This is a genomic window from Salinimicrobium xinjiangense DSM 19287, from assembly GCF_000423585.1.
Classification (GTDB): domain Bacteria; phylum Bacteroidota; class Bacteroidia; order Flavobacteriales; family Flavobacteriaceae; genus Salinimicrobium; species Salinimicrobium xinjiangense.
Map to the genome: position 1 here is coordinate 61672 of NZ_KE384055.1, position 53493 is coordinate 115164.

General features: G+C 42.6%; 40 protein-coding genes and 1 tRNA gene. 18 read left to right on the forward strand and 23 right to left on the reverse strand.

What is annotated here, in order from left to right; all coding sequences use genetic code 11:
- Window positions 1–255: 255 nt before the first annotated feature.
- Complete coding sequence (locus G564_RS0114655; protein WP_029038316.1) at window positions 256–1446, reverse strand: pyridoxal phosphate-dependent aminotransferase; 1191 nt, start codon at window positions 1444–1446, stop codon at window positions 256–258.
- Between the two features lie 18 nt (window positions 1447–1464).
- Window positions 1465–2565 (reverse strand): fatty acid desaturase family protein, encoded by a 1101-nt coding sequence (locus G564_RS0114660; RefSeq protein ID WP_029038317.1) that lies wholly within the window; start codon window positions 2563–2565, stop codon window positions 1465–1467.
- A gap of 109 nt (window positions 2566–2674) precedes the next feature.
- On the opposite strand from G564_RS0114660, the gene rsmG reads away from it, so the two are divergent.
- A complete protein-coding gene (gene rsmG / locus G564_RS0114665) occupies window positions 2675–3304 on the forward strand; it encodes a 16S rRNA (guanine(527)-N(7))-methyltransferase RsmG (RefSeq protein WP_029038318.1) in 630 nt (209 codons plus the stop codon).
- Window positions 3305–3352: 48 nt separating this feature from the next.
- Here rsmG and G564_RS0114670 read toward each other — a convergent pair whose 3' ends face one another.
- The 3 genes from G564_RS0114670 to pruA all read right to left on the reverse strand — a co-directional run bounded on the left by G564_RS0114670 (window position 3353) and on the right by pruA (window position 22512).
- Complete coding sequence (locus G564_RS0114670; RefSeq protein WP_029038319.1) at window positions 3353–10609, reverse strand: HYR domain-containing protein; 7257 nt, start codon at window positions 10607–10609, stop codon at window positions 3353–3355.
- A gap of 192 nt (window positions 10610–10801) precedes the next feature.
- Window positions 10802–20587, reverse strand: a complete 9786-nt coding sequence (locus tag G564_RS0114675; protein ID WP_029038320.1) for an Ig-like domain-containing protein — start codon at window positions 20585–20587, stop codon at window positions 10802–10804.
- A 296-nt stretch (window positions 20588–20883) separates the two neighbouring features.
- On the reverse strand, window positions 20884–22512 hold the full coding sequence (gene pruA / locus G564_RS0114680; RefSeq protein WP_029038321.1) for an L-glutamate gamma-semialdehyde dehydrogenase: 1629 nt from the start codon (window positions 22510–22512) through the stop codon (window positions 20884–20886).
- A 141-nt stretch (window positions 22513–22653) separates the two neighbouring features.
- Between pruA and G564_RS19410 the strand changes: the two genes are divergently transcribed.
- A complete protein-coding gene (locus tag G564_RS19410) occupies window positions 22654–23412 on the forward strand; it encodes an NRDE family protein (protein WP_051205516.1) in 759 nt (252 codons plus the stop codon).
- Between the two features lie 762 nt (window positions 23413–24174).
- Here the strand turns inward: G564_RS19410 and apaG are convergent.
- Genes apaG through G564_RS0114715 form a run of 3 tightly spaced genes read right to left on the reverse strand, consistent with a single transcriptional unit; the run spans window position 24175 to window position 26924 of the window.
- Window positions 24175–24561, reverse strand: coding sequence for a Co2+/Mg2+ efflux protein ApaG (apaG, locus tag G564_RS0114705; protein ID WP_029038322.1), 387 nt, complete (start codon window positions 24559–24561; stop codon window positions 24175–24177).
- Between the two features lies 1 nt (window position 24562).
- A complete protein-coding gene (locus G564_RS0114710; RefSeq protein WP_084625654.1) occupies window positions 24563–25657 on the reverse strand; it encodes a DUF3667 domain-containing protein in 1095 nt (364 codons plus the stop codon).
- A gap of 16 nt (window positions 25658–25673) precedes the next feature.
- Window positions 25674–26924: a type IX secretion system plug protein gene (locus G564_RS0114715; RefSeq protein WP_029038324.1), complete on the reverse strand. Its 1251-nt coding sequence runs from the start codon at window positions 26922–26924 to the stop codon at window positions 25674–25676.
- A gap of 160 nt (window positions 26925–27084) precedes the next feature.
- Between G564_RS0114715 and G564_RS0114720 the strand changes: the two genes are divergently transcribed.
- The 8 genes from G564_RS0114720 (at window position 27085) to G564_RS0114755 (ending at window position 34518) form a co-directional block, all read left to right on the forward strand.
- Window positions 27085–28419, forward strand: a complete 1335-nt coding sequence (locus G564_RS0114720; protein WP_029038325.1) for a Na(+)-translocating NADH-quinone reductase subunit A — start codon at window positions 27085–27087, stop codon at window positions 28417–28419.
- Between the two features lie 12 nt (window positions 28420–28431).
- A complete protein-coding gene (locus G564_RS0114725) occupies window positions 28432–29613 on the forward strand; it encodes an NADH:ubiquinone reductase (Na(+)-transporting) subunit B (protein ID WP_029038326.1) in 1182 nt (393 codons plus the stop codon).
- Window positions 29614–29615: 2 nt separating this feature from the next.
- On the forward strand, window positions 29616–30350 hold the full coding sequence (gene nqrC, locus G564_RS0114730; protein WP_029038327.1) for an NADH:ubiquinone reductase (Na(+)-transporting) subunit C: 735 nt from the start codon (window positions 29616–29618) through the stop codon (window positions 30348–30350).
- Between the two features lie 5 nt (window positions 30351–30355).
- The gene (locus G564_RS0114735) at window positions 30356–31123 is read left to right on the forward strand and encodes an NADH:ubiquinone reductase (Na(+)-transporting) subunit D (RefSeq protein ID WP_029038328.1); all 768 of its coding nucleotides are present in this window, start codon (window positions 30356–30358) and stop codon (window positions 31121–31123) included.
- A gap of 24 nt (window positions 31124–31147) precedes the next feature.
- On the forward strand, window positions 31148–31762 hold the full coding sequence (gene nqrE / locus G564_RS0114740) for an NADH:ubiquinone reductase (Na(+)-transporting) subunit E (RefSeq protein ID WP_029038329.1): 615 nt from the start codon (window positions 31148–31150) through the stop codon (window positions 31760–31762).
- Window positions 31763–31769: 7 nt separating this feature from the next.
- Entirely contained in the window at window positions 31770–33059 is a 1290-nt protein-coding gene (gene nqrF / locus G564_RS0114745) for an NADH:ubiquinone reductase (Na(+)-transporting) subunit F (RefSeq protein ID WP_029038330.1), read from the forward strand.
- Between the two features lie 86 nt (window positions 33060–33145).
- Complete coding sequence (locus G564_RS0114750) at window positions 33146–33502, forward strand: hypothetical protein (protein WP_029038331.1); 357 nt, start codon at window positions 33146–33148, stop codon at window positions 33500–33502.
- Between the two features lie 2 nt (window positions 33503–33504).
- On the forward strand, window positions 33505–34518 hold the full coding sequence (locus tag G564_RS0114755) for an FAD:protein FMN transferase (RefSeq protein ID WP_037374106.1): 1014 nt from the start codon (window positions 33505–33507) through the stop codon (window positions 34516–34518).
- 335 nt (window positions 34519–34853) lie between these two features.
- Here the strand turns inward: G564_RS0114755 and G564_RS0114760 are convergent, their stop codons facing one another.
- From G564_RS0114760 to gpmI, 6 genes are read right to left on the reverse strand one after another with little or no spacing between them, the layout of a single operon-like run.
- Window positions 34854–35621, reverse strand: coding sequence for a class I SAM-dependent methyltransferase (locus tag G564_RS0114760; RefSeq protein WP_211224629.1), 768 nt, complete (start codon window positions 35619–35621; stop codon window positions 34854–34856).
- Window positions 35618–36181 (reverse strand): HNH endonuclease signature motif containing protein, encoded by a 564-nt coding sequence (locus tag G564_RS0114765; protein ID WP_029038334.1) that lies wholly within the window; start codon window positions 36179–36181, stop codon window positions 35618–35620. Before G564_RS0114765 ends, G564_RS0114760 begins: the two co-directional genes overlap by 4 nt.
- Complete coding sequence (gene map / locus G564_RS0114770) at window positions 36174–36998, reverse strand: type I methionyl aminopeptidase (protein WP_029038335.1); 825 nt, start codon at window positions 36996–36998, stop codon at window positions 36174–36176. Before map ends, G564_RS0114765 begins: the two co-directional genes overlap by 8 nt.
- Window positions 36995–37411, reverse strand: coding sequence for a BT0820 family HAD-type phosphatase (locus G564_RS19415; protein ID WP_029038336.1), 417 nt, complete (start codon window positions 37409–37411; stop codon window positions 36995–36997). The genes map and G564_RS19415 overlap by 4 nt, the downstream gene beginning before the upstream one ends.
- 36 nt (window positions 37412–37447) lie before the next feature.
- Window positions 37448–37996 carry a TlpA family protein disulfide reductase gene (locus tag G564_RS0114780; protein WP_029038337.1) on the reverse strand — a complete coding sequence of 183 codons (549 nt, stop codon included), beginning with the start codon at window positions 37994–37996 and terminating at the stop codon, window positions 37448–37450.
- A 2-nt stretch (window positions 37997–37998) separates the two neighbouring features.
- Window positions 37999–39516 (reverse strand): 2,3-bisphosphoglycerate-independent phosphoglycerate mutase, encoded by a 1518-nt coding sequence (gene gpmI, locus G564_RS0114785; protein WP_029038338.1) that lies wholly within the window; start codon window positions 39514–39516, stop codon window positions 37999–38001.
- Window positions 39517–39785: 269 nt separating this feature from the next.
- Here gpmI and G564_RS0114790 point away from each other — a divergent pair, with 269 nt between their 5' ends.
- A complete protein-coding gene (locus G564_RS0114790; RefSeq protein ID WP_029038339.1) occupies window positions 39786–40529 on the forward strand; it encodes a murein L,D-transpeptidase catalytic domain family protein in 744 nt (247 codons plus the stop codon).
- Here the strand turns inward: G564_RS0114790 and G564_RS19420 are convergent, their stop codons facing one another.
- The 5 genes from G564_RS19420 to G564_RS0114810 are packed head-to-tail and all read right to left on the reverse strand — an operon-like array spanning window position 40530 to window position 43455.
- Complete coding sequence (locus G564_RS19420) at window positions 40530–42146, reverse strand: L,D-transpeptidase family protein (protein WP_051205518.1); 1617 nt, start codon at window positions 42144–42146, stop codon at window positions 40530–40532.
- A 59-nt stretch (window positions 42147–42205) separates the two neighbouring features.
- Window positions 42206–42370: a GNAT family N-acetyltransferase gene (locus G564_RS20910; protein WP_084625655.1), complete on the reverse strand. Its 165-nt coding sequence runs from the start codon at window positions 42368–42370 to the stop codon at window positions 42206–42208.
- Window positions 42298–42549: a hypothetical protein gene (locus G564_RS20515; protein WP_169578138.1), complete on the reverse strand. Its 252-nt coding sequence runs from the start codon at window positions 42547–42549 to the stop codon at window positions 42298–42300. Before G564_RS20515 ends, G564_RS20910 begins: the two co-directional genes overlap by 73 nt.
- Window positions 42550–42599: 50 nt before the next feature.
- Window positions 42600–42896 carry a GNAT family N-acetyltransferase gene (locus tag G564_RS0114805; protein ID WP_029038341.1) on the reverse strand — a complete coding sequence of 99 codons (297 nt, stop codon included), beginning with the start codon at window positions 42894–42896 and terminating at the stop codon, window positions 42600–42602.
- A 1-nt stretch (window position 42897) separates the two neighbouring features.
- On the reverse strand, window positions 42898–43455 hold the full coding sequence (locus G564_RS0114810; protein ID WP_029038342.1) for a ClpP family protease: 558 nt from the start codon (window positions 43453–43455) through the stop codon (window positions 42898–42900).
- A gap of 31 nt (window positions 43456–43486) precedes the next feature.
- Here G564_RS0114810 and G564_RS0114815 point away from each other — a divergent pair, with 31 nt between their 5' ends.
- The 4 genes from G564_RS0114815 (at window position 43487) to G564_RS19425 (ending at window position 46042) form a co-directional block, all read left to right on the forward strand.
- Window positions 43487–43939, forward strand: coding sequence for a GNAT family N-acetyltransferase (locus tag G564_RS0114815; protein ID WP_245583700.1), 453 nt, complete (start codon window positions 43487–43489; stop codon window positions 43937–43939).
- Window positions 43940–44064: 125 nt separating this feature from the next.
- Window positions 44065–44137 (forward strand) — tRNA-Gly (locus tag G564_RS0114820).
- Between the two features lie 859 nt (window positions 44138–44996).
- Entirely contained in the window at window positions 44997–45194 is a 198-nt protein-coding gene (locus G564_RS0114835) for a hypothetical protein (protein WP_029038345.1), read from the forward strand.
- Between the two features lie 32 nt (window positions 45195–45226).
- A complete protein-coding gene (locus G564_RS19425) occupies window positions 45227–46042 on the forward strand; it encodes a GNAT family N-acetyltransferase (RefSeq protein WP_037374108.1) in 816 nt (271 codons plus the stop codon).
- A gap of 27 nt (window positions 46043–46069) precedes the next feature.
- Here G564_RS19425 and G564_RS0114845 read toward each other — a convergent pair whose 3' ends face one another.
- Window positions 46070–46837, reverse strand: coding sequence for a hypothetical protein (locus G564_RS0114845; RefSeq protein ID WP_029038346.1), 768 nt, complete (start codon window positions 46835–46837; stop codon window positions 46070–46072).
- Window positions 46837–48168 (reverse strand): S41 family peptidase, encoded by a 1332-nt coding sequence (locus tag G564_RS0114850; RefSeq protein WP_029038347.1) that lies wholly within the window; start codon window positions 48166–48168, stop codon window positions 46837–46839. Before G564_RS0114850 ends, G564_RS0114845 begins: the two co-directional genes overlap by 1 nt.
- Before the next feature lie 99 nt (window positions 48169–48267).
- On the opposite strand from G564_RS0114850, the gene G564_RS0114855 reads away from it, so the two are divergent.
- A complete protein-coding gene (locus G564_RS0114855) occupies window positions 48268–48867 on the forward strand; it encodes an alpha-ketoglutarate-dependent dioxygenase AlkB family protein (RefSeq protein WP_029038348.1) in 600 nt (199 codons plus the stop codon).
- Here G564_RS0114855 and G564_RS0114860 read toward each other — a convergent pair.
- Both G564_RS0114860 and pepE read right to left on the reverse strand, forming a co-directional pair.
- Window positions 48845–49759, reverse strand: coding sequence for a glutaminase (locus G564_RS0114860; RefSeq protein WP_029038349.1), 915 nt, complete (start codon window positions 49757–49759; stop codon window positions 48845–48847). The genes G564_RS0114855 and G564_RS0114860 overlap by 23 nt on opposite strands.
- Window position 49760: 1 nt before the next feature.
- Window positions 49761–50468 carry a dipeptidase PepE gene (gene pepE / locus G564_RS0114865; protein WP_029038350.1) on the reverse strand — a complete coding sequence of 236 codons (708 nt, stop codon included), beginning with the start codon at window positions 50466–50468 and terminating at the stop codon, window positions 49761–49763.
- A gap of 245 nt (window positions 50469–50713) precedes the next feature.
- Between pepE and G564_RS0114870 the strand changes: the two genes are divergently transcribed.
- A complete protein-coding gene (locus tag G564_RS0114870) occupies window positions 50714–51499 on the forward strand; it encodes a carboxypeptidase-like regulatory domain-containing protein (RefSeq protein ID WP_029038351.1) in 786 nt (261 codons plus the stop codon).
- Between the two features lie 1094 nt (window positions 51500–52593).
- Entirely contained in the window at window positions 52594–53403 is an 810-nt protein-coding gene (locus G564_RS0114885; RefSeq protein WP_029038354.1) for a peptidase associated/transthyretin-like domain-containing protein, read from the forward strand.
- The last annotated feature ends 90 nt before the right edge of the window (window positions 53404–53493 follow it).

Here is a 53493-nt window from a genome sequence, read left to right on the forward strand (position 1 = left end):
GCACCAAGCACCAAGCACCAAGCACCAAATTTTGGGTAACAAATTCCAGGCACCAAATTCCAAGTAGAGACAATAGCTGGCGCGGATTTGCAATCTGTTATCAGTCTGCCCTTGAAGGTTTTTTTAAAAAAAATATCCTTCAAAAATGACTTTTTCGAGGGGCTATTTTGGACTTCTTCTTAGGAGCAGAATTAGTGCTAAATAAAAAATCCCAGCTGAAAAGCCGGGATTTTTTATTGGTATTTTTGGATATTATCAAGCTTCAGAAAGGGCATTTTTGATGCGCTTCATTGCTTCTTCTATTTCGGCTTCACTGGCGGCATAGGAGAACCTAATGCAGTTAGGGCTTCCAAAAGCATCTCCGGTTACAGTAGCAACGAGGGCTCTTTCCAACAGGAACATCGAGAAGTCTGTGGCATCCTTTATTTCATATCCATTGATGGTCTTTCCGAAGAAATAGGAAACATCGGGAAATACATAAAATGCACCTTCGGGTTCTGTGATGGCAAAGCCTTCGATCTGAGACATGAGATCGATTATCAATGATCTGCGGCTTTTAAACCTGTCGATCATATACTGGATCTTGCTAACGGGAGCTTCCAGGGCAGTGATCACCGCACGCTGTGCTATACAGTTGGCTCCGCTGGTGATCTGGCCCTGCATTTTGTTACAGGCACGGGCGATTTCGGCAGGAGCTCCTATATATCCTATCCTCCAGCCGGTCATAGCGAAGGCTTTAGAGACTCCGTTCACAGTGACCACACGATCATACATATCTTCAAATTGAGCCATGGAAGCATGCTCCCCCACAAAATTGATGTGCTCATATATTTCATCACTTACTACAATGATATCCGGATGCTTTACCAGTACATCGGCCAGAGCCCGCAATTCTTCCTTGCTGTACACCATTCCGCTGGGATTGGATGGCGAGCTGTACCATAACATTCTGGTTTTTGGAGTGATGGCAGCTTCCAGCTGCTGCGGAGTCATCTTAAAATCTGATTCCACAGAGGTAGGTACTTCTACAGGAACTCCTTCTGCCAGCTTCACTATTTCGGCATAACTTACCCAGTAAGGGCAGGGGAGGATCACCTCGTCACCGGGATTCAGCATTACCATCGCAACATTAGCCAGCGACTGCTTTGCTCCGGTAGAAACTACAATCTGAGACCTGTCGTAGGTAAGGCCATTATCTCTTTTGAACTTGTTTATTATGGCATCCTTTAATTCCACATATCCATCAACAGGGGTATAGGAATTATAGTTGTCATTGATCGCCTGTATGGCTGCTTCCTTAATATAATCGGGAGTGTTGAAATCGGGCTCTCCCAAACTTAAGCCTATAATGTCTTTTCCTTCAGCCTTCAACTCGCGTGTTTTGGCAGCCATGGCCAGAGTTTGCGAGGTGGACATGTTGTTAATACGGTCAGATAGTTTGTACATGTGAATTAGGTTGATTTTTTATGCTGAAACTGATGGCTTCATTCCCATTTCCTGCAAGTGACGGAAATGCGCGGCAATGGCAGCCCTGGTGGTTTTGTATTCGTTGTAAGGCAACTGACATTCTTTTGCTGTTTCCTTTACAATTTTAGATAATTTACTGTAATGAATATGACTGATGTTCGGAAAAATGTGGTGTTCAACCTGATGGTTTAATCCGCCGGTAAACCAGTTTACGATCTTGTTTTTTGTAGAGAAATTGACGGTGGTAAAAAGCTGATGAATGGCCCAGGTATTTTTCATGGAGCCGGTATTGTCGGGTAAGGGCATCTGAGTCTTTTCCACCACATGAGCCAGCTGAAATACCACGCTTAATATTAGTCCTGCAGTATAATGCATTATAAAAAAACCAATCAGGATCTTCCACCAGGAGATTGACAGGATAAGCATTGGAATCACAATCCAGATGGATACGTAAATCAATTTTGTGACAGCAATGATACTCCACTGCTTCACCGGATTCGGCATTTTTCCATAGGAAAGTTTCCGGGCCAGATATCTTTTGGTTTGTTTGAAATCTGTTGTAAGGGCCCAGTTAAAGGTGAGCAGGCCATACAGAAATATGGAATAATATTGTTGAAATCTATGAAAGCTGTGCCACTTCGCATGTTCGCTGAAGCGAATGATCCTTCCGGCATCGAGATCTTCATCATGACCGTGAATGTTAGTATAGGTATGGTGCAGCACATTATGCTGTACCTGCCAGTTATAAACATTTCCGGCAAGAACATAGATAGTACCTCCCATCAAATTATTAACCCATTTTTTGGAAGAGTAGGAGCCATGGTTTCCATCGTGCATGATATTCATGCCCACTCCGGCCATTCCAATCCCCATTACCACGGTTAGTAGCAACATCCACCACTGTGAAATGTCTAAAGTGAGAATAAGAAAATATGGAGTCAGGAAGAGAGAAAACATGACTATAGCCTTAAGGTGAAGTTTCCAGTTTCCTGTCTTTGAAAGGTTGTTTTCTTTAAAATAGCTATTAACCCTGCTATTAAGGGTGCGGAAGAATTTTGCTGAATCTGTCCGGGAAAAACGTACTGTAGATGTGTTCATTAAAAAGTTGTAAGTAAATGACAAAGGTATAAGATTAATATTCTCTGTGAGTATACCCTCTCACAAATAACTACTCTAAATTAATTACTTTTGCTGAAAAATAAGAAGTTTGGAGCTCATCGAAAAATATTTTCCCAATCTAACCGAAGATCAGAAGAGTAAATTTTCTAAACTGCAGGAACTGTACCACGATTGGAATTTAAAAATTAATGTGGTGTCAAGGAAGGATATTGATGAATTATACCTGCGTCATGTCCTGCATTCCCTGGGTATCGCCAAAGTGCAGCGTTTTCTGCCTGATGCTTCCATTCTCGATGTAGGTACCGGGGGAGGTTTTCCCGGTATTCCATTAGCTATTCTTCATCCCGAAACCAATTTTCACCTGGTGGACAGTATTGGGAAAAAGATAAAAGTGGTCAATGAAGTTACTGAAGGTCTGGGATTAAAAAATGTCCACACTACTAATGCCAGAGTGGAGGAGATCCCCGGCCACTATGATTTTATTGTAAGTCGTGCAGTAGCTGCCATGCCCACTTTTGTTCACTGGACCAAAGGAAAGATCGCAAAAGAAAGCAGACACGAACTCAAGAATGGAATTTTATACCTCAAAGGCGGAGATCTTTCAGAAGAACTGGCTGAATACCGCAATGCTGTGATCTATGATCTACCCAATTTTTTTGAGGAGGAATTCTTCGAAACCAAGAAGGTGGTGTACCTGCCTGTAAAATTCAGGAAGTAGTTCTTCAAAAAAAACCAAAGAGCCGGATCAAATCCGGCTCCTTAGTCTTTACTCTACTATGAATTTATACTGTTTTGTTGAATCCTTTAGATGTACAATTGTAAAATATACACCAGTACTTGGTACCTCAACAGGCAGCTTGATGAGATTCTGGTCGCTAATGCTGAGATAGGTGTAGATGTGCTGGCCCAGTGAATTATACAAAACGACCTTACTTACCGATTGCATATCAGGATTTTTAATTATAAGGTTTTTGGCATCATTGGAATACAAGATCTCCAGATCTGCAGGCGGAGTAGGTTGTGGTTGTTCAGGATTGTCGACCAAATCCCCGTCTTCCCCATCTCCTTCTCCGGGATTTATCTCTTCCTCTTCTCCCTCACCCGGTTCATGATCTTCGGTGCTGAATACCAGGGCGTATCGCTCATGCATTTTTCCTTCTACTGCAGTTCCTTGAAACTCAGTTTCCCTGAGGTCATGGTAGGTGCCGTTTTCAATATCTTTTATATATATAGTGAAGTCATCATCAATATTTTCCAGCTCATCGATGGCAATAGTAAAATCTCCACCTTCTACAGTTTTTATTCCCAAAGGTAATATTCTGTCAGCGTTGAAGTCGGGAACTCCCTGTATTACCAGAGCGACTTCATCCAGCATCCAGTACATATCTTCCTTATTGTTCTCAATCAGTGAAGCATCGTACCCAAGATCAAATCCCAAAGTCGCATTTTTATCGGCAGTAACAAGGAGTTGGCGGTGATAGCCTTCAGGAGATCTGAATTTTATCCAGATCCTTTGTCGGGTTTCCTCTTTTGTATCATTAGTAGAAGATTTCCAGCCTTTTCTCTCTTGTGAATGATATACTGATTTAGTTTTGTCTATTTCGGTCACAAAGAATCGCTGACTGTTCTTGAAAAGAATATCGCCCCCATGGATTGTAATGTTCGATTGAGTTGTAATGGATTCGTCCAGAACAGTGTTCACGAAGAAAGCCTGACCCACCGGAATAAATTGTTGAGGTCTTTCTCCCCCTTCTTCTAATGTCGCGTTAACTCTTTCATCGTTTGCAATTGCTTTAATTCCTCCGGAAAGATTGTAAACAGCATAACCACCCACATAATATTGCAGGTAATGTGTATAACCCGAGAAATGTGACCAGAAGTAGATAGAACCATTGAAAACATTAGTGCCGTCCCTTCTCTCCCCAAGATTGTCACGGATAAACTCATTGGCATCAATGGCCGAAGGATACGGATTACCTACCAGATAATTTTTTCCTGTGCTAATGTTCAGCGGAATAGTACCGTTATTAGGCATGCCGGTAAAAATATAATTCTGCAGGTCAAGAATATTTTTAGAGCCTGAAGAACCTTTCATGGAAAAACCTTCTCCGGATTTTAATAGACTTGATTTAGCGTCAATTCTCTCCCATTGACTGTACTCATTGGCATCCCCAAAGAATTTGTGGAGCCAGTAACCGCTTATTTTTATAGGAGTGGCGAGAGGCCCGTCGGCATGGCGAAAATTAATATCAAAATTGATATCTCGTGGAGTAACAGGATCAGTTCCGTCTTGCATTACAGAAAAGATCTTATAACCTGTATTCTGAGAATTTCCGCTGATGCTAACAGGTGAAGTCCAGTAGTTATAATTATAACTACTGGCCGTACCCTGCTGATCCCTTTGAACATTTCCGTTGCCTACCAGGATACTACCTTCTGTCTGGATCAACTGAGACTCTCCGTTAAGATCAATAAAGCCTCCCAGATCAAGATAGGTGGTGATGGTAAGACCATTCCCCGATCCCGGCTGAATTCCGGTAGTAGTCCTCACCGGATTTGAACCCAACATGTCCAGTTTTCCTCCGTTAAGCAGGAATCCGAGCAGGGTAATATTTTGATTTCCGGAGTTGTGATCATGGGTTAAATAAGCTATGTTCCAGTCAATACTAGTTCCGTTGATCCCTGTATCATTAGGCCAGGTCCAGAAATTCTCACCTTCACTTCCAATGCTGATATCCCAGGCGCCTCTTGTTTTCCAGGCTCCGTTAGCTTCTGAAATGTAAGGCAGGGGAGCTGTGTTTTTTTGAAGTGTTTCAATATTTCTAAGATGGCCATCCACTCCGTTATTAGCCCTGTCTACTGCTATTCCGTTTGCCACCTGGGCATCTTCGGCTATCAGCCTGTAATAGCTCACAAGAGATGCCCATTGCAATTCCCCTGGGACATCAAGAGGGAGAATTTCACCTCTTACCGCAGTACCATTTGCATCAATACGCTGATTCATCATAAAGCGTATCTGATCCACATTAAGAGCCGAATTCCACACCCGCAGCTCTTCAATCCATCCTTCAAAATAATTTTGAGGGACTTCCGGTTCATTAGCGTTGTACATAGCACCGATCAGGAACGGAGATGAATTGGAAACCGGCTTTGATCCGGTTGAGTTTCCTACTTTGATCCCGTCAACGTATAACTCCACTGCAGTGCCGTTGAAAATAACTGCAAGATGATACCAGCGATCTGTGCCCACTTTATGAGAAGTTGATACAGAATTCCCGTTCCACCTGAAAGTGGGAGCACCATTATTAATGATCAGGTCATATCCTGCCGAGGTAAGATTTGCTGTATTCCGTTTGGAAATAACTGTTCGAATTCCGGTAACAGATTCCGGTTTTACCCAAACTTCCAGACTGAAATCTGAGGAAGGAAAATTGTTTCGGTCACCTATAAAGACATAGTCATCCACTCCGTCAAAATCTAACGTGCTGCAATCCCCTTTAAAGTTGATGACCATATCGCTGGAAGTACCGCAGGAGCCGTCGGCATGTGCAATTGTCCATCTTAAAGTATAGGTTCCGGCGGGTGCATTAAAGGCTGAAGCCGGATTATTAGGCTCGGCCAATTCCCAGTTGGTATTTGGAGCATCAACTACAGTCCAGGTTCCAACCCCCGTTTCCGGGGTATTAGCTTCGAGGTAAGTGTTGAAAAACCCACAACCAAAACTTTGATCGGGTCCTGTTTCAGCGACGGTAAGCTGTTCAGGTTCTGTAATGATAACGGCTTCTATTGTTTGACAGCCGTTCGCATCAATAACTGTTACTGTATATTCTCCTGCGGGAAGATCGACTGCGGTAGCAGTGGTTTGTTCCTTAGGATCATTCCATAGGTATTGATATGGTTCTCCTGTAGTAAAAGGTGTACCAATATTGTCCTCGTCTATTTTGACTGTAGCACTTCCTGTTTCTCCAAAGCAGAGTGGATTGATGGGTTCTACTGTTGCAGAAACGGAAGTTTCAGGTTCTGTAATGGTTGCTGTAACTGTAGTTTGTTCACCTGCTGAATCCTGCACGTATATGGTATATGTTCCCGCGATGAGGCCTACAAATTGGTTGCTGGTTTGTGAAGTAGCAGATGAGGATAACCTGTAGGAGTAAGGAGCAAATCCTCCCGAAGCTTTTACAGTTATAGTGCCTGTGTTGTCACCTTTACATAAGATGTGGGTTGGAGTTGCTTCTGCTCTTAATTCGGTGGGGACGTGCAAAGGTTCATTTGTAGACCAACAGAATTTGTTGTTATTTGCACCACATTCTTTTTTCGAAACGTTGGTCCATGTGATATAAAAAGTATCAATGTTCAAATTATCCCCACAACTAAAATTAATAGGATTTTTTGTTAGTTTAATGAATTCCCCGACACGGTTATCTTGATTTACGGTTAGGTTTTCATCAATATCTTCTTTTTCCCTGCATCCATCGGCATAATAAACATTAGATTCATCTTTAATCGAATTTGAAATAATAAAGGTTAACTCGATATAGGGATTATAAATATTGGCACTCTTGTCAACACCAAGAAAAATGAATTTCTCAACTTCGGGATCACAGTAGTCCTCACTGGTTTTATCTATGCGGGTACCGTCTGCATATCCCATGTAGATATTATTGGGGTCAAAATCAATATTGCTGGATTTTCCGCAGGGGTTATAACATTTTCCAATATACTGCTCCTGTGTGGTGGTATAAGTCTCTCCGGTACTGTCAGTAACTGTGAGCGTAATCACTTTATTTCCTATAGTGGAATAATCCACCCAGAATTCTCCAATACCAGTGCGTTGGCGTCCTACTGCACCTTCACCAAAGTCCCAGGAATATGTGTATGGCCCCACACCTCCATAGGCTGTTTCGTCTTCAACTATATAATGAAATGTTCTAATAGCTTCTACGTCTCCTTCAATCTCACAGGTACTTCTTGTTAGGATGAACGCTTGAATGGCATCAATAATTTCGACCTCTACGACCAGGATACAACCTTTCGAGTCGATAACCGTCACCTCATAAAAACCTGCTGCTAAATTTTTAGCCGTTTTTGTAGTCTGAAGCACAATGCCTTCTCCTTTTCTTCGCCATTCATAAGTATATCCAGGAGTTCCTCCGGAAGCATTTACGGTAGCCGATCCTGTCGCTGTGCCATAAGTAGTGGTCCTTGTTGTTGTGACTTCTGCAGTTACCGCAGCATTAGGTTGTGTCAGAACATAAGCAGAATTGAGAACAGTAGCACAGGTGGGGTATGCCGCATCCCTTACCGAAACAGAATATGTCCCGGCGGTAAGTCCGCTAAACGTAGAAGCAGATTGCCAGCTCGTTCCATCGATACTGTATTCAAAAGTGCCGTGTCCTCCCGAAGCAGAAGAAACAGTTATGGTACCATCGCTACCTTCAAAGCAGCTCACATTAGTTTTGGTAAGATTACCGGTCAAAGCCTCGGGCTGCGTTACCGTTACCGGAACCTGTAAGGCACAATTGTTAGCATCTTTAACAAAGATGGTATGATTACCTGCACTTACACCTTCAAAGAGGCTTGTGGAGTAGAAGTTGACGTTGTCTGTTGAATATTCAAAGGGAGCAGTACCTCCCGTCACGTTCCCGGCAGTTATAGTGCCGTCACTTCCACCGTGACAGGTTACTGCCGTAGTTGAAGGAGTAGCCATGGAAAGTCCTGCAGGTTCTGTGATGACGAAGCTCTCTTCCAACAGACAAGAGTTCTGATCTTTTACAGTGAAGGTATAGGAGCCCGGTGCCAGATTAGTGAATTCCTTTGATGACTGCAAAGCCCGACCGGTGACCTGATACTGGTAACCGCCAACTCCGCCCGTCACATCTCCTCCAATAACAGATCCGTCTGCTGCCCCGTTACAGGTAACATTATTAATCTGCAGGGAGGTCATCGTTATTTGTGTTGGTTGGGTAAGGGTAATATCCAAAGGAGCTGCTTCACAGCCATTGCTGTCCTTGACAGTAACCGTATATGTTCCTGCAATGAGACCGGTTTTAGTTGCACCGGTACCCTGGCTGTTCCAGGTATAGGTATAAGGTCCTACTCCTCCGGTTGCACTAATGCTGATTTCTCCTGTCGCGGCTCCATGACATAAAATGTCCACTTTAGTGGAAGTTACCTGCACAGGTGAAATTGTAACTGTCTGTTGAGCAGTTGAACTATTACCCGCAGCATCTGTAAAGGTCCAGGTTATCATGCCCGAGCTGCTGAAGGTAGTGGATCTGTTTGCCGTTGCTGTAATGGTACCCGAGCAGTTATCACTTGCTGTTGGAACTGCTACAGTGTAGGTACAGCCCCAGGTAATATCTGATAGTTGAGGTGCTACAGGAGCTTCTTTATCCTCTATAATAATATTTTGAGTGACTGAGACAGCTTGGTTGCCATTCTCATCTGTAACATTCCACGAGATTGTCGTGGTACCTACAGGATAAGGATCAGTAAGAGGTTTATTGTCATCCCTCGTACCTGTTGGCGCACCTACTCCGCAATTGTCCGTAACTCCGGGTGCAGTAATATTTACCTGTGCAGTGCAGGTGCCGCTGTCGCTGCTTTGGGTGATATCGGCAGGGGTAGAGATAACAGGCTTCTGAGTGTCTGTGATAGTCACTGTTTGAGTTGCAGTTGCTGAATTATTAGAATCGTCTGTCACCGTCCATGTCACTGTGGTTGTTCCCAGAGGAAAACTGGAAGGCGCATCATTTGTTGCCTCTTTGACACCACAGTTATCTGCAGTCGTGGGAGTTCCTAGTGCAACTCCCGAAGCGATACAGCTGTTGGTATCCGTTGAAATTGTAACATTTGCCGGAGCAGTAATAGTTGGATTCTGGTCATCTGTAACGGTCACTGTTTGAGTTGCAGTTGCTGTATTATTAGAATCATCTGTCACCGTCCATGTCACTGTAGTTGTTCCTAATGGAAAAGTGGAAGGGGCATCATTTATCACACTTTTGACGCCGCAGTTGTCGTCAGTATTAGCTGTGCCCAGAGCCACACCCGAAGCGTTACAGCTGTTGGCGTCTGTGGAAAATGAAACATTTGCCGGAGCGGTAATAGTTGGATCCTGGTCATCTGTAACGGTCACTGTTTGAGTTGCAGTTGCTGTGTTATCAGAATCGTCTGTCACCGTCCATGTCACTGTGGTTGTCCCCAGAGGAAAACTGGAAGGCGCATCATTTGTCACACTTTTGACACCGCAGTTATCATCAGTAGCAGGTGTACCCAAATCCACACCCGAAGCGACACAGCTGTTGGTATCCGTTGAAACTGAAACATTTGCCGGAGCAGTAATGGTTGGATCCTGGTCATCTGTAACGGTCACTGTTTGAGTTGCAGTTGCTGTGTTATCAGAATCGTCTGTCACCGTCCATGTCACCGTGGTTGTCCCCAGAGGAAAACTGGAAGGCGCATCATTTGTCACACTTTTGACACCGCAGTTATCATCAGTAGCAGGTGTACCCAGAGCCACACCGGAAGCTGTACAGCTGTTGGCGTCTGTGGAAACTGAAACATTTGCCGGAGCAGTAATGGTTGGATCCTGGTCATCTGTAACGGTCACTGTTTGAGTTGCAGTTGCTGTATTTTCAAAATTATCAGTAACTGTCCAGGTCACCGTTGTTGTTCCCAGTGGAAAAGTTGAAGGCGCATCATTTGTCACACTTTTGACGCCGCAGTTATCGTCAGTAGCAGGTGTCCCCAAAGCCACACCCGAAGCGGTACAGCTGTTGGAATCCGTTGAAGCCGACACATTTGCCGGAGCAGTAATGGTTGGATTTACGGTGTCTTCGGTACAATTATCGAAAGCTACAGCAAAGATTCCCATAGGGGAATCGTACCAGTTGGTTTGGATTTCGACTTCATGTTTAGGGTAAACATAAGTTTCAGATGCCGGATAATCCCAATAGGAAGTCAGTGCTGTAGTGAGCAATATGAATAATCCGGGAAGTGTCAGAGAAGTGTAAATTTTTCCCATAGGCCTAATAATTAGAAACTTAGTAGCCTTCAAAAGTAGGAAAAATTATTACATTATATTAGTTTTAAGAAAAATTTAAACGTTTAAGTGTCAATTAATTCGGATAAAAGGCATTAAATCGGCTGTTCCGGGAGGAGGTACTCAACAAAAAAGCCCCTCGAGGAGGGGCTTTAATTCTAATTTTTTGGAATATTATTCCAGGATCACCTTTTTGGTAAAGACACCTTTTTCAGAATGAACCTTAACAATATACACTCCTGCACTAAAGCGACTAACAGGTAACTCAACTTCTCTTTCGAGTGGTACATCATAATAAACATGTACCTGCTGACCCAGCATGTTGTTCAGGTAAACTCTGCTTACGTCAATAAGCTCCGGATTCCTCAACATGATATTTCTGGTGCCGTTGACGTACAGGATCTCAAAAGGACCTTCTTCAATAACTACAGGATCTTCAGGTTCTACGGTTGGAGTCTTATCCTGGAAGACAAGTTTAAATCTGTCGGTAAACACCCCGGCTTCAGACTCTGCTTCATACGGTCCTACTCTTAAATCATGTACTACCTGTAGTAGGCTATCTGCCAGGAAAATATTCATTTCATCAGGAATATTTTTGAGGTCATCAATAGAGATTTTAAAGGTCCCTTTCTCTTTAACTTTTATGCCAAGATCTAAAACCCTTTCAAGATCAAAGTCCGGCACCCCCTGTATCACGAACTGGTAGTTACTGAAATACCAGTACATATCCTCTACATTATCCTCTATAAGAGGGGCGTCATAACCAAGATCAAAATTATCCGTAGTTCTTGGATCAGCGGTGACCAGAATCTGCCGGTGATAGCCTTTTGGAGATCTGAATTTTAGCCAGATGCGCTTCTGTTCAACATCCTCTGCAGAACTGCTATTTTTTGCTGCAGGCGCAACATCTTTTCTTTCCTGCGAGTGGAATACTGATTCACCCGACTCCGGATCGCTATTCTCTCTTCGATAGATTCTTTGGCTATTTTTGAAGGTGACTGCGCCCCCATTAATAGTCACCCCAGTAATTGCAGGGTCCAGACCGGTATTGATAAAAAAGCCCTGACCTACAGGAATATATTTTCCGGGTCTTTTTGAACCTTCATCCAGGTTGGCATTAATTCGTTCATCTATTGAGACAGCTTCAATTCCTCCTAATTTGGTGTAATATGCATAACCACCTATATACTCCTGAAGGTAATGTGTCATTCCTGAAAAGTGATCCCAGAAATATAAGGTGCCATTAAAGATGTTTTTGCCTCCTGCTATGTTATCATCAATAAACTGATCAGCATTAATAGCTGAAGGGTATGGATTTCCTATTAGATAATTCTCTCCCGGATCTGCTGCCGACATGTTTGCCATTGTTATGGTGCCATTGTTTGGAAGACCCTTGAATGTATAATTTTGAGTTTTACCAGTTGTAATATCCACAGCCTCCGTTCCTTTCATACTATAGCCTTCGCCTACATTTAATTCCCCATCTGCACCGATCCACTCCCAGGAGAAATAATTATTTGCTGTGCCATGAAATTTGTGAAGCCAATAGGTGCTTATCTTTCGAGGATTTGATTCACCTCCATCTGCGTATGCATACGGTGCACCAAAATCTAACCCTTTTGGAGTAGAAGAGTCCGAACCATCTAACATAACAGATTTTACAGTGTAGGGTGCATTATCCGATCCCGGACTTACCGGAGAGGACCAGTAGTTGTAATTAAAACTACTTGCCGTTCCCTGTTGATCCCGTTCAAGAGCACCTGCGCTGGAACCCACTATACTACCCATAGGTTGTAGTAGCTGGGATTCTCCTGTTAGATCAAGTAATCCATCTATTTTTAGGTAATGAGTGACTTCAAGTCGTTGGCCGCTATTGGTTTCGTCGTGCGCACCAGAGGGGCTTAAAATATCTAATTCATTTGATTCCACAATAAGGCCGAGTACAATTATGTCTTTCGCCCCCGATTCCACATAATTGGATGTCTTAACGATATTCCAGGTAATTGGAGTACCATTGATTCCATTGGCGTGGGGAATATCCCAAACATCCCAATTGGTCCATGGTCCTGCTTCTCCTTCATCTGTCCATAAATAATTGTCTCTGGCAGTGGTGTAAGGCAGAGGAGCAGTATTTTCCTGGAAGGTCTCCATATTTCTCAATTTTCCATTTACGGCAGAGGTAGCGAGATCCGTGGTATATCCACCGTTCAAAATGTTGTCAGCAAGTAATTGATAATATCCTGCCAGGCTGCCGTAAGCCAATCCCGGTGCGGGCAGTGGTATTTCTACTCCAATATTTCCTGCATTCTGCAGGCGTTGATTCATTAGGAACTGTATTTGCTCCTGGGCGATATTACCATTCCAGATCCTTACTTCCTCGATCCAGCCTGAGAAATGATTTTCAGCATTAGGAGAGTTCCATCTGGCACCTATAAAGGCTCTAGCAGTACCTGTTGTTGAAATTGTAGTACCGGTAGCAATACCATCCACATATAATTTACCATCGGAATCAACAGCAATGTGATACCACCGTGTATCTGGAGTTATTGCATTCGGAAGATCTTCCATGTTAATTTCTAGCTGCGGAGTACTTATAATTGTTCCTGTTGATGCTTCTGGTCTTATCCAGGCTTCAATACTATAATCTCCAGTGTAATCTTCTCCCAGATCCACATAGTCGTCTACTCCGTCAAAGTCGAGAGCGGTACAATCCAAAATGGAAAAAGAGACATTATTGTATGTAGGAGGACAGGTTTCGTTGGCTAACGATTTTCCATCTGCACCAACAGCAGAAGTTGAAAGCACCCAGCGTAAGGTGAAATCTCCGGAAACTCCCGGGGTGAAAATTGCGGCTGGATCTTTAAGAGGATCTAACTCATTATTGTCGTTGCTGAAATGTGTAGTACTAAAACTATAACCAGATGGGCCTGAAACAACTTCCCACTCTCCTTCATAGCCATCCAGTGTTTTTGTTCCTGCCACGTCTACCTCCTGACTATTCAATACTTCAGCAGTTAATGGGACACTGCTTGCACCGCAAGAACCTGCAACAGCGGTAGCCGTAGAAGTATATTGATCAAATACGAATACGCTGATGGTTTTCCAATTCACTAATGTATCACATTGCTGTCCGGTACTGTCAAAGGTGAGTTTAGTTCTTATTTCGAAATCATTCCAACCGATCAATTTTGGAGTCCATTGTTCGGAGGTGTTTTTTCCGATCACTACGGGATTTTCAGGATCTGTATAATCAGTCCATGTGAGGTCGACATTGGTAGGTTCAACAGGAAGGCTAATCGCGTCTACAGCCCACACATCACCATCTCTGGTTCCTTCATATCTGAATCTTATTCTTAAATTATCTAAACCTGCAAATTCCGTTAAATCAAGCTCCATTTTATTCTCTGCATTTGCATCGTCATCTCCAAAACTGTCATAGTTTCCACTGGATCCATCATCGGGATCTGTAGCTATTAATTCAAACAAAGGTACAGGATTGTAAGTTGCGCCACCGTCGGTAGATATGTCTACATAAATTGCTGAACCCGGGGTAAGATTGTAGGCCTGATCAAAAGTGAGCACAGGATTATCTACTGCGAAGAGATTAAACACAGAAGTTTCTAAAGTTGACTGATTTGGTCCTGAAACTACCGCAAAACCTTTGTTTCCTTCATCCCCTGCACTGGAATCCCAGTTGCTGTAAGTGTATGTGCTGTAAGGAGAGGTTAGGTTTGCAGTTGTCAGAGGTAAAGGATTGGTCCTTAGCCATATTGCAGCAACTCCGTTGTCGGCACTTGAATCAAAATTAGAGTAATTACCTTCATTATCGGTTATTCTCCAACCTTTGTTCGTAATTGAGGAATAATCAAAAGCCCCTGCTTCCATTCCGGGGCCGGTGCCATAACCTGTGCTACCACTAAGCGTGACTTCTTCTCCAAGACAGACTACACCCGGAGTGACCTGGACAGGGTTGGGAGCAATGTCTGAAGAGAGAATACTGAGAGTAGCATTTTGAGAAATTGCATTTGGAGTACAGGCTCCGCTTCCTATTTCTACTTCAAAAATGGTGGATTGATTGATACTAAGGCTTCTTATTAGTTCCGGACTAAGTGTAGTGCCGGTGAAATAGTCGCTTCCCTCTTCAACATATGACCAATCTGTGGCAGCACCTTCTTTATATCTCCAACGTACAACATCACCGGTTTGACCTGACAAAGACAGTGAAACATTAAAATCGGATCCAGGGTTTGAGCAGGTCTCCAGAATTCTGCCGATACCATCAAAGGCTAATTCGCCGCCAATAGGTAAAGGATCAATAGTTACTTCCGCTGCAGAGGAATAGGCTTCATCACAGACTCCATTTTTAACCACAGCTCTGAACTGGGTTTGAGCTGCAAGATTCTGAAAAGTGTACTCTGCCGAAGTTTCTGAAATTGCTGTCCAGGTAGTTCCATCTGTGGAGCTTTCCCACCGTACAATTTCTCCTAAATAATTACTGACGGTAAGGGTTCCGCTATTTTCTCCGGTACATACCGAAGAAGGACCTGTTAACTCTCCACCATCCGAGGGGGTTTCAACATCAATAATAATTTCATTGGTATTAACACAGCCAAAAGTATCTGTGCCGGTCACTTTATATGTATAGGAACCTGCAGCCTCTGGAGTTATAGTAATGTCTGCAGTAGTTCCAATCTCGTTCCCATCCAGGCTCCACACGTAGGTTTCGGCACCTGTAGCGTATAGAGTTGTAGAGCTTCCTTCACAAATATCCTGACTGTCCGCTGTGACGACTAATTCCGGGAGTGGTTTTACAGTCACCACAATCTCCACAAGCTCACTTTCACAATCTCCTATAGACTGGCTTACCCAATATTTAGTATTTCCTGTACTGGTTGTTAAAGGTGTTGGAGCTGCAGATAAGGCCACCGTAGAATCGTCTGGGCCATACCAGTTGATGACAGAATTGGCATCGGTTCCTGTTGCCGTAAGAGCTGCTACATCTTCTTCTTCAAAACAATAAATGACAGCTTCCTGTGTGGTTGGCACAGCAGGAGTCGGATTAACTGTTACCACAAGTTCAGTCGGATTACTCTCACACACGTCTGTAATTTGAGTAACAAAATAGGAGGTGTTTCCTGCATCAACTGTAGAAGGAGTCGGAACACCATTTATCGGCTCCATGGCCGCATTATACCATTTAAAAGTTGCGCCGGTAACCCCTGAAGCACTTAAAGGCTCTGCGGTTTCTCCCTGGCAGAGAACAACAGGTTCTGTAGTAGGCGGCTCAGGAAGAGGAGTAACATTTAATGTAAAAGTTTTAGAAGTTGCGTCTGAACAGGTGAAGTAATCCGGACCACTAATTCTCACAGCATACACCCCATTGTCTGCCGGATTAGGGCCTGAAATGGTCATAGTGCCCGAATATTCTCCATTATCACCTGATGGTCCGGTTGTGGTGAAGGAATACCTGTCTGAAGTGGCATTCGAAATATCGGCACCGTCTTTTATCCAGGTAAAAGTGAGAGCTGCTCCGTTAGCATGCGCAATGTATTCAAAAGTTACACCTTCTCTTTCCTGATCACAGAAAGTAAGATCTTCGGTGGGTTTAATAATTACAATATTTTCGTCCACGTTCAAGGTAACAGGGTCGGAGTTGGCCGGAGTACATGGTGAGGATCCTGTAATCTCCACAAAATATTCCCCTGCATTGGTGGCAGTTGCGTTATTAAAGGAGAGTTTTGCTGTATTTATCCCAGTGGCATTAGTAATAGCAGCTCCATCTGTCCGCTTCCATTCATAGGCTAAATTGTCTCCGGAAGCGACGACCTCAAAAGAAGCCGGTTCGGTTGAACAAATACCGACGTTTACAGGCGGAGAGGTTATTACTACCTGTTCGAAGATTTCGACATCAGTAGTAACTTCTACAGGTCCGCAGCCGTTGGCTTCCGGAGTGGTGTATGTAATTGTATGAATTCCGGGAGTACTGTTGGCCGCTATTATATTTCCTTCACTATCTATGGCTAAGCCTGAGGTAGCGGTAAACGTTCCACCCTGATAAGCTCCTTGAACATTTGAAAAAGTAACGGGATATGCTACAGTATCTGAAGTACAGAGAGGGGTAGTGTAGCTAATATCTAATTGTGGTGCCTGGGTAATAGTAACACTGGTTGATATTTCTGATGTGCCGCAACCTTCACCTGCCGGAATTTCATAAATTACTGTATAGGTATTTGGACTGCTGTTGTTTGCATTTATTGCTCCTGTTGAAGTGTCCAAAGACAAACCATCGGGGGTTGATCGAAATACACCTCCCTGATAAGCGCCTACCGAGTTTGTAAAAGCCGGTACATGAGCAGTGGCATCTGATGTGCAGTAAGGACCGGAATAGCTTATTTCTGCTGATGGGGTTTCAGTAATGGTGATGCTGGTTGTAGCTGTCACTTCCCCACAACCGTCTGAAGCAGGAGTGGTATAGGTAATCTCATAAGTTCCCGGAGTACTGGAGGCCGGGGTAATGGCTCCACTGGAAGCATCAATGCTCACACCCGAAGGAGCTTTGAAATCTCCTCCCAAGAATGCTTCGGCCACAGCCAAAGTCACTTCCTTAACTGAGGTGTCTGAATGGCAGAAGGGTGTACCTTCATAATTAATGCTTGGAGTTGGTGCCTCTGTAATAGTTACTTCTGTAGTGGCTGGAACAGGGGAACATCCTCCTGCTTCGGGAGTTTGATAAGTCACTGTATAAGTGCCGGCTGTACTGCTGCTAGCTGTTATTGCACCCGTATCGGTATCAATCGTTAATCCTTCCGGTGCAGAAAATGTACCTCCTGTATAATTGTCTGTCCCTTCAAGAGTAACAGGTTTTGCATCGGAATCTGAAGTACAAAATGGGGTGCCGGAATATGAAATAGTTGCTGTTGGTTCTTTTGTTATAGTAACTTCTGTGGTGGCAATAACTTCTTCGCATCCTCCTGCAGCCAGGGTTTTATAGGTGACGGTATAAGTTCCCGGAGTACTGGTGGAAGGAATGATTGCACCGGTAGAAGCATCAATGGTAAGGCCTGTAGTGGAGGAGTAAACACCGTCATTATAGGCTCCGGTTCCGGTAAGTGTCGGATCTTGACCTGTAGTCAAAGAAGTACAAAATGGAGCTCCTGAATAAACAATCTCGGCCGTAGGTCTAGGAGTTATTGTAACTGTCGCCGATTCGCTAAGTGTGTTTGAACAGGCAGGTGTATCCAGATTTACCGAACTTACTAAAGTATATGTGGAATTAGCAGTTAAAGCTGCTGTAGTAACAGTAGCTGTACCTGAAGATCCTATGTCAACAGTTTGATTTGTCCCACTCGGTAATTTATAGGTGACCCGGCTGTTTGGAGTGCCAGTGAAAGTTAAAACAGAGGTATTGCCGCTACAAACCGGCGACGTCGCTGTAATGGTCACTGTTGGAAGAGGCTTGAAAAAGATAATCATTTCATCCTTTCCGGTACCGCAGGAAGTTGTATTCCCCTGAGTGATCTGCGGTATGGTCATGGTAATCTTTACCTGCCCAAGATCGTAATCCGCTTGTGTAGGAGTATAATTTACGGTAAAATTTCCCTTTTTGTTAGTAGGAATGTTTTGAAAAGTACCAGAACCTGAAGTTGTAAACTGGGGACTTAAATTAGCATTTCCGAAACTCATATTGCCGTTAAGAGTGAGCTGCGGGATGGGATTAATTTTTTTGCATATTGTCTGGTCCGGTCCTATGTCAGCAATGATATAGTTATCAAGGTAAATTTCCTGGGATGTGCTTGTTCCGCTTTCACCACAAATATTTTTTGCTTTCACTGTTACAGTCGTGGGGCTTTGATAGGATTGAGCAGCGGTGATATTTACTGTTATAGATGATGTATTTGCTCCTGAAGTTATTTCCCAACCGGTAGGAAGTGTCCAGATATAGCTGCTAGCACCATCGACAGGAGTAACGCTAAATGTCTGATTGCTCAAAGGAGGACAAATTGCGGTTGAAGGTAAGCTGGTGGTAATCTCTCCGGGAGTGACAGGTTTACCTGTTGTTGAGGTTACCGGGAAATTGGCAGAGGCGGCGCTGTCTCCACAGGTATTTTTGGCAATAACAAAAATATTTCCACTGGTTGAAGATGCACTAACGGTGATTGAATTAGTTCCAGATCCCGCAGTTATATTCCATCCCGTAGGAAGGTTCCATTCATATTCAGTGGCATTTGTAATGGCTGGAATAGAATATACTAATCCTGTAGCCGTAGAGCAAACTTCTGAGTCTCCGGTTATAGTACCAGTCATAATGGGAGCAGGCTTATCTACAGAAACAGAAAAACTTGCAGCCGTACTTGTGCCACAGTCATTTTTTGCTTTGACAGTTATATTGCCGCTACCAGAGTCTCCTGTGGTTACAGTTATTTCTTCCGTAGTACTACTGCCACTCCATCCACTGGGCAAAGTCCAGATATATTCTGTTGCTCCGTCTAAAGGTGTGACAGAATAGGTTTCAGAAGTTCCGGGGCAAACTATGTCTGAACCTGATATTGCTCCCGGAGTTGCAGGAGTGCCTGGTTTGACTGTCACAGCAAAGATTTGTTCAGTGCTGGTGCCGCAATCATTGATGGCTTTTACAGTGATGTTCCCATCTGTTGTGCCGGTAGTAACTGTAATAGAATTAGTGGTGCTTGTTCCCGTCCAGCTGTTGTCGGGAAATGTCCATTCGTAAGAAGTTGCGCCTGTAACTGCAGTTATAGAATATGTCTCTGAAACTCCCGGACATACAGCTGCTATTCCTGAGATTGTTCCCGGTTGTACCGGTGTTCCCGCTTTCACAGAAACAGCCAAAGTTTTAGCGGCGCTTGTACCGCAGTCGTTTTTCGCCTGAACAGAAATACTCCCTGAGCCGGAGGTGCCGGTAGTTACAGTTATTGAATTTGTATTGCTTGTTCCAGACCATCCGGATGGTAAAGTCCAGATATATTCAGTGGCATCATTGACAGCTGCTATGGAATACGTTTGCTCTACGCCAGGACAAACTGCTGTTTCCCCAGTGATATTCCCCGGAGTTGCTGGAGTTCCCGCTTTTAAGGTAATGGACAGATTTTGAGCTTCACTGGTGCCGCAATCGTTAATAGCTTTTACCGAAATCGTACCGCCGGAGGTCCCAGCAGTGGCATTTATTGAAGTAGAGGTGCTACTTCCGGTCCATCCAGATGGAAGAGTCCATTGATATGAGGATGCTCCTTCAACAGCTGAAATGGAATATGTCTGGGAAGTTCCCGGACAAATTTCAGTACCTATGGAAGTGGCAATAGTGCCGGGAACTGAAGGTGTTCCCGCCCTAACTGTAATGTTATTAGAAAAAGCTTCCGCAGTGTCTGATGTAGTACATTCAACGCTGCTGGTAAGAACTACCCGTATGCGATCTCCATCAATTAATGATGTAGTATTAAATTTATTTGAAGAACCAGTTTGAAGAGCTGAAGTTCCGTTATTCAGAAAAAAGGAGTATTGCGGACTTGTTCCTCCATTTGTATTGGAAGCGGTAAAAGTGACACTATCTCCCGGACAGATTGAGGTTTTATTAGCTGTTATAGAAACTGTCGGAGTTTTATTAGAATTCACAGTCATTGTATACTCACTGCTCGTTGTGCTACATGAGGTGTCATCAGACGAGGTGACAGTAAGTGTCACGTTGTCTCCATTCTCTAAATTTGAAGTAGAATAGGTATTGCTGTCTGTGCCAATGTTTGCTCCGTCTATTTTCCATTGATAAGAAAAGGTTCCAGTGCCTCCATTAATAGTGGCTGTAAAAGTTACAGGTGTTCCCTCACAAATAGTTTTCCCTGTATCAGCAGAAATGCTCACAGAAGTCGGACAGGCCTGCCCCCACCCCAAAGCAGAGGTCAGTATAAGAGCCCAAAAAGTAATTACTTTGAAGAGTAGTTTTTTAACCATAAGTAGCAGCGTTAAGAGTAGGGGGACTCGTTGGCTCCGACGGGAGCCGTTTAACAAGCTAATTTAAGGTTTATTAATGTTAATGCATTGATTTTTAGACAAGTGTAGCATATTTGCCGATAAACTACACATTTTAAGAAGATTTTGTGAGTAATTAAGAGCGGCTGAAGGAATATTTATCATAAAAAAAGGAGCTAAATGTTAAAAGATTACCACATCTTTAACTTTTAGCTCCCTGCGGTTTATCGCCTGGACCTCCCTTGTAGGAAATTTCCAGCGATAACTTTATAGGAATTTTACTTTTCTCCCAGGAACGGATATCTGTAATCTGTCGGGGTGACAAAGGTTTCCTTGATCGTTCTTGGGGAGATCCAGCGATAAAGGTTCAGGATCGATCCTGCCTTGTCGTTGGTTCCGCTTCCGCGGGCTCCTCCAAATGGCTGCTGACCAACAACTGCGCCGGTAGGCTTGTCATTGATATAGAAGTTTCCGGCGGCATTCTGAAGTGCTTTGGTAGCTTCGGCAGCTGCGTAACGATCTCTCGAAAGTATAGCTCCTGTTAAGGCATATTCAGAATCATCAACCAGTTTCAAAGTTTCATTCCACTGGTTATCTTCATAGAGATAAATAGTCACTACCGGTCCGAATAATTCAGTACACATAGTACTGTACTTCGGATTATCGGTAAGAATGACCGTAGGTTCAATGAACCAGCCTTTAGATTTGTCGTAATTTCCACCTGCTACAATTTCAGCGTCGCTGTCATTTTTTGCAGCATCAATGAATTTCGCCAGTTTGTCAAAAGAACCTTCGTGAATAACGGCAGTAATGAAATTACCCATGTCCTCGGGTGATCCCATTTTGAACGACTTAAGATCTTCAACCACATATCCTTTTACTTCTTCCCACATGCTCTTCGGAATATAAACCCTCGAAGCTGCGCTACATTTTTGTCCCTGGAATTCAAAAGCTCCCCGGGAAATTGCAGTGGCAACCTGCTTTGGATTAGCACTTGGATGTGCAAGAATGAAATCCTTTCCTCCTGTTTCGCCAACTATGCGAGGATAAGACCTGTATTTGTGAATATTTTCTCCAATTTGTTTCCAGAGATTTTTGAAAACAGTTGTACTTCCTGTAAAGTGGATTCCGGCGAAATCTCTGTGTTCCAGAATGACATCAGTGATCATTTTTGGATCTCCCATTACCATATTTATAACTCCGTCGGGAAGTCCGGCTTCCTTGAAAACTTCCATGATCACCTGTGCAGAATATACCTGGGAATCACTTGGCTTCCAGATTGCCACGTTCCCCAGCATTGCAGGAGCCGATGGCAGGTTTCCGGCAATAGCCGTAAAATTAAATGGAGTTACTGCGTAGACAAAACCTTCGAGCGGACGATACTCCAGTCTGTTCCATGCTTCCGAAGAAGATTCCGGTTGCTCTTCATAGATCCTGGTCATGTACTCCACGTTGAACCTTAGGAAATCAATTAACTCGCAAGCTGCATCAATTTCAGCCTGGAAAATATTTTTCGACTGCCCGATCATGGTAGCAGCATTGATCTTGTAGCGGTAAGGTCCTGCAATGAGTTCAGCAGCTTTCAAAAATACTGCGGCACGCTGTTCCCATTCAAGATTAGACCATTTTTCACGCGCTTCCAAAGCAGCTTCAATAGCTTTTTCCACATGCTCTTTTGAAGCCTTGTGGTAATCTCCCAAATGATGCTGGTGATCGTGCGGCGGATTCATTGGTGCGGTATCACCGGTCTTTATCTCTTCGCTGCCAATGTAAAGCGGCACCTCGATCTTCTTGTTGTACATTTCTTTATAGACCTTCAAAACGGCCTCTCTTTCGGGTGTTCCGGGAGCATATGACTTTACGGGTTCATTTACTGCCTGCGGAACCTGGAATACACCTTTTCCCATACTGTTGTAAGATTTTTTTGATTTCTAAAATGAATGGTCGTAAAGGTAAAAAAATTAAAAGAATTTTACTTCCCTCAAATTTTCCTGAACTTTACATAATTACAGGAGCTAAATGATTAGAAATCTTAATTTTTTCACAAAATGTGCACAGTCACCATCACTCCTTTAAAAGGGGGAAAGTCCTTTGTTCTTACTTCAAATCGCGATGAGGCACCGGGACGCGAAACCCTGCCTCCAAAGGTGTATGAAATAAATGGCTTAAAAATGGCATTTCCCAGGGATGTTTTAGCAGGAGGTACCTGGTTAGGAGTCAGTGAACGGAAGAGGATAATCTGTTTGCTGAATGGAGAATTCAAAAAGCACGTGAGAAAACTGCCTTACGCAAAAAGCAGGGGAGTGGTGGTCAAAGATCTTCTTGCTGCGGAAAATTTCAATAATGCTGCGGATGCCTATGATCTCTCTGAAGTTGAACCTTTCACCATAGTAGCGGCCGACTGGCAGCAGGATCTGTTTTTTGCTGAATTCGTCTGGGACGGAAGCAATAAACATTACAAGGAACTACCCCAGAAGTCTCACATCTGGTCCTCAAGTCCGTTATATTCTCCTGAAATGAAACGGCTGCGGGAGGAGTGGTTTGCACAACTTCAAAAGGAAAACGAATTAACGCCTGAAGCTTTATTGGAATTTCATTTATCGGCAGGAAAGGGAGATTTTGATACCGGCGTAATCATGGATCGCGGATTCGTGAAGACGGTGAGTGTATCGCAGGTTGTTTTTTCTAAAGGCCGGGTCGAATTTTATTACAGGGATTTGTCTACAGGAGAAGAGTCGGAAATTGATGATTTGAGAATATGCCAGACCTGCCAGGCAAACTTATCCTCGAGCGCCGGTCTACGGTAGGCAGGGAATCGAGTCAACCGCTGTCAGGGTTCAAACCGCTGAAAGGGTTACAGAGGTGTTAAAAATGACATTTTTGGCGGTAATTTGAAGATGAGTTGATTTGATGATTTGAAATGATAATCAGATTTGCCAGGAAATGTAATGTTGAGCGCCTGCCTGTGGTAGGAAGGGAGTCGGGCCAACCGCTTTCAGGGTTTAAAACCGCTGAAAGGGTTGCAGAGGTGTTAAAAATGGGATTTTTCGAAGTAATTTGAGGATGTGGTGATTTGAAAATTTGAAGATACCCAGACCTGCCAAAGTTTTTAATCATGAGATCCCGGAAGATTAAAAACTATTCGGTAAGCTTATTAAAGGATTCTTTGGTAGGTCTTGATTCTGTAAAAGAGATGTCCAAAATGACATTTTAGAGTGGTGAGTAGGGAGAGGATAAAGAGCAGAGTGTTATGAAAAAACTTTCTCTTCTAGCTTAAGCCAACCGCTGTCAGGGTTTAAAACCGCTGACAGGGTTGAAGAGGTGTCAAAAAAGGCATTTTTAGAGGTGATTTTAGGATTTGGAGATTTGAGGATTCGAAAATTTTCCAGGCCTGCCAAAAAAATATTTCCTGGAGAGGAGTGAGGTTTTGTCTTAAATTGGTTCTCGTGATTCAAAACAGGCAACAGGAAACTGGCAACAATTAAACCGCAACCCGCATCAGAAATTATGCAGTATCCAGTCCTCAGTGGGCAGTAAAAGACTTTGAATTTTAAATCTTGAACCTTGAATTAATTTAGTGCAAAAGGTGCACTCAGTTTAAAGGAGGGAATTGCTACTCTGAATTTCCTTGTAGAAGTGAAATTGATCATGCTGTAGAAGCCACTCATGGAACCAAAAGGAGAGGTGAGCAAACAGCCGCTTTTGTAGGTGTGGGATTCTCCGGGTTTTATCACCGGTTTTTTTCCAATCACGCCTTCACCTTCCACAATTTCTGTCCGGTTCAGAGCATCCTTGATCTTCCAGAATCTTGAGGTGAGCTGGACAGAGTCTTTGCTCTGGTTTTCAATGGTTATCTGGTAGCCAAAGGCGAAGTGGACCCTATAGTTCTTATAGAAGGTTCCTTCAAAATTCGTCTCAATGGAGATTTTAATGCCTCTGGTTACTTGTTGTATCATCTTAATAGATAGCGAATGACGCCAGTACAGAAAATACGGCCGCTATTATGGCTAAAATAAAGAATATAAAATTGATTATTATAAACTTTAAAAGGGTTTTAACTCTTCCCTGGCCGTAGAATCTTCGGAAAGCTTTATACAGGTAAAACAGGAATAAGCCTGCAGCGATCCAGGAAAAGAGATTTGTGCCCATAACCGCATCCAGATTGATGGAGATCCCAAAGAGGATAAACCAGGTTGTTTGGTTGTGGAAAGTAAAAATCAGGTGTTCCATATAAGTAAAAGGTCGGCGCAGGTAAAGCAACCAGATAAAAAGAGCAAAAACCGGAAGATAGAAGAAGATGATGAATGGAACCTTACCATAAAAGTAATTCCAGAACAGATCTGAATCTGAACTGAAGCGTTCTGCATCAACGGTTTTTTTATAAAACCATTGATTAAAACTTGTGTCCGCATAGTTGAGACTGTCCATAGCCACATGCGGATTCCTCATTTCGGTTTTTTTATAATGATCTGAAAATACCTTCCAGCGTGTAGTTACAGCCTGCGCAAAACCCATGGTGTCAAGGGCAGCTTCAGGAACATAAGACTCTTTTGCTATAGTGTCTGTAGCTGTTGCAATGGGATCTAATATCACTCCCAGCTGCGGATTGGTTTCCCTTGTGGCGGCAAGAATAGAATCTGCCTCCATGCGTTCCTGCTCTGTTACCTCACGATTTACTTGAACGGGTGGTTCGACTTCATGGGTGAGACTCCAAATAAGGAAAAAAATAATGGAAGCACTAAGATAAAACCTGTAGGGATTCGCATATCTTACCCGCTTTCCTTCAATATAATCTTTGGAAATTTTCCCCGGCTTAAAGAGAAGCACGCCCAGTGTTCTGTAAAATCGGGAGTCATAGGCAAAAATTCCGGCGAAAAATTCATTGAAAAAATCATTAAAAGCCAGTTTTTTGGTGCTGTTCAGCTGACTGCAGTTAGGGCAATATTGATCACTAATGTCAAGAGGATGATGGCAGTTGAGACATTCTGTAGTGCGGTACTTTAGCTTGTGCCGCTCGTTGTGAATAACAGGTAGATTCTCGTCTCTTTTCATGAGAAACCTAAGAAAACTAATTAGTGATATTTAAAGAATTGGCGTGCCCTACTCCAATGATCCTGGTGTATCTTCCCCCCGGAGGTAAATAATAAATAAGAACAGAATAATCATTTTCTGTACTCACAAAATTTCCGCTTATAAAACCTTCATCCAGAACTCCGTCATTCCTTAGGAAAACATATTTATAATCGTAATAACCCTGTTTAAATAAACGTGCCGTTTCATAGCTGCCGGTTTGGTAGTTAAAACTGAGCCTGGTGGATTCGTCCAACTGAAAATTATTAAATTCTCCGTACAAGTGTAATTCTCCGTCTTCAAGGGGCTCCAGGGTTTCGAGGGAAAAATGAGTCCACACATATCCGGCTTCAATATCATCATCCTGCGCCTGAAAATTTCTTACTACAAATTTTCCATTGATATCAGGATTATAGGTGTAAGGCTGAAAAGCACGAATTCGGTCTTTAAATAGATAATGATGATATAACTCCTGTACATCAATATACCTGATCTTTACCGTCGCGGCCCGAAGGTCTTTACTGTCAAAGTTGAGGTATTCGTTCCCCGCCCAAAAGGAGGTTAATTGGTCAAATTTGTAGACCAGGGTAGTTCCTATGTGGTATTGGGGGCGAATATTGAAAATAGCGGTTTTGAGATTGTTATTCTGAAGAATGACAGCCCAAACAGATTCTTCGGGCGTGCGAATTATAAAATCGGGTGAATGAACTTCAAAATTGATCACCTGCCTGGTTTGGATAAATTTCACATCCCGGGATTTTCTTACAGTGACTGCTACCTGGGAGAGCGGCTCATAAACCATGAACTTTCTTGAAAAAACAAGTTCCTTTTCCTCGTTAAAGACCTTAAGAAGGTAATTTCCGCTTACCTTTAGTCCGCGGGTATCTTCATTGGGAATATTTAGTTCATAGTGGGAATAGAGCTGCAGGGTGTTAAAAGAGTTTCTATAGTCGGTTATCCTAACATTGTCAAAACCTTCCAAAAATTCATTTTTTAATAATTCTGAAGGGGACCAGTCGTAGTTGAAATGTTCAAGGGTGTAATAGTAATTAGCTTCATCCCCAATGATATCATCGAATTTAAGGATTAAAGGTTCCCCCAACCTAATTACAGGAACGCCACTGTGACTATCGGGTCCACTAAAAATAACACTGCGTATGTAATTGGGAGGGGCTGTCTCTACAACCGCTTGTGCAGAGGTTGTAAGGAAACAGGTAAGAAAAAAGGAGAGGGAGAAAAATAGCTTCATGCACCAAAAATAAATTTAAAGATACTGAAAAACTGATTAGAATCATTATTTGGTTACTTTAACAAATATGGCAGGGAATTAATTTGCTTTTCATTGGGAAGTATCATCCAGTTTTGAGTAAATTTGCCCGATTTTAAACGAAATTTTAACACTCCATCCTATGTCAAAAGACATTAGAATTAAAAAAGGACATACGCTGCGCCTAAAAGGGGAGACGGAAAAAACCTGTGTTGACGCACCGCGTTCGGGGACTTTCGCCGTAAAACCGCCAGATTTTCATTCGGTAATCCCAAAAATGGTAATAAAGGAAGGTGCCCGGGTAGAAGCCGGAGATGAACTTTTCTTTTCAAAATATTCAGAAGAAGTGAGATTTACTTCTCCTGTGAGCGGAACCTTGAAAGAGATCAAAAGAGGTGAGAAGAGACGAATCATGGAGGTGATCATTGATGCAGATCCATCTGACACCTACAGGGAATTCGGAACTATGGACCCTCTTTCGGCCGATGCTGAAGCTGTGAAGAACAGGATCCTTGAAAGTGGGTGCTGGGCTTTTGTAAATCAGCGGCCATACGATATTGTAGCAGATCCAAAAGACAGTCCTAAAGCTATCTTTGTTTCGGCATTCAATACAGCGCCTCTTTCTCCCGATGTGGAATTTATTCTGAAGGATAAAATGGATGCTTTCCAGGCGGGACTTAATGCATTGGGCCGTATGGCGAAAGTGCATTTATGTGTAGCGCATGATAGTTCTTTGTTTGGAACTGTGAAAAATGTGGAGCTTCACAAAGTTTCCGGACCGCACCCGGCATCAAATGTCGGAGTTCAGATCCATCACATCGATCCTATCAATATGGGAGAGCGCGTATGGACTGTAAAGCCTGAAGATGTGGCAATTATTGGGGAGCTTTTTATGACCGGTAAATATAATGCTGTTCGCACTATTGCCGTTGCAGGAAGTGAAGCTGAAAACCGTAAATACTTCAGAACAAAGATCGGAGCTAACGTAACTGATATTGTGGGCACGGTTGGGAATGATGTAAGAATTATTTCCGGCGATGTGCTTACAGGTCAAAAACTTACCAATGGACAATATGTAGGTTTCTTTCCAAACCTCATTACTCTGATTCCTGAAGGTAACAAATATAGAATGTTCGGTTGGTTGCCTTTTACCTATAATGATATTCCTTCGAAATCCCGTACAAACTTATCCTGGATGTTTCCGAAGAAAAAATATACCGTCAACACCAATTTGCACGGCGAAGTAAGAGCTTTGGTAGTCACCGGAGAGATGGAAGAGGTGATGCCAATGGATATATTTCCTATGCAGTTGATAAAGGCTTGTATGGCCGGAGATATTGAGAAAATGGAAAATCTTGGGATCTATGAAGTGGCTCCGGAAGATTTCGCACTCATCGATTATGTGAATACTTCTAAGATCGAAGCGCAGGAAATTATACGATTAGGTTTGGATTTAATGATTACCGAAGTAGGTTAAACAGCGTTAACTATGGAATGGATTAGAACAAAATTAGATAAATTAAGAGAGCCCTTTAACCAGGGTAAGAAATACGAAAAGTTTGCGCCGGCTATTAACGCTTTTGATACGCTGCTTTTTACTCCCAATCATACTACCAGTAAAGGAGCGCATATTAGAGATGCAGTAGACCTCAAAAGGGTGATGATCACTGTAGTGCTTGCTCTGGTTCCGGTTTTATTGTTCGGGATGTGGAATACAGGTTATCAATACCTGTCGCAAATACAGGCCGAAGTTGGATTCTGGGAAGCTTTTGGGCATGGAGCCCTAAAGATCCTTCCAATGGTCGTGGTGTCTTATGCAGTGGGACTGGGAATTGAATTTGCCTTTGCTATTTTTAGAGGACATGAAGTAAACGAAGGATACCTGGTAACGGGATTATTGATCCCAATGATCATGCCGGTCGATCTTCCGCTTTGGATGTTAGCAATATCTGTTGTTTTTGCCGTATTGATCGGGAAAGAAGCATTTGGAGGAACAGGAATGAATATTTTAAATCCGGCGCTTACAGCCCGTGCTTTTGCATTCTTTGCTTATCCTACTTATATGTCCGGTAACCAGGTTTGGGTGAGTGAAGCGAGTAATCTGGATGCAGTTTCGGGAGAAACTATATTAGGAACGCTTGCTGCAGGCCAGCAACCAGAATATAGCTCTATGGATATGTTCCTGGGAATAATCCCGGGATCCATAGGAGAAACTTCTATGGCTCTTATCCTGCTCGGTGCACTTCTGCTTATCTTTACAAAAGTTGGTAGCTGGAGGATCATGCTTAGCTGTTTTATTGGAGCTGCTGTTATGGGACTTATTTTCAACGCACTTCCTTCAATGGGAATTGCCGGAAATGAATTGACCAACTTCCCATGGTATGAGCATTTATTGGTGGGAGGTCTTGCCTTTGGTATTGTTTACATGGCTACAGATCCTGTATCAGCTTCACAAACCACAAAAGGAAAATGGATCTATGGTTTCCTCATTGGTTTCTTCTCGGTAATGATCAGGGTATTCAACCCCGCTTATCCTGAAGGGGTGATGCTGGCAATTCTGTTGATGAACGTATTCGCGCCTACCATTGACCACTACGTGATTCAGGCAAGCGTATCGCGCAGAAATAAACGAAAAAAGGGAATTAATCCGCAAATTAATACAGCAGTTTAATTATGGAAGAGAAAGGAATTAATAAGACGAACACCAACTCATACACCTTTATATTCGCTATAGTGATGGTGGTGATAGTTGGTAGTGTTCTGGCTTTCGCAGCGACTTCACTGCAGCCAAGGCAGTATGAGAACATGCGTATCGACAAAATGCAGAGCATTCTTGCTACTGTTGGCGTCCAGGCTGGTAAAGAAGAAGCTCAGCAATTATACGACCAGTATATTACAGAACAAATTGTTTTGGATAGCCAGGGTGAGGAGAAAGAAGGTGTAAATGCCTTTGATGTAGATCTTGCCAAGGAATTAAAAAGATCTCCCGACGAACAGAATTTTCCACTTTACATTGCTAATGTAGATGGTGAACAATATTACATTGTTCCCTTGAGAGGAAACGGATTATGGAATGCAATCTTTGGATACATTTCCCTAAAGGAGGATATAAATACTGTCAAAGGTGCTACTTTTGATCACCTCGGGGAAACACCGGGATTGGGAGCACTTATTACAGAGCAGTGGTTTAGAGAACGCTTTGCAGATAAACAGATCTTTGACGACACCGGGAACCTGGTTGGTGTATCTGTAGTAAAAGGCGGCGCTCAGGGAGATCCCAATAAAGTAGATGCTATTTCCGGATCAACTATTACAGGTGATGGTGTTACCGATATGATTTCAGAAAGACTTAATCGTTACCTGCCTTTTTTCAAAAAGCAGGAAGGTTTTAATGTGACAAATAATTAATTGCTATGGCACAGGAAATAACAAACAAACCTGAGCACGGAGCTGAGGTAAGCAACGAAGAAAAGGAAGCGAAAAGACAAGCCCTTGTATTATTTCTTTCTGGTTCTGAAGAAAAGGAGAGTCTCTTTTCAAAGAGGAACAGGAAGCTTCTGCAAGATCCTTTAAATGATGATAACCCAATCACCGTTCAGGTATTGGGAATATGTTCTGCTCTTGCAATTACAGTTCAATTGGAACCTGCGGTGGTGATGACCTTTGCCGTAGTATTTGTGATGGCATCCAGTAACGTGATCATTTCATTATTGAGAAATATGATCCCAAGCCGAATCAGGATCATTGTGCAACTTGTAGTAGTTGCATCACTGGTGGCCCTGGTTGACCAGGTTTTAAAAGCATATGCTTATGATGTGAGCAGGCAGCTTTCGGTTTTTATCGGTCTTATTATTACAAACTGTATTGTAATGGGACGTCTTGAGGCATTCGCATTAGGAAATAAACCCTGGAGGTCCTTTCTTGATGGTATAGGAAACGCTGCGGGATATGGATTGATCCTGGTAATTGTGGCTTTCTTCAGAGAACTACTCGGAGCCGGAAAATTGTTCGGTTATGAAATTCTTGGACATAAAGGAGCGACTATTGCCGAATCGACCGGTCTTTATGCCTTAGGTTATGAAAACAACGGTTTGATGTTGTTGTCACCTATGGCCCTTATTGTGGTAGGATTGATCATCTGGGTACAAAGATCCAAAAACAGGAAACTAATTGAAGCCTAATCTATAACAGCAAAATAAATCACTATGGATTATATAAATTTATTTGTCAGAAGTATTTTCATCGAGAACATGGTTTTCGCCTACTTCCTTGGAATGTGTTCCTATCTGGCAGTATCAAAAACAGTGAAAACAGCAGTTGGATTAGGAGCTGCGGTTATATTCGTTCTTACGATGACCGTACCTATCAACTTCCTGCTTGATAACTACCTGCTACAACCCGGAGCTTTAGCCTGGTTGGGTGCAGAATATGCTACTATTGACCTGAGTTTCCTTAGCTTCATAATGTTCATTGCAGTAATTGCTGCGATGGTACAACTGGTGGAAATGATGGTGGAGAAATTCGCTCCGGCTCTTTATGGAGCTCTTGGAATATTCCTCCCGCTAATTGCCGTAAACTGTGCGATTTTGGGTGGATCTCTTTTCATGCAACAAAAAGCCTTTGGGGGAATTAGTGAGGCGGTTACCTACGGATTTGGTAGTGGAATCGGATTTTTCCTTGCGATCCTCGGAATTGCTGCGATTAGGGAAAAAATTACTTATTCAAATATTCCGGGACCATTAAAAGGATTGGGAATTACTTTCATCATCACCGGACTTATGGCTTTAGGATTCATGAGTTTTATGGGAATTAAAATATAGAGAAGTTATGACAGTTATTATAGCAAGTGTAATTGTATTTTTAGTATTGATCCTCATCCTGGTGAGTGTCCTGTTGACAGCCAAGGCTAAGCTTGTGCCATCGGGTCCCGTGACGATCAATGTGAACGGAGAAAGAGATCTTGAAGTGGGTTCCGGCGGAACTTTACTTACCACTCTTGGAGATAACAAACTTTTCTTACCCTCAGCTTGTGGAGGTGGTGGTACCTGTGTTCAATGTAAATGTATTGTTTCTGAAGGAGGAGGGACTATCCTTCCTACCGAAGAGCCTCACTTTACAAGAAAAGAGATCGCACAGGGATGGCGTCTTGGATGTCAGGTAAAAGTTAAGCAGGACATGAAGATCGAAATTCCTGAAGAAGTCTTCGGAATTAAGAAATGGACTGCAACAGTAGTTAGTAATTACAACGTTGCTTCCTTCATCAAGGAATTCGTAGTGGAGATCCCTGAAGACATGGATTACAAAGCAGGGGGGTATATTCAGATTGAGATCCCAAAGTGTGAAGTGAAATATGAAGATATGGATATCACTGCACACCCTGAAGAACATCCGGGAGAACCCGATAAATTCAAAACCGAATGGGACAACTTTAACCTGTGGCCTTTAGTGATGAAGAACGTTGAAACTGTAGAGCGTGCTTATTCGATGGCTTCTTATCCTGCCGAAGGTAGAAGGGTCATGCTAAACGTTCGTGTGGCTACTCCGCCATGGGATAGAGCTAAGAACGGTTGGATGGATGTAAATCCGGGAATTGCTTCTTCTTTTATATTCAATCAGAAACCGGGTGATAAAGTTGTCATTTCAGGACCTTATGGTGAATTCTTTATCAATCATAGTGATGCAGAAATGCTTTATGTTGGAGGTGGAGCCGGAATGGCACCAATGCGTTCACACTTGTACCACCTTTTCAGAACATTGAAAACAGATAGAAAAGTTACTTACTGGTATGGAGGACGTTCTAAAAGAGAATTGTTCTATGTAGATCATTTTAGAGCCCTTGAAAAAGATTTCCCTAACTTCAAATTCTATGTGGCTCTTTCTGAACCATTGGAAGAAGATAATTGGAAAGTAAAAGACGGTATCGAGGGTGAAGGTGATGGATTCGTTGGGTTTATTCACCAGGTGGTAATTGATAATTATCTTAACCACCACGAGGAACCTGAAGATATAGAATTCTATTTCTGTGGACCGCCGCTAATGAACAAAGCGGTTGAGAAAATGACCGAAGATTTTGGTGTGCCACCTGAAAATGTAAGATTCGATGACTTTGGAGGTTAATCGAAAATAAAATAGGAAACAGCTGCTTTTGCAGCTGTTTTTTTGGTTAGAGGTAGCACGTAAGCCTGAATTATATAAATTTACCTATGGCGGAATTATCAGACCAGGAGTTGCACAATCTGGCAATGAATATTGTAGGGAAGGACCTGGAGGATCAGGGATATGAATTTCTCGGGATAAACAGCGAATTCAAAAAGGACCCGCAATTTGTGGCCCTTAAAGACAAAAAGCTGCATTTCGTTATCGTGAGAGCAATAGAATATCCGTATGATCCCGCAGAGATCCCAATGATATTTCTCGAGACAATTAAACAACATGCATTAAAATTCAATGCCCGTACATTTTATGCAGGTGTGGGTTTGGCTAATTCAAAGGATTATGAATTACCGGTGTCCAGTTCAGAAGATTATGTTGTGAACTACCCGGGGTTAAAAGAGATCTAAAAATGACATTTTTGAGACCTGTTCTTTCTATTTTCTTAGTTGCTCTTTTCCTGTCCTGTTCTCAAACTGACAAGGGAAGAACATCTTACGGAGAAGCTTTGGGAACGACTTACAGTATTAAGTATTATTCTGAAGATATTATTCCTATGGATAAAGCTCTCGATTCAATCTTTGAAAAAGTTAATCAATCCATGAGTACCTATAGAGAATCTTCAGATATCTCCAGACTTAACAGAGGGGATACTCTGGTACGTGTCGATTCACTTTTTCAGGAGGTTTTCAGGTTGTCCAGACAGGTTCATAATGAGAGCGGTGGCTATTTTGATCCTACGGTGGGAGACCTTGTAAATCAGTACGGTTTTGGACCAGAATCCGGCCCCAAGGTGATTGACTCTGTTACGATAGATTCTCTTATGCAATTTGTAGGATTTCAGAGATTAAAACTGGAGAATGACCGTGTGGTTAAGGAATTTCCGGAGATCTATTTAGATTTTAATGCCATAGCCAAGGGCTATACTGTTGATCTCATTGGACATTACCTGGATTCGAAGAATGTTGAAGATTATCTTATTGAACTGGGAGGGGAATTGTTGGCCAGAGGTAAAAATCGTGAAAAGGAAGCATTTTGGACAGTCGGGATAGATGATCCGCAACAGGAAGAGGGACAAAGAGAACTGACTGCTGCAATTGAGCTGAAAAACAGGGCTATGGCCACCTCTGGGAATTATCGTAAATACAGTACGAATCCTGAAACAGGAGCAATGTATGTGCATACAATAAATCCTCTTACGGGATTTGCTGAACAAAGTGATCTTTTAAGCGTGACCATTCTGGCCGAAAATTGCGCTCTTGCTGATGCCTATGCTACTGCCTTTATGGCCATGGGCTATGATCTTTCCAAAATAATCCTGAACAAACTCGACAATGTAGACGCATATTTGATCTACGCTACCAATGATGGGGCAATTGGAGAATATGCCAGTCCGGGATTTGAAGAGGTAATGAAGGAGTTTTGAAGTAGAGAATTACGAAGTTAGATTTTAGAAGTTAGAGGTACAAGAGTTTTTCTTAATCACCACTAAGCCAATAGAAACTACTAACTATCAACTTGAGAAGGCAGAGGGCAGAGGACAGTGGGTAGTAAGATTCCGATGTGACTAATTAACCAATCACCAATCACCAATCTTTAATCGCCAATTACTAATCACTAATCACTAATCACCCTTGAACCGAGAGGACAGTGGGCAGTGATCAGTAATCAGTAGCGGTCTGTTTTACAGTATTCACCAGTAAACCTTTTAACTAATCCCCAATCACCAGTCACCAATCACCAATAACTAATAACTAATAACTACTTCCTCGCTACAGGGATGATCTCTCCTTTGGCCAACCTGAATTTTTCTACCAGACCTGGATCCATTGTAGCAGTAAGATCCACTTCTTCAACTTTAAACCCGATATTTCTCAAACGGTCGAAGTAATCTCTCCCGTATACACGTACGTGATCATACTGGCCAAAGATCTTAGCCCTTTCTTTAGCATCGGTTATGGAATCGTCTTCAAAAGTCTTTTCCCGCTGTAGATCCTGGGGAATTTGGAGTATTGCTGTCCCCCCGGGTTGAAGGATACGATATAATTCCTGCATTGCTTTTACATCATCAGGGATATGCTCCAGGACGTGGTTACACAGAATAAAATCGAAAGAATTATCTTCAAAGGGTAAGTTGCAGATATCCGCTTTTACATCTGCAAGCGGTGAATTAAGATCGGTCGTTGTATAATCGAGGTTTTTTAATTTCCGGAATCTTGAATAAAAAGCTTGTTCCGGCGCAAAATGCAGGACATTATGAGGTGCGGTAAAAAAATCGGTATGATCTTTTAAATATAGCCACAATAATCGATGGCGCTCCAGCGAAAGCGTGGAGGGGGAGAGCACATTTTCTCTTTGTTGTTCGTAACCGTAGGGGAGAAATTTTGAAAAGCTTCGGCCGTCTATGGGATCGGTGTATTTATTTCCTTTAAGACTTAAGAGAAGTAGGGGCTTTGCGACATAACTGAGTCGTATAAGCAGAGGCCGGGGAACAGTATTCAGTAGTAACTTAAAAGCCTTCCTGATCATACTTTGATGTCTCCCCAGTTTTCTCCCGACTTAATACGATAGAGTTGCATTTCTGAAACTCCAAATTGTTTTGCTAATACCCGTATGCGGGTTTTCCGGTTTGGATCAAGTAATTTTTTCTTCAGAATTGTGGCTTGCGCGTATGAAAGTTTGGAATAACATTTAATGGTACCCAATTTACGCTTGATCTTGTTTTCCTTTACCTGCGGATTATTCTGTTGATGAGCCACCCATTCTTTTTTACTCACCCAGGCAAGGTTGCTCACCCGGTTTTCGGTCTTATTGTAGTTCTTATGGATCACATATTCATCTCCTTCCTTTCGGGCAAGAAAGAGTTCGGCAACTACGCGATGGATGTAACAGGCCTGTTTCTTGCCTGTCTTTAAATTTGCAACGAAGGTTAAAAAGCCCTGGGATTTACCTCCTTTTAAAAGTTCTCCGTCAGGATTTTTAACGTAGCTCACGACCCGTCCATAGTTTGAGACAGCATACCTGAATCGGCTTTGCCAGGTCTCTCTATAGTAAGGAAGCCACTTCTCCTGTCGAAAATTTTTAATCATTAAAATTTATGGTTTGAGCTCTGAATTCTTCTTCTTCGTCACTCTGGATTCCGAGAGCCTGATAAATGTAGTGAAAAGTTGATAGAAGTTCAGGTTTTCCATCAATTAAAGCTACGTCATGCTCGAAGTGGGCACTCGGTTTATTATCGGCGGTGAGAATGGTCCAGCCGTCCTTCAGTTGTTTAATGCGATGCGTGCCTGCGTTGATCATAGGTTCAATGGCTACAACCATCCCTTCAATGAATTTTTTCCCGCGACCCCGCTTCCCATAATTCGGCATTTCGGGATCTTCATGCATTTTTGCTCCAAGGCCGTGACCTACCAGTTCCCGCACAACTCCAAATCCGTGTTTTTCGGCATACTGCTGAATAGCAAAGCCTACATCTCCAACCCGGTTTCCTATTTTGAATTCCCTGATCCCAACGTATAGTGACTCTCTGGTCACATCAAGTAGTTTTTGGGTTTCGTCATCAATGTCTCCAATGGGAAAAGTATAGGCATGGTCTCCATAGAAACCGTTTTTCAAAGCACCACAATCTATAGAAATTATATCCCCTTCCTTTAAGGGCTCACTATTCGGAATTCCATGCACCACCTGAGCATTGGGGCTCATGCAAAGAGAATTGGGAAAATCATACATTCCCAGAAAACCTGGTTCGGCACCATGATCACGTATAAATTCTTCAGCCATTTTATCGAGCTGCAGGGTGGTGACTCCGGGTTTTACTTCCGAAGCCAGCATTCCTAAAGTTTTAGACACTATTAAAGCACTTTCGCGAATGAGTTCGATTTCTTCTCTCGTCTTCTGAATGATCATTTTAATTTTTTAAAAATTTTCAATAGCCCCGACTCTCTCTTCGGAAGATTGGGTCCTGCATTCTTGTTTGCTGCAATCTGATGATAAATTTCTCCCCAGGGCGGTAATCCATTGATATTGCGGTCGTCAATAAATATATCTGCCAGGATCTTTCTGCTCATAAAGCTGTCGAATTCTTCTTCGGGATAACTTTTATTTACAGCGTAAAAACGAATGCCTTTGTTTTCACAAAATGCTACAGCTTCGTCAAGTTTTTCACCACACCTGTAGGTCCACAAAATGATTTGATGCCCATCCTGCTGAAGCTTTTTCAGCGTTTCAAAGGCAAACATAATAGGTTTTCCAATCTTTGGGTACCGGTTCTCTACCAGTGTTCCGTCAAAATCTACGGCTATAGTCAACAATTTGGGCATAATGCAAAAGTAACAAGAATAGAAGAATTATTGTTTCTATTGATAGGGATGTTTATATGCCTGTCCTGAGACTATCTTGGCAACATCTATTTCCAATTCCTCCTGTGCATATTCTACGAATCTTCCTGCTTCTTTTCCATCTTTTATAAAAATAATAGTAGGAACATAGGTGACATCATAATCTTTCTGCCTGTCATTAGGTAAGGTTTTGTCTTCGGTTACTGCCCTCACTTCCAGATTATCGGTATTAAAATTACTTAGGTCCAAAAGTTTGTAAAATTTCGGCACTTCCAGCTGACTGTCGGCACACCAGGTTCCCATGAAAATTTTAATTTCATAGTCATTAATATGTTCTTTTATGGTTTCCAGGGCTGCAGCATCAGGTTTGTATGACTGGTACATGGGATCAAACCAGGCGGCATGGGGAGCCTGTTCCAGATCTTTCCTGTCTATGCTGCCTACCAGGACCTCATTTTGTTCTTGAACAGGCTCTGTTGTCGGTTGGGAATTATTCTTCTCTTGTTGCTGCGCGCTTCCACAGTTCGCTGCCGTGATGAACAGCAATAAATACATGAATATTTTCATATTTATACTAAAGGATTTTGAGTCATTAATTCGGGTTTTTCAATTCCCATGAGTTTCAAAATAGTAGGTGCAATATCACCAAGTATGCCATCTTTTACACTCCTGATATCTTTATCGACCAGGATAAAGGGTACCGGGTTGGTAGTATGAGCGGTATTTGCACTTCCGTCTTCATTGATCATGTATTCGCTGTTTCCGTGGTCTGCTATGACAAGCACGCTGTAATCATTTTCAATTGCTGCTTCAACCACTTCTTTTGCACATTTGTCCACAGTTTCACAGGCTTTTACCGCTGCCTCAAAGACTCCTGTATGTCCAACCATGTCCGGGTTGGCATAATTGAGACAAATAAAATCTGCCGACTTCTTTTTGATTTCGGGAACGATCTCATTGGTTACCTCAAATGCACTCATTTCGGGTTGAAGATCGTAAGTTGCTACTTTAGGGGAATTCACCATGATGCGACGTTCGCCATGAAAAGGTTTCTCTCTTCCCCCTGAAAAAAAGAAGGTTACATGAGGATACTTTTCAGTTTCTGCAATCCGGATCTGTGTTTTTCCGGCTTTTTCAAGCACTTCTCCAAGAGTAGCTTTTATGTCTTCTTTGCTAAAAACAACATTAATGTTTTTGAAAGTCTCGTCATATCGCGTAATAGTCACATAATACAGAGGTAAAGGCTTCATTCCCTGTTCAGGAAAATCCTGCTGTGATAATGCCTGAGTGAGTTGTCGGCCGCGATCTGTTCTAAAATTAAAGAAGATCACTACTTCTTCTTCCTTTAAAGTAGCCACAGGATTACCAGATGCATCGGTCATTACTATAGGTTTGATGAACTCATCTGTTATTCCATTCTCATAACTTTTTTGAATGGCTTCGGAAGCATTGGTATACTTTTCTCCTGTTCCGTTAACGATAAGGTCATAAGCCAGTTTGGTTCTTTCCCATCGTTTATCCCGATCCATGGCGTAATATCGGCCAATAATGGAAGCGAGCTTTGAACCAGTTTTTTCCAAATGTGGTTCCAATTCTTCAATAAAACCTTTGCCTGAATTTGGATCAACGTCACGGCCGTCTGTAAAGGCATGAACATATTTTTCAGAAATACCAAATTCCTGAGCGGCGGTGAGGAGACCTTTAAGATGATTAATGTGCGAGTGCACTCCACCATCACTTAGAAGCCCCGTAAAATGGATGGGCTTGTTATTTTGTTTGGCATAATTGAATGCCTGTTCGAGAACGGGTTCTTTGCCCAGGCTATTATTCTGTACTGCAAGATTGATCTTTGCCAGGTCCTGGTAAACGATTCTTCCGGCACCAAGATTCATATGTCCCACTTCGCTGTTACCCATTTGTCCTTCGGGCAAGCCAACGTTCATTCCGTCGGTACGCAAGGTGCTGTGGGGATATTTTTTATATAAAGAATCTATGAAGGGAGTATTTGCTTTGTCAACGGCCGATTTTTCAGGATCATTGCTGATTCCCCAGCCGTCCAGTATCATGAGTATAACTTTTTTATCCATGTTAAATAAAATTTCGGCAAAGATACAAAATATGGGGGCGGGAAGAGACGATTTTGGTAATAACTGAAGCGAAAAAGACTTGAAAATCCTCTAACAAAATTTTAACAACAAAAGGTTTCTGCAGCACAATAATTTTACCTTTTATGAGTTTATATTAATGGGCTTGAATTGTGTTAAAAGTCTCATTTTAACTGAATTAATTGTGTTGTTTGATACTTTGGTACGACCTTTGGATTATTATAGGCAACTAATCATTTTAACAAAACACTATGATAAATAAATTAACTGTATTGGCTGTTTTTGTAACCGCCTCTTTTGCCTTCACTACCTACGAACCTACTGTAAATACTCCTGCCGAACCAACCTCTGAGGAACCGGTTGAAGTAAAGGCTGAACCAACTGCCGAAGAAAAAATTAACCTTTTATATGAAGAATTTGCTGCTGTAAATGCAGATATGCCTTCCCGTGTTTCCTTTACTTATGCTCTTACCGGATATAACAAACTTGAAACTGAAAATAAGATTGAAAACAAGCTCTTGACTATTGTGGATTTTAGTTTGCCTTCAACCGAAAAAAGAATGTGGATCCTGAATATGGAGGATCAGAGTATTCTTTATCACACTTATGTTTCTCATGGGCAAAATACCGGCGGAAACATGGCTACTAAATTCTCCAATACTCCTAACTCCCTTCAGAGTTCTTTAGGATTCTATGTTACTGCTGAAACCTACTATGGAAAAAACGGTCTTTCCCTGTTCATTGATGGAATGGAAAAGGAATTTAATTCTAAGGCTCGTGAAAGGTATGTAGTGATCCACGGAGCAGATTATGCAAAAGAAGAATCCATAAAAAGACTTGGAAGACTTGGTAGAAGCTATGGATGTCCTGCTGTTCCCTCCGAAATTTCCATAGACTTAATTAACACTATTAAAGGTGGATCTGCACTGTTCATCTATCACACCAATGAAGATTACATTGCAAAGTCTACTTACCTGAACAGTAAGACAGTATAATTAATTACCTGCCAGTTTTGAATAGATCTTTTCATCAAGATCGTAGACGTCACTGGTAAATACAGTTTCACCACCGGCCCGCCAGGCAGTCCAATAGAAATGATGGACCTGGATGGGCCGGTCGACTTTCACGACAGTAGTCTTTCCAGATCTTATAATATCCTCAATTCTTTCCCGGGAATACTCATCTTGATTTTCCACCACATAAGATGCCAGATCAATAGCATTTTCTACCCGCACACAACCCGAACTTTCTGCTCTTTCGGTCTGATTGAAGAGGGCCTGCCCAGGAGTGTCGTGAAGATAAATGAGATATTGATTTGGATACATGATCTTCACCCGTCCCAGAGGATTGGAAGGTCCAGCCCGCTGTGTGAAAGTATAATTCATGGCTTCGCTGCTATTCCAGTCAACAGACGACGGATTCACTTTTTCTCCATTTGGGCCCGTAACAGTCATATTATTCCTGCTCACGTAAGAAGGATCTGCAGCAACTTTAGGTAAAATATCTTTGGCTTTAATTGTAGGAGGTACTGTCCAGGTAGGATTGATCTCCAGGTGATTGATTGTGTCGCTGAAAATGGGTGTTTGTCTGTCTCTTGATCCTGCAATTACATTATGCTCTCTAATTGTATCTCCATCCTTTACCACAGCGAGTTTAAAATTCGGAATGTTGATAAGGATATAGTGATCTCCAAGGTCTCTTGGATACCAGCGCCACCTTTCCAGGTTGGCGAGAATTTGCCTGTACCTGTCTTGCGGACCTTTGTTAAGCTCTGCAATTGTAGCATTTCCAATAATGCCATCTGTCTGAATACTTTTGCTCTGCTGAAATTCCCTTACAGCTTCCACCAGTTCCTCTGTATAGGTACTGTCAATAGAAGTAGTATCTGCCTGAAATTTTTGCAGGGACATCAGCCTTTTGGCAATAGCCGGAATTCTGGCGTCTTTATCTCCCGGATTAATAAGTTCTCCCGGTTGTAATTCTCCTAAAGGGCCTTCATCCTCCTTTAGCTCTTCATATTCGGCAAGGCTTTTCTTGAGGTCGTGATACACCTGATGGTTAGGTCTCAGTTCATCAAAAATCGACTGAAAATCTCCATCGTTAACCCCTTTCAGAAGGAGTTCTGCAAAATCTTTTTCTTTTCTGCTAATTCCCCAAAATTCATTTAGTTCTGTAGGATCCAGTTTTCCGTAGTAAAGATGCCGGGCATAAGTAAGAAAAGCGTCAGAAAGCAAAAGATCGAGCCGCGCTGCCTCGTCAGAAGATAGATCGCTCATGGATAGCAAACGGTCAATTTCTTCTCCGTGGTAGTCTTTTAGGTCAAGTCCCTCTTTATTAGCACCGGTGAGGCTGCTGTAAAAAGAAAACAGAACATCCCCGTCTCTCCAAAGAGATCTGTATTCCCTTTGGCTATAAATTTCTTCGAGAGTACCCCCCTCAAAAATGTCATTTTGAGCGGATATTTCTGTTTTGATACCATCGGGGGAGGCTTCAGCAATTTGCTTTGAAGCCAGGTCCGATGAAGCTTTGCTTCGGGGATCATTACTATCTCCCTTACAGGCATTAAGGCTAATAAAAACTATTAATATCGGGTATAAAAAGCTCTTTTTCATAATTCAGTAGGATTTTTGCACATCACTAAATGCATGCACACGTTTGGGATCATAAAAGGTTAGCTAATGGTCTTATAACCGTACCTGCGGTAGAAATCTACAGCTACTCCCCGGGCATTAAACCATAATAAAGGTTCAGGTTTATTCTTCTTTAATATTTCTTCTCCTCTAAAAAGGAGTTTTTCACCAGTCTTTTTATTCCGGTGTTTCGGCAGTACTGCCATTCCCCGCAACTGAAATTGGAAAGGAGTCTCAAAAATGTCATTTTTGGCGGAACAAAAGTTGCCACTCCAACCAGATCCTTTCCTTCGAAATATCCGGGGTGAAAAGTTTCCGGCTCCAGGTCTCTCTCAAAAAAGCATTCCCGAAGCGGTCTTCCGGGAGGCAACACCTGCTGTCGCACCCTTTAAGTTTCCTTTGCTAAAATTTCGTTGATCAAAAATCAGGTATTGATTATTCTTCGGTAGCCTGTACCTCCCGGTATTCTTCATGCCGCTCGAATTGAGCTGCCGCATAACGACAAAGAGGATCGATCTTTATATCTTTTTCCCTGGCGTAATCTACACTGTGTTTTACCAGACTGCTCGCAAAACCTTCTCCTTCAAACTTTGGATCGGTTTCAGTATGATCAAGAGTCATAATATTGTTGTCCTGAAGAGTATAGGTGAGTTCAGCAACAATATCCCCGTCTTTTTCAATGTAAAACATTCCTTTTCCGTCTGTCTCTTTATGCTGAATATCTTTATTCATTTTATCCTTTTTTAAGTACGTCGTCCACTATTCCGTAATCAACAGATTCTGTTGCGTCCATCCAGTAATCACGATTGAAATCTTTTAGAACCCGCTCGTATTCCTGCCCGCAGTTTTCTGCCAGTATTCTTGCACTAAGGTCTTTAACTTTAAGTATTTCGGCAGCCTGGATTTCTATATTGGAAGCCTGTCCCTGTGCGCCACCGCTCGGCTGATGGATCATCACTTTAGCATGAGGCTGAATAAACCTGCGACCTTTGGCGCCGGCCGATAGCAGGATAGATCCCATTGAAGCGGCGAGACCGGTACAGATTGTAGAAACCGGACTGTTGAGGCCCAACATGGTATCGTAAATTGCAAAACCGGAAGTTACATAACCTCCCGGGCTGCTTATATAAAATTTTATTTCTTCGTCTCCGATAGAATCGAGGTACAGCATTCTTTCAATAAGATGTTTCGCTGTTTTTTCATTTACTGTTCCCCAAAGGAAAATTTTTCGTTCATTGAGCAGGGAGCGTTCGATTTGATCCTGAAGTTTTCCTTTATCTGTGTCTTTCATGTTTTGTTTTGAGTATTAAGTAGCTAAAAATATGACTATTTTTGCAGAAAAGAAGAGGATGAACCTTGCATTTAACAAGATTTTAAAGGAAGAAATTCCGCAGATCCTGCCACTTATCCAGCAGTTAATGGGTAATACTTTTTCGAATGAGATCCTCACACAACGTTTTGAGGAAATGTTTACCCAGAATTACGAATGCTTCGGAATTTTTCTCGACAAGGAACTGGTAGGGGTCTTTGGATTGTGGTTTATGACGCGGCATTATGCCGGTCGCTCCTGTGAGCCAGATCATATCTATATTTTAGAGGAGCATCGCAACAAAGGTCTTGGTAAAAAATTGTTTGAATTTATTTACAGTTATGCAGAGGAAAGAGGCTGTGAAACCTCAGAGTTAAACTCTTATGTGAGCAACTATCGCAGCCATAAATTCTATCTTAATGAAGGTTACGAGATCAAGGGATATCATTTTCTAAAAAACCTGTAAATATTTTTTGAGCAATAAAAACTTTCAATATATATTTGCAGAGCAATACTAATGCGGGAGTAGCTCTCCCGATAGCTATCGGGAGGTAGAGCGTAAGTTTCCTTCTTTTTCTAAAATCTACTAACGCGGGAGTAGCTCAGTTGGTAGAGCGTCAGCCTTCCAAGCTGAATGTCGCCGGTTCGAACCCGGTCTCCCGCTCAAAGCCTCGTCGAAAGATGGGGCTTTTTTTATGTGCTAACATCGGCACGGCTTGTAAATCCGCGCCAACGATTTTCTTGTCCTGGGACAACATATCGGTAGAAAAAAGCCATACCCTTTGATCATTGTCCTGTAGGGACAACATCTAAAGACCCGCGGAATAAACCGCTGTCAGGGCGTCAAGCCGCTGACAGGGTTGGTCTTAGGGTTAGTACATCGGTGCATCTTCACCGAATAGAGCCTGAAGGGCTCCAACAACAAAGCCCGGGGCAACGCCCCGGGAAAAAATCCCCACATGTTTCACCAGCCTGAAGGGCTGGTACATATTCGGAATGAATTTTTCTCGGCACGGATTTCAAATCCGCGCCAGCTTTCTTCTGTCCCGTTAGGACAACATATCGGTAGAAAAAAGCCATACCCTTTGATCATTGTCCTGTAGGGACAACATCTAAAAAACCCGCGGATTACCCGCTGACAGGGTTGTTCGCAGAGATAGGAAATGAATACATCTCCACCAAATAGAGCCTGAAGGGCTCAAACAACAAAGCCCGGGGCAACGCCCAGGGAAAAAATCCCCACATGTTTCACCAGCCTGAAGGGCTGGTACATATTCGGGATTAATTTCTCGGCACGGATTACAAATCCGCGCCAGCCTTTGCAGGATCCAAACCTCACAGGTTTTAAAACCTCGTTAGGTTTAGTACAGAAAGATCCCACGACGCTTTGTTTTCCCCCTGCTAACTGTTCATTGTTAATTGCTCATTGCTCACTGTTAATTGTTAAATCTTTCTTTACAACAGCAGCTTCCCACCCCGATCTTTGTACCTTAATTCAAGTATTCACCCTAAAATACTGCGGAATGAAAAAAATTAATCCATTTTTTATCATTGGTACCCTTGGAATGTTACTTACTTCCATGCTTCACATTTTAATGGCTGCCATAACCTCTGAAGAAGCAGCTTCTGCTTCCTTCTGGATGCTGTATCCCGGTTTTCTTGCCTTTCTCATTCTTGGAACTGTGATTATGGCCAAAAGAGAGCGGCTTAGCAAAGAATAAATTCCGTTAATTTGGATCAAATTTTTTGATCCGTGAAAATAAAAGATCTCTCATCTACTCCTTTTGAGGAGATTATTACTTGTTTTCTTAAAGCCTTTGAAGGTTATTTTGTTCAACTTCCGGAAGATATCGTATACTGGAGATCCCGCTTTATTATTGCCCGTGTAGACTGGAGTCTTTCTTTCGGCATGTTCGATGGAGATAAGCTTGTCGGTTATATCATAAACGGAATCGATCAGCACAACGGAAAACTCACCGCCTACAACACCGGCACAGGTGTTTTAGCTGAATACCGCGGAAAAGCTATTGTAGACCAGCTTTATGATCATGCGGTGCCATTACTTAAGGACCGGAAGATTGAAAAATGCTTGCTCGAAGTGATCTGTGAAAATGAAAGAGCCATAAAAGTATATGAGCGAATTGGTTTTAAAATAATCCGGCATCTGCGTACTTTCAGCGGTAATCTTCCTGAAACAACTTCAGAGAACAGGTTCCAAAAATGTCATTTTTCGCAGGTATTAAATTCCGGACTTTATAAGCCCGAACATTATGCCTGGGATAATTCTGCGGAAGCAATAAAAATGTCAGATAATATCCGGACTTTTTGTTTAGGGAAAACAAATTCACCCGAAGCTTACTTTTCAATCGATCCTGCAGGAAATGTAATTCAGCTGGAGAGTACAAACGCGGACTATGAGTATCTTTTGGGTGCTTTAGGGAATGTTGCCGGGGAGGTGAAGCTAAAAAACCTTGATGCCCAGAGAAGTCAGCTTATAAAGGCCCTTCAAAAACTGCATTTTTCGAATCCCGTCAATCAATACGAAATGGAAATGCTATTAGAGAATTGAGGTTTAACTGTTTCCGCGAAAAGGAGGTCATAAATGATTTTGGACTGACCTAAAACTCAGGTCATTTACTACATGCACCTCCCGTTTTTCAAGGGAATCCATAAGCCGGTTCCGGTGATTGGCCCCTACTAAGATCAAAATTTTATTTCCGGGATATTCCTCCACAAGTTCAAGAGCTTTTAAAGTTATCTGAAGATCTCTTTGGTTGTTAAAGACAGGATAAGCGGCATAAAGGCTGTTGTTGAAAAGGCTGTCTTCAATTTTATATTGTCGTCCCGTTATGCTGTCGTATTCACCCTTTAATAATTCTTCGGCAGAATAAGTTAAAGCTATTTCCCGCTGCTTTTCCTGGATCTTCGGAAGATCGGTTGCCTCGTATTTTGCGACAAAAGCAGAATCTAACCTCATATCCTGCATTATCCTTTTGATCCTGTACATTTCTGAAGTAGTATCTGAAAACATCTCCCTGCTCACCCTCATATTCTTGGTGCTTTCACTATAATAGTCAATTCCGCGAACCATTCCGGGGAAAGAATCCCGCACCATGATCATTTCAAGAGGATAGAAAAGATCAAGGGAATCAGATTCCATATCAAAATCCTCCGGTCTTATTTCGACCCCAATTACATCGGGATCATAAGCTTTCACCAGCTCCAGCAGATCTCCATATGTGTAGTTTTCATTAGTTTCATGTGCTCCATGAATAGTGGGTAAAACAAGTACCTGAGTTTTTTCCCCATTTTCGCAAGAGACGAGAATTAAAAGCAGGAAGTTTAGCAGGACAAATTTTTTCATTACCTGAGCATTTTTAGAGCTGCTTCAAAAGCTTCGTCCTTTCCGGAAAGAAAAGCTTTTAAAGTAGGTTTCACTTCAATATCGGGAGAAATGCCCACTCCGACAAATTCTGTTCCATCGGGCAAAACGTCTCTTTTAGCACAAACGATCCCGAGACCTCCAAACGGGAGTTGAAACATAAGTGGCTGGCCTGTGCTCCCGCCCGTTGCTTGTCCTACTACGGTTCCCCGTTTAAGATTTTTGAATGCAGATAAAAAATCTTCAGCGGCCGAATAAGTATCCGGGCCGGCCAGAACCACAACGTTCCCGGTGAAAACCGGTGTTTTGTAAGGCTTCCATGTGTAATTTCCAACTTCCAGAACATCGGGTTCTCCACCCCAGGCCCGTTGTACCGGTTTGTACCTGCGCATCACCTGCATGCTCATGGGAAATCCTTCACTTGTGAGATAGCCAATTAATTCGAATCCGTTATTTCCGTTTCCTCCACCGTTGTTACGAATGTCGATAATGAGATTCCTGGGCAGCGGAGTCTGGAAAAGGCTGTCATAGAATTTTACAACATCAGAATCATTGAAGGTGTTAATGGTAAGAAGTCCGGTGGAGTTATTTATCGGTTTATAGGAGAACCCTGAGGAGGCCGGGAATAACTGGTCACGGCTTTCTCTTATAAAGCTGTGAGTGATCTTTTTACCTTTTGGTGTTTCCATTTCCAGAACCAGGGGTTCCTTCAAACTGCCGTGGGTAAGAAAGTAGGAATATAGTCTTGCCGTAAGATCGTGAGCTGTACTTGCAGAGACATAGGGCGCAACATACTTTTCCGCATATTCCTTAGCCGGTATACCGTTGATTTTGTTAATGATACTGCGCGGTTGTAATAATTCATATTCAGGTTTGTTGCTCTGCAACCCGGTAATTACTACCCTGTCCTCAATGAGTTGTGCTCTAATGGGAAGTGAAGCCATAAATTCGTTCCAGAGTTCTTTAGGAGGGACAATAAGGCTGTGACCATCATTTAGGTGAGTGTAGAACTCTTTAAGAAGGGTGTAATATTCTTTCCTGTCACGGCTGTCTATAACTTTTGGTATGTAAGCATTATAAATGCTGTCCCAGTTGACGGCGGGGATAAGGTCAAAATTGGCAAAATTGTATTTCGCCTCAGCCCAAGCGGTACTCAGTCCGGCTATCTTTGTATCGGTTGTAAGACTATCTCCAAAAGCTGTTTTTTCAAAATGAACTTTATAAGCCGCTTTGTAGGCGGTAGTGTCAAATTGTTGTGCTTTCCCGGAGCTGAAAACCATAAAGCTCAACAGGAGAAAAAAGATTTTTTTCATTATCTTAAATATAAACTGTCCAAAATTACTCAAAAGAAGGATTGCTGCTGAAGAAGCTGAAAATTTTTTCCGGTTTCTTCTGAAAAAGTCTTAACGTCTATGAATTATCCGCAAAATATTTTGCCTTTAGAAGGCGAAGCATGGTACTTCGGAAAAATCTTTCCTGCAGCTGAAGCTGAAGCATACTTTCAGAAATTGCTTGATAAAGCAAACTGGCAACACGACGAGGTAATGATGTATGGAAAAAGGATCATTACCGCGAGAAAAACAGCCTGGTACGGGGAAGAGGAGTTCGAATATACCTATTCCAAAATCACACGAAAGGCCGGGCTTTGGATTCCGGAATTACTTCCGCTGAAGGCAAAGGTGGAGGAGGTGACCGGACTCAAATTCAATTCCTGTCTGCTTAATCTCTATCATTCCGGCGAAGAAGGAATGTCCTGGCACAGCGACGCAGAAGCCGAACTCGGGAAAGAACCCGCAATTGCTTCCGTCAGCCTGGGGGCACAAAGAAAATTTGTTATGAAGCATAAAGCTTCCGCAGAAAAAATAGAACTGCAACTAGAACCGGGAAGTTTACTGCTCATGGCAGGGGAAACTCAGCAGCACTGGCTGCACAGCCTTCCGAAGACGAAGAAAGTGAAGGAGCCGAGGATCAATCTTACTTTCAGAAATATTAAAAAATGGAAAAGCCGGTAAGAGTGGTAAGCCGTTCCAGAGAAGCCATGCCTAAAGCAGAATTTCCTTTTGGATTCAACGGCGGACTCCACACTGCTACTGCAAACCTGTCGGGATGAACTGCAACGATTCCGCCGCCTACACCACTTTTGCCAGGTAAACCAACTTCAAAACTGAATTCCCCGGCTTCGTCGTAAAAACCACAGGTCTGCATGAGCGCATTGATCCTTTTAACCTGCCTGCCGGTTAAGAATTCCCGATCAGATCCTATGACGGTTCCGTTATTTGCAAAAATGATAAAAGCGTTTGCGAGTTCCCTGCAGGACATGGCTAGAGAACATTGGTGGAAATAGAAATCGAGTACATCCTCGACATCATTTTCAATATTACCAAATGACTTCAGGTAATTGACCATGGCGTAATTACGATAGCCCTCAGACTGTTCGGAAGCTGCAACCACAGAATCATAATCTATGCTGTCATTCCCCGTGATCTCATGCAGGAAGGCGAGCAGGGCAGCTTTCGGATTGCTAAAGTAGGATACCAGCACATCGGCCACTACCAAAGCACCTGCATTGATAAAGGGATTCCGAGGAATTCCTGAGTCGTTTTCCAGCTGGGAGAGCGAATTGAAAGGATCGCCTGAAGGTTCCACCCCCACCCGGTTCCAGAGTTTGTCTCCTACTACTTTCATGGAAAGAGCCAGGGTGAAGACCTTCGAGATCGACTGAATGGAAAAACGTTCATTACTGTCCCCGAAACAATAATTATTGCCGCTAAGATCATACAGATGCATCCCATATTTATCTGAAGGAACTTTTGCAAGTTCGGGAATATAAGATGCCACCTTTCCGGAACGTGGCTTATCGTCGAATTCCCGGCTTATTTGATTGAGGATCTTCTGGTAGTCGATATTATGTGAGGTCATTGAGCAGGGTTTCCGGTTCTACTTCATAAGCTTCTTTTCCGGCCTCAAAAATTCTTGCAAGAGGTTCTCCTTTGAGCCTTATATCCTTTCCTTTCACCTCCAGCCAGCTGCCTTCCCGTAAACCTATCACCGGCGGAGTATTGAATTGGTGAAACTCTTTGATCCTGGTCTCACGGGTTTCTCCTTTATGGGTTGAATCAGGATCGGGATCCAGGTAATGCGGATTAATATTAAAAGGTACCAGGCCGAGAGTATTGAAAGAAGGCGGATAAACTATAGGCATATCGTTGGAGGTCTTCATGGTTAGTCCGGCAATATTTGTACCTGCACTGGTTCCCAGATAGGGAATTCCCTTTTCCAAAACCTCTTTTAAAGGAGTGATCAAGTTTTGGGAATGGAGTTGCTGAACCAGTAAGAAAGTGTTTCCACCCCCGGTGAAGATCCCTTTAGCTTTTTGAATGGCAACGCGAGGTTCACTGAATTCATGCAGCCCTTTTATTTTTAATCCTGCTTTATCAAAAGCCCTGGCAGCTGTACTGGTGTATTCTTCATGAGAAATTCCGCCGGGACGGGCAAAGGGAATAAAGAGCACCTCGCTGCAACCTGAAAAATGGGATCTTAGAAGCGGGATTAGATATTCAAGATATTCCTGGCCGTGCAGGGTGGAAGTACTGGCAAGGATGAGGTTTTTCATGCTTTTTAATTGTTTTCTATGTAAAATTAAGAAATCTGCAGGAGGGAGGTTTTAAATTTAGCCTAATTCTCTGAAGCGGTTCAAAATTTAAAGTTCAAGGTCATGTCGCCGGTTGCGAGTCTAATTAATTAACCAATCACTGATCCCCAATTAACTAATCCCCAATTCCACCTTTAACTAAAATTTAGTCGGGGATTACGACTTTTTAAACAATTGATTTTGTTTCTTTAAGAAAAGCAGTAATTATGAAAACCTTTCTTATTACAGTATTATTGTTAGTTTCAGGAAACCTTATGGCCCAGGATAGAGTTGTGATCAATGGAACGATCACCCCGCCGGTGAGGGAAAGTGCAGAGGGAATTTCTGTGGTTAACCGCACTGCAAAGACCGCCACAATTTCCAATGAAGCCGGAAATTTCACTATCCGTGTGGCGGCTGGAGATACGTTGACTTTTAATGCTTTGCAATATGAAGATTTTTCGGTGATTGTGGATAAAGGAGTAGTAGAAAACAGGCAGCTCAACGTCTTTATCAAAGAATCTGTGACTGAACTTCCCGAAGTTGTGGTCACTCCGTATGATCTCACCGGTAATGTGGAAGTGGATGTGCGACGCATCCCAACAGTCGAAACCGATTTACCTGCTCAAACCGCAGCCGAAATAAATGATTACGAGCACACCTTCAGACCAGATTCACTTGTTTCCCCGCAGAACGCTGCCATGCGGACGGCGATGATAGAAAGCGGAGCCAATTTTGCCAATATTTTCAGGACTATCTTTACTTCCAGAAGAATCACTACTAATGTTGGGGGTAGTGAAGATATTGATGATCAGGTAAAGCAGCTCTATGATGACGAATTCTTTGTTGATCAGCTCAATATTAGAAGGGAAAATATTAACGAATTCATTCTTTTTGCCGAAGACAACGGGTTGAATCCCTCCATGCTGGAGCCGGAAAATGAAATGGCCCTAATCGAATTCCTTGTCGCGCAGAGCCAGAAATATAAGCAGAGAAAGCTTAGTGATCAGTGATCAGAGGTCAGTGGGGTTAATTGGTGAATTGGTTAATTAGGGATTGGTTAATTGGGGAATAGGATTGCGCTGAATCTTTCGATTAGATAAAAGTACAGCGATTTCTTTTGTCCCGTAGGGACAGCATATTGGTAGAAAAATATATCACCAGGCTTTAAATGTCCCGTAGGGACAAAAGATTGGTAGAAAATGAAAACCCCGCAACATAAAGTCCCGTAGGGACGACAGATTTATTGGCTCGTCACGGATTACAAATCCGCGCCAACGGTTTGGTGAATGGTTAATCTGGGATTAGTTAATTGGTGAATGGTTAATCGGGGAATGATTAATTGGGGAACGGTTAATTTTGGAAGAAATCTATCCGTGCATCTGTGGCATGTTTCTCAAGCACCAAATTCCAGGCCCCAAATTCAACCAAAGATGTCCCGTAGGGACAAAAGATCGGTAGAAATAAATTTACCCAATGACGCAAAAAGTCCCATAGGGACGACAGATTTATTGGCTCGTCACGGATTACAAATCCGCGCCAACGGTTTGGTGAATGGTTAGTCGGGGAATGGTTAATTGGGGAATGGTTAATTGGGGAATGGTTAATTGGGGAACGGTTAATTGGGGAACGGTTAATTGGGGAAAAAATCAATCCGTGAATCTGTGGCATTTTTTTCAAGCCCCAAATTCCAGGCTCCAAATTCAACCAAAGATGTCCCGAAGGGACAAAAGATTGGTAGAAACAAATTACCCTGAAACCTAAAAAGTCCCGAAGGGACGATAGATTTATAGCTGCTCGTCTCGGATTGCAAATCCGCGCCAACGGGATAGTTATTGATTAATAGGGGAAGGGTTAATGGGAAGAAAATAAACGAGCATCTGTGGCTTTTCAAGCACCACATTCGAAGCACCAAGCACCAAATTCCAACCAAAGATGTCCCGTAGGGACAAAAGATTGGTAGAAAAGGACAACCCTTCAACATACAGTCCCGTAGGGACGACAGATTGGTCCTCCTCACGGATTGCAGATCTGGTTACTCTGGTGCCGGCTTTCAAGAAAATATCTTGTAGGAAATAATTCTTACAATTCTACGTTTGTTGAAAAGATGAACAAACTTTTACTATCCATCCTTTTTATTTCTTTAATTGTTTTTGGCGCAAGATCTCAGGAGAGAGTTGAGATCTCCGGAACCATAATTGTTCCTGCAGGTTATACCTCCAGCGGCGTCCATGTTTATAACAAATCTTCAGGTAAAGGGAATGTTTCAGATTCTAAAGGCAATTTTGAGCTAAGGGTAAAGGAGGGAGATTCTGTTTATTTTACAGCACTTCAGTTTAAAGAACTTTTAGTAGTCATTGATGGCGGAATAGTAGAAAAGGGACGGCTTGTAGTGGAAATATTTGAAGGGGTAAACACATTGCCCGAAGTGGTGGTGCGTCCTCACGACCTCACCGGCAGCTTGGATATAGACGCAAAGAATATTAAAACCGAAATACTCGATTTGCCTGCAATGACCGCCTTCTCCATAAATGATTATGACTGGGAATGGAGACCCGACGGTCAAACGGCAGTGACTAACAGTGCAATGAATCCGGGTGCCGGAATGGTAAATGGAGCAGACCCTCTCGCTATCCTCAGCGGAATAATTGGAGTGATCTTACCTCCTAAAAAAGCAAAAAATAAGCCTCCTTCCCCAAGAACTCAAATAGGCCTTATTAAACTGGAAAGGGAGATCAGAAGCCGGTATGATGATGAGTTTTTCATGGAACAACTGCAGATACCTCCCTCAAAGATAGCAGATTTCATTGCTTTTCTGGAAAACGGGAACTTTCCCGACGACCTGCTTAACAAAGAGCGGGAAATGGACCTTTTGCAATTGATGTTTAACCGGAGTGAAGAGTTTCTGAAGCAATAGTTTTAGTTAATGGTTATTTGGGATTAGTTAATTGGTGAATGGTTAATCGGAATCTGGGAATGGTTAATTGGGGAACGGTTAATTGGGGAA

Coding starts and splice junctions, on each gene's coding strand:
- G564_RS0114655 (WP_029038316.1), bottom strand. CDS start 1,446: ATGTACAAACTATCTGACCGTATTAACAACATGTCCACCTCGCAAACT.
- G564_RS0114660 (WP_029038317.1), bottom strand. CDS start 2,565: ATGAACACATCTACAGTACGTTTTTCCCGGACAGATTCAGCAAAATTC.
- G564_RS0114670 (WP_029038319.1), bottom strand. CDS start 10,609: ATGGGAAAAATTTACACTTCTCTGACACTTCCCGGATTATTCATATTG.
- G564_RS0114675 (WP_029038320.1), bottom strand. CDS start 20,587: ATGGTTAAAAAACTACTCTTCAAAGTAATTACTTTTTGGGCTCTTATA.
- pruA (WP_029038321.1), bottom strand. CDS start 22,512: ATGGGAAAAGGTGTATTCCAGGTTCCGCAGGCAGTAAATGAACCCGTA.
- G564_RS19410 (WP_051205516.1), top strand. CDS start 22,654: ATGTGCACAGTCACCATCACTCCTTTAAAAGGGGGAAAGTCCTTTGTT.
- apaG (WP_029038322.1), bottom strand. CDS start 24,561: ATGATACAACAAGTAACCAGAGGCATTAAAATCTCCATTGAGACGAAT.
- G564_RS0114710 (WP_084625654.1), bottom strand. CDS start 25,657: ATGAAAAGAGACGAGAATCTACCTGTTATTCACAACGAGCGGCACAAG.
- G564_RS0114715 (WP_029038324.1), bottom strand. CDS start 26,924: ATGAAGCTATTTTTCTCCCTCTCCTTTTTTCTTACCTGTTTCCTTACA.
- G564_RS0114720 (WP_029038325.1), top strand. CDS start 27,085: ATGTCAAAAGACATTAGAATTAAAAAAGGACATACGCTGCGCCTAAAA.
- G564_RS0114725 (WP_029038326.1), top strand. CDS start 28,432: ATGGAATGGATTAGAACAAAATTAGATAAATTAAGAGAGCCCTTTAAC.
- nqrC (WP_029038327.1), top strand. CDS start 29,616: ATGGAAGAGAAAGGAATTAATAAGACGAACACCAACTCATACACCTTT.
- G564_RS0114735 (WP_029038328.1), top strand. CDS start 30,356: ATGGCACAGGAAATAACAAACAAACCTGAGCACGGAGCTGAGGTAAGC.
- nqrE (WP_029038329.1), top strand. CDS start 31,148: ATGGATTATATAAATTTATTTGTCAGAAGTATTTTCATCGAGAACATG.
- nqrF (WP_029038330.1), top strand. CDS start 31,770: ATGACAGTTATTATAGCAAGTGTAATTGTATTTTTAGTATTGATCCTC.
- G564_RS0114750 (WP_029038331.1), top strand. CDS start 33,146: ATGGCGGAATTATCAGACCAGGAGTTGCACAATCTGGCAATGAATATT.
- G564_RS0114755 (WP_037374106.1), top strand. CDS start 33,505: ATGACATTTTTGAGACCTGTTCTTTCTATTTTCTTAGTTGCTCTTTTC.
- G564_RS0114760 (WP_211224629.1), bottom strand. CDS start 35,621: ATGATCAGGAAGGCTTTTAAGTTACTACTGAATACTGTTCCCCGGCCT.
- G564_RS0114765 (WP_029038334.1), bottom strand. CDS start 36,181: ATGATTAAAAATTTTCGACAGGAGAAGTGGCTTCCTTACTATAGAGAG.
- map (WP_029038335.1), bottom strand. CDS start 36,998: ATGATCATTCAGAAGACGAGAGAAGAAATCGAACTCATTCGCGAAAGT.
- G564_RS19415 (WP_029038336.1), bottom strand. CDS start 37,411: ATGCCCAAATTGTTGACTATAGCCGTAGATTTTGACGGAACACTGGTA.
- G564_RS0114780 (WP_029038337.1), bottom strand. CDS start 37,996: ATGAAAATATTCATGTATTTATTGCTGTTCATCACGGCAGCGAACTGT.
- gpmI (WP_029038338.1), bottom strand. CDS start 39,516: ATGGATAAAAAAGTTATACTCATGATACTGGACGGCTGGGGAATCAGC.
- G564_RS0114790 (WP_029038339.1), top strand. CDS start 39,786: ATGATAAATAAATTAACTGTATTGGCTGTTTTTGTAACCGCCTCTTTT.
- G564_RS19420 (WP_051205518.1), bottom strand. CDS start 42,146: ATGAAAAAGAGCTTTTTATACCCGATATTAATAGTTTTTATTAGCCTT.
- G564_RS20910 (WP_084625655.1), bottom strand. CDS start 42,370: ATGGCAGTACTGCCGAAACACCGGAATAAAAAGACTGGTGAAAAACTC.
- G564_RS0114805 (WP_029038341.1), bottom strand. CDS start 42,896: ATGAATAAAGATATTCAGCATAAAGAGACAGACGGAAAAGGAATGTTT.
- G564_RS0114810 (WP_029038342.1), bottom strand. CDS start 43,455: ATGAAAGACACAGATAAAGGAAAACTTCAGGATCAAATCGAACGCTCC.
- G564_RS0114815 (WP_245583700.1), top strand. CDS start 43,487: ATGACTATTTTTGCAGAAAAGAAGAGGATGAACCTTGCATTTAACAAG.
- G564_RS0114835 (WP_029038345.1), top strand. CDS start 44,997: ATGAAAAAAATTAATCCATTTTTTATCATTGGTACCCTTGGAATGTTA.
- G564_RS0114845 (WP_029038346.1), bottom strand. CDS start 46,837: ATGAAAAAATTTGTCCTGCTAAACTTCCTGCTTTTAATTCTCGTCTCT.
- G564_RS0114850 (WP_029038347.1), bottom strand. CDS start 48,168: ATGAAAAAAATCTTTTTTCTCCTGTTGAGCTTTATGGTTTTCAGCTCC.
- G564_RS0114855 (WP_029038348.1), top strand. CDS start 48,268: ATGAATTATCCGCAAAATATTTTGCCTTTAGAAGGCGAAGCATGGTAC.
- pepE (WP_029038350.1), bottom strand. CDS start 50,468: ATGAAAAACCTCATCCTTGCCAGTACTTCCACCCTGCACGGCCAGGAA.
- G564_RS0114870 (WP_029038351.1), top strand. CDS start 50,714: ATGAAAACCTTTCTTATTACAGTATTATTGTTAGTTTCAGGAAACCTT.
- G564_RS0114885 (WP_029038354.1), top strand. CDS start 52,594: ATGAACAAACTTTTACTATCCATCCTTTTTATTTCTTTAATTGTTTTT.